Raw genomic sequence first — 56,098 nt, 5'->3', positions numbered from 1 at the left:
GTGTCGTGGTCCTGAAAGGGGCCGGTACGCTGATTGCCAGCGAGCAGGGAGAAATGGCCTTTGCTGATGTTGGCAATGCAGGTATGGCATCTGGCGGAATGGGCGATCTTCTGAGTGGCATCATCGCCTCGCTGGTGGGTCAGAAACTGACGCTGTTTGATGCAGCCTGCGCGGGCTGTGTGGCGCACGGTGCCACAGCCGATGCGGTCGCGGCGCAGCGTGGAACGCGCGGTATGCTGGCCACCGATTTACTGGATCTCCTGTGGCAGTTTGTTAATCCTGAGATGAATAAAGAAGCATGAAGACCTGTGTTATCCCTTTGCCCGATGAGGCGGCTACGCTCAGTTTGGGCGCTCAGCTGGCGCGCGCCTGTGGCAGCGCGGCAGTCATTTATCTCTATGGCGATCTGGGGGCGGGTAAAACGACCTTCAGCCGCGGCTTTTTGCAGGCGCTGGGCCATCAGGGCAACGTTAAAAGCCCAACCTATACCCTGGTTGAGCCTTACGTGCTGGCCGGCCGGACCCTTTACCATTTCGACCTCTATCGCCTCGCCGATCCGGAAGAGCTGGAGTTTATGGGGATCCGCGACTATTTCAGCGGTGAGGCGATCTGTCTGGTCGAATGGCCGCAGCAGGGCGCCGGATTTCTGCCGTCGCCTGACCTCACCTTAACGCTGCGCTACGTGGGCGAGGCGCGGGAAGCGGAGCTGACGGCGCAATCCGCGTCAGGTCAGCAGTGGGTTGAACTTTTCAGCCAGGGCAGGGAACAGGCATGATGTCACGGATGAAAATCGCGCTGGTGTCACTGCTGCTGGTCTCTGCTCCGCTGTTTGCCGCCACGCTGTCAGATATTAAAGTGGCGAACGGTGACAGCCAGGCAACCATCACCCTGAATTTTTCCGGACAGCCGGTCTATGGCTATTTCCCGCTGCACAACCCCGATCGCGTGGTGCTCGACGTCCGCCAGAGCGGTGTGGTGCAGGGGTTACCGCTGAACTTCAGCGGTGAGAACATCGTCAGGCGCATTCGCAGCAGTACCCCAAAGGACAAGCAGAGTGTGCGGCTGGTGTTTGAACTGACCCAGGCGGGGAAAACCCGGGCGGTCACCCAGCGCGACGGCAACAACTATAGCGTGATTTTCACCGTTACCGGCAAGCGGCCTGTGGTGAAGCAGAGTGAGCCTGCACCAGCGATCGCGCCAACGCCTGTGCCGGCTCAGAGTGCTGCTGCGGCTAATCCGTTCAATGCGAATCCGGTGACGGCGGTGACCAGCACGGCCAGCACCGTGCGTCCTGGCAGTCGCGTCAGCCAGAATGACACCGTGATTGTGGCCATCGATGCCGGACATGGTGGCCAGGATCCAGGCGCGATTGGCCAGCGCGGCCTGAAAGAGAAGAACGTGACGATTGCGATCGCCCGTAAATTGCGGGTGCTGCTGAACAACGATCCGATGTTTAAAGGCGTGCTGACACGCGATGGCGACTATTTTATTTCGGTCATGGGACGTTCTGATGTCGCGCGTAAAGCTAATGCCAACGTGCTGGTGTCGATCCATGCGGATGCGGCCCCAAGCCATGCAGCGACCGGCGCATCGGTCTGGGTGCTGTCAAACCGTCGCGCCAACAATGAAATGGCCAACTGGCTGGAGCAGAAAGAGAAGCAGTCTGAGCTACTGGGCGGTGCCGGTGATCTGCTGGCCAACAGTCAGGCCGATCCTTATCTCAGCCAGGCGGTACTTGATCTGCAGTTCGGTCACTCGCAGCGCGTCGGCTATGACATTGCTCAGAAAGTCCTGCAGCAGCTGCGCAGCGTCACCTCGCTGCACAAACGTCTGCCTGAGCACGCCAGCCTTGGCGTCCTGCGTTCGCCGGACATTCCCTCTTTGCTGGTGGAAACCGGCTTTATCAGTAATTCCTCGGAGGAGCGACTGCTAGGCAGTAGCGCACACCAGGATAAGATTGCGCAGTCGATCTACAAAGGTCTGCGCACTTATTTCCTGGCGCACCCGCTGCAATCCATCCCAAAGGAGGAAAACCTGCCGCTGGGCTCGTCGCCAGCGGTGAGCGTCGCCAGTAATCCGGCGACCGGGGTGACGCACTATACCGGCCCCACGCAGCGGCATACCGTTACGCGCGGGGAGACGCTCTCCGGCATTGCCGCGAAGTATGGTGTCAGCATGGCCACGCTGCGTGACATGAATACCCTGAAGCGTGATGTCGTGTGGATCGGCCAGCGGCTGAAAGTGCCAGCCAGTGCGGCCGCCAGCCGGACCACCCGCGCTGCTCCGCGCGGTATGGTTCGCCATAAGGTCGTCGTCGGCGATTCCCTGACCGGGATTGCGGCGCACTACGGCGTCAGCCCGAAAGCAATAATGCAGACCAATAACCTGAAGTCGACCAACGTCATGTTGGGGCAGAACCTGAAAATCCCTGCATCCTGATTGTGTGCCCGGCCGCTGCGCCGGGCTGTCAGCTAATAGGATATCCACTATGCCGATACAAATTTTACCGCCTCAGCTGGCAAACCAGATTGCGGCGGGTGAAGTGGTTGAACGTCCTGCCTCGGTTGTCAAAGAGCTGGTGGAGAACAGTCTGGATGCGGGTGCGACACGCATCGATATCGATATCGAGAAGGGCGGCGCTAAGCTGATCCGCATTCGCGACAACGGCTGCGGCATCGTGAAAAGCGAGCTGTCGATGGCGCTGGCCCGACACGCCACCAGTAAAATCGCCTCACTGGACGATCTGGAAGCGATTATGAGTCTGGGCTTCCGCGGTGAAGCGCTGGCCAGTATCAGTTCTGTCTCTCGTCTGACGCTCACCTCCCGCACCGCCGATCAGAGTGAAGCCTGGCAGGCTTATGCTGAAGGGCGCGATATGGCAGTGACGGTCAAACCGGCGGCGCATCCCTGTGGCACCACGCTGGAGGTACTGGATCTCTTTTACAACACGCCGGCACGCCGCAGATTCATGCGCACCGAGAAAACCGAGTTCGGGCATATCGACGAAGTGATTCGGCGTATTGCGCTGGCACGCTTTGATGTCGCCCTTTCGCTGAGTCATAACGGCAAAATGATGCGTCAGTATCGGGCTGTGAATGAGGAGAGTCAGCGTGAACGGCGGCTGGCCGCCATTTGCGGCACCACTTTTATGCAGCACGCGCTGCGCATCGACTGGCAACACGATGATCTCGCGCTGCGTGGCTGGGTGGCCGATCCCGCCGGTTCGCGTCAGGTAACGGAGCTGCAGTATTGCTATGTTAACGGCCGGATGATGCGCGATAAGCTGATTAACCATGCAATCCGCCAGGCTTTCCAGACACAGCTTCAGGATGAGCAGCAGCCCGCTTACGTGCTCTACCTGGAGATCGACCCTCATCAGGTGGATGTCAACGTCCATCCGGCCAAGCATGAAGTCCGGTTCCACCAGTCGCGTCTGGTGCATGACTTTATCTACCAGGGCGTAGTCAGCGCGCTGCAGGCGATTGCGACGCCTGCGCTACCTGCGCTGAAGGCGGAAGAAAGCACCCCGCGCTGGCAGCCGGAGAATCGTCAGGCGGCCGGAGGCAATCATTTCGCCCAGCCTGCGTCGTCGCCCGGTGAGCGTAAACCGGCGGCATCCGTCCGGGAAACGCCGCCTGCAGCGGCACCGGCCTGGCAGAATAAAGAGAACCTTTACCGGCAGCGTGAAGGCGCGGTGTACCAGCAGCTGCTGAAAACGCCCGCCGATAGCGCGCCGTCATCAAAAGCGCCTGAACCGGAACTGCGCCGGACCGAAAAGGTTTCGCCGCTGGCGGCCCATACACAGAGTTTTGGCCGGGTACTGACTGTAATGCAGAACCACTATGCACTGCTGGAACAGGATCAGATGCTTTTTCTGATGGCGCTGCCAGTGGCGGCGCGCTGGCTGAAACAGGCACAGCTTGAACCGGGCGAGGAGGGGCTGAAACCGCAGCCTCTGCTGATTCCGGTACGGCTGAAAATGGCCCGGGAGGAACGCGAAGCGGCGCGTAAAAACAGCAGTCTGCTCAACCAGATGGGGATTGAACTTCAGGCAGACGGCGACCACGTTACCCTGCGTGCGGTGCCTTTACCGTTACGAACACAAAATTTACAAATCTTGATTCCTGAGCTGTTAGGCTATCTCGCCCGGCAGCAGGAGAACTCTGCGACGCAACTGGCTCAGTGGCTGGCGCGACAGCAGGATACGGAGTCCTCCAGCTGGAATCACTCACAGGCGATTAACCTGCTGGCAGAGCTTGAACGGCTCTGTCCACAGTTACTGAAATCGCCGCCTTCAGGCTTATTACAGCCCATAGAGATTGAGAGCGCGGTGAACGCGTTGAAGCATGAGTGAACTAAACCAGGCTGGCCGGCCAAAGGCTATTTTTTTGATGGGACCCACAGCATCTGGCAAGACGGCACTCGCCATCGAGCTGCGTAAGCAGCTACCAGTGGAACTGATCAGCGTCGATTCTGCCTTAATCTATCGTCAGATGGATATTGGTACGGCAAAACCGTCGGCTGAGGAGTTAGCTGTGGCGCCCCATCGTCTGCTCGACATCCGCGATCCCGCAGAGGCCTATTCGGCCGCGGAGTTCCGGCGGGATGCGTTAGCAGAAATGGCGGAGATCGTCGCAGCAGGACGAATACCGCTGCTTGTTGGTGGAACCATGCTCTACTTCAAGGCGTTACTTGAAGGATTGTCGCCGCTGCCCCCGGCCGATCCGGAGATTCGTCAGCAGATAGAGCAAACGGCGCGTGAAAAAGGCTGGGAAGCTTTGCACCGCCAGCTGTGTGAAGTCGACCCGGTTGCCGGCAGTCGTATTCATCCGAATGATCCGCAGAGACTTTCGCGAGCACTGGAAGTTTTTTTTATTTCGGGTAAAACTTTAACGGAACTGACTAAAACATCCGGTGAAGCGTTACCCTACGACGTGCATCAGTTTGCTATCGCCCCCGCGAGCCGTGAACTGCTGCACCAGCGCATCGCGTTGCGTTTTGAGCAGATGTTGGCGTCAGGATTTGAAGCGGAGTCTCGGGCCCTGTTTGCACGAGGTGATTTGCATACGGACATGCCTTCTATCCGTTGTGTTGGTTATCGTCAGATGTGGTCTTATTTATCGGGCGAAATCGATTATGGCGAGATGGTTTATCGGGGAATTTGCGCAACCCGGCAGCTTGCTAAGCGACAGATAACATGGTTACGTGGCTGGGAAAATATTCACTGGCTTGACAGTGACGAGCCCCGGCTGGCGCGTGATACAGTGTTACAGGTTCTTAGTGCGAAGCATGGGTGATTGTGTACAATTGATGGGTTATCGTGCGCAAATTTTTACGCAGTTTTTTCAGAACCATAGGTTCTACGAGCAACATACAACAAGCATATAAGGAAAAGATAGAATGGCTAAGGGGCAATCATTACAAGACCCGTTTTTGAACGCACTGCGTCGTGAACGTGTTCCGGTTTCGATTTATCTGGTTAACGGTATTAAGCTGCAGGGTCAGATTGAGTCATTTGATCAGTTCGTCATTTTGTTGAAAAACACGGTAAGTCAGATGGTCTATAAGCACGCCATTTCTACCGTTGTTCCTTCGCGCCCGGTTTCTCACCATAGCAATAATACCGGTGGCGGCAGCAACAATTACCATCACGGTGGCAGCAACACACCTGCGCAGCCACAGCCACAACAAGACGGTGATCACGCAGAGTAACGCGTCGCCGTATAGCCAGGTGCGGAGAACAGCGGTTTTCCGTCCTGGTCTTTTATTTAGGGAGGTTATAGCTTGTTTGACCGTTATGATGCCGGCGAGCAGGCCGTACTGGTACACATCTGGTTCTCCCAGGACAAAGAAGTAGAAGATTTGCAGGAGTTTGAAACCCTGGTCTCTTCTGCTGGCGTTGAGGCGCTGCAAGTGGTCACTGGCAGTCGTAAAGCGCCACACCCCAAGTATTTTGTCGGTGAAGGAAAGGCCGTTGAAATTGCCGATGCGGTAAAAACAACTGGAGCATCGGTCGTATTATTCGATCATGCCCTTACGCCCGCTCAGGAGAGAAACCTCGAGCGTCTGTGCGAATGCCGGGTTATCGATCGCACCGGTTTGATTCTGGATATCTTTGCCCAACGCGCACGCACCCATGAAGGTAAATTGCAGGTTGAGCTGGCGCAGCTTCGCCATCTTGCCACACGTCTGGTGCGCGGCTGGACTCACCTTGAACGTCAGAAAGGCGGGATCGGCTTACGCGGTCCGGGTGAAACACAATTAGAAACCGACCGCCGTCTGTTGCGCGGTCGCATCAGTCAGATTCTGTCCCGTCTTGAGCGGGTGGAAAAACAGCGTGAGCAGGGGCGTCAGTCGCGCGCCAAAGCAGATATCCCGACCGTGTCGCTGGTGGGGTATACCAACGCCGGTAAGTCGACCCTGTTTAATGCCGTGACGTCGGCCAACGTCTTCGCCGCAGATCAGCTGTTTGCGACGCTGGATCCGACGCTGCGCCGTCTGAATGTGGCCGATGTCGGGGATGTGGTTCTGGCGGACACCGTCGGCTTTATTCGCCATCTTCCTCACGACCTGGTTGCTGCTTTTAAAGCTACGCTGCAGGAGACACGCCAGGCGACGCTCTTACTGCATGTCATTGATGGCGCTGACCTGCGCGTCACGGAGAATATCGCCGCCGTCGATACCGTTCTGGAAGAGATTGAAGCGGACGAAATTCCGACGTTACTGGTCATGAACAAAATCGATATGCTCGACGGGTTCGAACCGCGTATTGATCGTAACGAAGAGAATCTGCCTGTCCGCGTCTGGCTTTCTGCCCAGACAGGCGAAGGCATTCCGTTGCTGTGGCAGGCGCTGTCTGAGCGTCTGTCGGGTGAAATTGCCCAGCATACATTGCGTCTGCCGCCAGAAGCAGGCCGCCTTCGCAGCCGTTTCTATCAGCTGCAGGCGATTGAGAAAGAGTGGAATGAAGAAGACGGCAGGGTAGGATTACAGATACGTATGCCCATCATTGAATGGATGCGTTTATGTAAACAGGAACCGTCGCTGACCAGTTACATTATTTGATATTGCCCAAACGCATTTACCCTAAAAATGGAAGATTGTCGCATTTTCGTTGCATGACCGAATACGCAGGATTTACCCGGTTAGCTCGGATTTCAGCACGGCGGCAACGGCGTTTATCGCCGGGCTCTTACGCAGGTAAGTGACCGGCGTCAGCGAAGGCAGCCAGTACCGCTGCAATCCGAAAAATGAAGGGTAAAAACCGTAATTACAATAAATGGAGTAGAAACATGGCGTGGAATCAGCCCGGAAATAACGGACAGGACCGCGACCCGTGGGGAAGCAGCAATAATCAAGGCGGCAACTCTGGGGGGTATAAGGGAGGACGGGAATCCGGGCCTCCTGATCTGGATGATATCTTCCGTAAGCTGAGCAAGAAGCTTGGTGGACTGGGCGGTGGCAAACAGAACGACAACGGTCAGCGCAGCTCTGGCAGCGGCGGTAAAATCGTTGGCATCGTGGCGGTTGCTGCGGTAGTCATCTGGGCTGCCAGCGGTTTCTACACCATTAAAGAAGCGGAACGCGGCGTGGTGACTCGCTTTGGTAAATTCAGTCATCTGGTCGAACCGGGCCTGAACTGGAAGCCAACCTTTATCGATCAGGTGCGTGCGGTTAACGTCGAATCAGTGCGTGAACTGGCGGCCTCTGGCGTGATGCTGACCTCGGATGAGAATGTTGTACGCGTCGAAATGAACGTGCAGTACCGCGTGACCGATCCGGAACGCTATCTGTATGCGGTCACCAGCGCGGATGACAGCCTGCGTCAGGCCACGGACAGTGCGCTGCGTGGTGTGATTGGCCGTTCTACTATGGACCGCATCCTGACTGAAGGCCGTACTGTGGTGCGTAGTGATACCCAGCGTGAAATCGACGAGACAATCCGCCCTTATAACATGGGCATCGCGGTGCTGGACGTCAACTTCCAGGCTGCACGGCCGCCGGAAGAAGTGAAGTCTGCGTTTGATGACGCGATTGCCGCACGCGAAAACCGCGAGCAGTACGTTCGTGAAGCTGAAGCTTATGCGAATGAAGTGCAGCCACGGGCAAATGGTCAGGCGCAACGTATTCTGGAAGAAGCGCGTGCTTACAAAGAGCGTACCGTTCTGGAAGCGCAGGGTGAAGTGGCGCGTTTCGCCAAGATTCTGCCGGAGTATAAAGCCGCACCGGAAATCACCAAAGAGCGTCTGTATATCGAAACCATGGAACGTGTGCTGAGTCATACCCGCAAAGTTCTGGTTAACGATCGGGGTAACAACCTGATGATGCTGCCGCTGGATCAGCTGATGCGTGGCGGTCAGGCTTCATCGGGACACACGGGTCAGAAAGGTGCGAACAGTGCTTCTCTGCCTGCTATCTCCGATCGCAGCGCGAGCCGCAGTGACACGTCGTCATACAGTCCGGACAACATCATGGATCAGCGTCGGGCCAATGCTCAGCGCAGCGACAGCCAGCGCGAAGGGAGAGAGTAATCGATGCGTAAGCCAATAGTATTTTTGATCATTGTCGTGCTGGTGGCGCTCTATGCGTCGCTGTTTGTGGTACAGGAAGGACAGCGGGGCATCGTCCTGCGCTTTGGTAAAGTGCTGCGCGATGGCGAAAACAAGCCGCAGGTGTTTGCGCCGGGTCTGCACTTCAAGATCCCCTTCCTGGAAACGGTGAAAACCCTGGATGCGCGTATTCAGACTATGGACAACCAGGCCGATCGCTTCGTGACCAAAGAGAAGAAAGATCTGATCGTGGACTCCTACATCAAATGGCGTATCAGTGACTTCAGTCGCTATTACCTTGCGACGGGTGGCGGCGATGTCTCTCAGGCGGAAGTGCTGCTGAAACGTAAGTTCAGTGACCGCCTGCGTTCTGAAATGGGTCGTCTGGATGTGAAGGATATCGTCACTGATTCCCGTGGTCGTCTGACGACAGATGTTCGCGATGCGCTTAATACTGGTTCGGCGGGCAGCGATGATGAAATCGCTACGCCAGCAGCGGATGACGCGATTGCCAGCGCAGCGGCGCGTGTTGAACGTGAAACCAATAGCAATGAGCCGGCGCCGAACCCGAACAGTATGGCGGCACTGGGTATTCAGGTGGTGGATGTGCGTATCAAGCAAATCAACCTGCCGACCGAAGTTTCTGATGCCATCTTTAACCGTATGCGCGCAGAGCGTGAAGCGGTAGCGCGTAGTCAGCGTTCGCAGGGTCAGGAAGAAGCGGAGAAGCTGCGCGCCCAGGCGGATTATCAGGTGACACGTACACTGGCTGAAGCTCAGCGTGAAGCCCTGATTACCCGGGGTGATGGTGATGCAGAAACGGCCCGGCTGTTTGCGGATGCGTTCAGCAAGGATCCTGACTTCTACGCCTTTATCCGCAGCCTGCGTGCTTACGAAAACAGCTTCAGCGAAAATCAGGATGTCATGGTGTTAAGCCCGGATAGCGACTTCTTCCGATATATGAAGGCGCCCTCTAACGCGACACGTTAAGAACTGATATAACCTGTGGGCCGACAATGTTGTCGGCCTTTTTTTTGGGTATCAGAATGAAAACAAGCATCTGGATGGCACTGGCACTGGTATTAGTACTGGAAGGGTTAGGGCCTATGTTTATGCCACGCGCCTGGCGACGCTGGATCCTGACGGTTTCCCGTCTGCCTGACCGTTTGCTGCACCGCTTTGGCGGCGGACTGGTGGTCGCAGGTATGGTGATTTACTGTATGCTCAGCCTGCATGGCAATCTGTGAGTTTGCGGTTAAGACCGCCTAAATTGTGCTTTCTGCCTCTCTTTTCCCCAACATGTTGTAGTGAGCAAAACTCAGGCAAAAAAGCGCGCAATCGTATGCTAAAAGTGCTGAAAACCGCAGGATCAGATGGTAGAATCCTTTTTTAAGCAATCGGTGATTTTGAGAAATGGGTAAGAACGTCGTCGTACTGGGCACCCAATGGGGTGACGAAGGTAAAGGTAAGATTGTAGACCTTCTGACTGAGCGCGCGAATTACGTTGTGCGTTATCAAGGCGGCCACAATGCGGGCCACACGCTTGTCATCAACGGTGAAAAAACCGTCCTCCACCTGATCCCTTCTGGCATTCTGCGCGATAACGTGACCAGCATCATTGGTAACGGCGTAGTGCTTTCTCCTGAAGCCTTAATGAAAGAGATGAAAGGTCTGGAAGCACGCGGAATTCCGGTACGCGAACGTCTGCTGATTTCTGAGGCCTGTCCGCTGATTCTGCAATATCACGTTGCGATGGACATGGCGCGTGAACGTGCGCGTGGTGCAAAAGCGATTGGCACCACGGGGCGCGGCATCGGACCAGCTTATGAAGATAAGGTGGCACGCCGCGCGCTGCGCATCAGCGACCTGTTTAACAAAGAAACCTTTGCTGCCAAGCTGAAAGAAGTCGTCGATTTCTACAACTTCCAGCTGGTCGAGTACTACAAAGAGCCGGCAGTCGACTTCGACAAAGTGCTGAGCGATGTCATGGAAGTTGCAGACATTCTGACCGGTATGGTTGTTGACGTCTCAGAACTGCTGGACACCGCGCGTCAGCGTGGCGACCTGATTATGTTTGAAGGCGCGCAGGGTACACTGCTGGATATCGACCACGGCACCTATCCGTATGTGACGTCATCCAACACCACTGCAGGTGGCGTGGCAACGGGCTCGGGCATCGGTCCGCGCTATGTCGACTACGTGCTGGGGATCGTGAAAGCGTACTCCACCCGCGTGGGTGCTGGCCCGTTCCCGACTGAGCTGTTTGATGAAACCGGCGAATTCCTCTGTGCACAGGGCCATGAGTTTGGCGCGACAACGGGTCGTCGTCGTCGCACTGGCTGGCTGGATGCGGTCGCGGTTCGTCGCGCGGTGCAGATTAACTCCCTGTCAGGTTTCTGCATGACCAAGCTGGACGTGCTGGATGGCCTGAAAGAAGTGAAAATCTGTGTGGCTTACCGTATGCCTGATGGCCGTGAAGTGACCAGCACGCCGCTGGCCGCAGAGAACTGGGAAGGCATTGAGCCGATCTATGAAACCCTGCCAGGCTGGAGCGAGAAAACATTTGGCGTGAAGACGCTGGAAGGCCTGCCTCAGGCTGCGCGTGATTACATCAAGCGTGTAGAAGAGGTTACCGGCGTACCGATTGATATCATCTCAACCGGTCCCGATCGCAGTGAAACAATGATTCTGCGCGACCCGTTTGACGCGTAATCATTCAGGCCGGACACTGTCCGGCCCTTGTTTTTTCCACTCTCTGATGCCACTTAAGCTCCCTTCGCTTGTCAAATCCTGTGCTGGCTGAAAAAAACGCACGTCAAAACAGACTCTGGTTTATCATCGTAGTTAATCGAATGGCGATCCAAATTAATTCTGACATCAACCGTAAAGCGATTTGCACGATGTCGTGCCTGAAGTTTTACTGAGGTTACTGTGCAGCTCACAAGTTTTACTGATTATGGCCTGCGGGCCCTGATTTATCTGGCCTCCCTGCCCGAAGGCCAGCAGACCAATATTACGGAAGTGACGAACACGTACGGTTTGTCACGTAACCACATGGTCAAAATCATTAATCAGCTGAGCCGGGAAGGCTACGTCGCTGCGACACGCGGTAAGAACGGCGGGATTCGTCTGGGGATGTCACCCCGCGAGATTGTGATCGGCGATGTCGTACGAAAAATGGAACCACTACAATTAGTGGATTGCGCCTCCTGCGCCATTACGCCAGCCTGCCGTCTTAAGCAGGCTCTGCATGATGCAGTGCAGCGATTTTTGCAGGAGCTGGATAGCTATACGCTGGCAGATTTGGTCGAAGGGAATACACCACTCTATGAAATCATTCTGTCCCTGTCGCCAGCGGAATCAAATATTAAATGACATCGGAGGAACCGTTATGTCAAAAGATCCTTTTCAGGATAGAGAAGCTGAAAAATACGAAAATCCTATTCCAAGCCGGGAATTTATTCTGGCTCTGTTAGAGAAACGTGAAAAACCGGCCAGCCGTGAAGAGCTGGCTGAAGAGATGAATCTGCACAACGAAGAGCAACTTGAGGCGCTGCGTCGCCGCCTTCGCGCAATGGAGCGTGATGGTCAGCTGGTCTTCACCCGCCGTCAATGCTATGCGCTGCCAGAACGTCTTGACCTCCTGCGCGGTAAAGTTATCGGCCATCGTGATGGCTATGGCTTCCTGCGGGCTGAAGGTCAGAAAGATGACCTCTACCTGTCTGCTGAACAGATGAAATTCTGCATGCATGGGGATGTGATTCTGGCGCAGCCGCTGGGTGCGGACCGCAAAGGCCGTCGTGAGGCGCGCGTGGTTCGCGTGCAGGAGCCCCGCAACAATCAGATCGTTGGCCGCTACTTTACCGATGCCGGAGCGGGCTTCGTGGTACCGGACGACAGCCGCCTGAGTTTCGATATTCTCATTCCGCCGGAAGAGACGATGAACGCCCGCATGGGGTCCGTGGTAGTGGTGGAGCTGGTTCAGCGTCCTAACCGTCGCAGCAAGGCGATTGGTAAAGTGACGGAGATCCTGGGCGATGATATGGGCACCAGCCTGGCCGTGGATATGGCGCTGCGCACCCATGAAATCCCTCACACCTGGCCGCCGGAAGTGGAAGCGCAGGTCAGCCAGCTGAAAGAAGAGGTGCCGGAAGAGGCGAAAAAAGGCCGCGTCGATCTGCGCAAGCTGCCGCTGGTCACCATTGATGGTGAAGATGCACGTGATTTCGACGATGCCGTCTACTGTGAGAAGAAACGCGGTGGCGGATGGCGTCTGTGGGTCGCTATCGCCGATGTCAGCTACTACGTTCGTCCGGGCACGCCTCTGGATAACGAAGCGCACCAGCGTGGTACCTCGGTCTACTTCCCATCGCAGGTCGTACCGATGCTGCCGGAAGTGCTGTCCAACGGCTTATGTTCGCTCAATCCGCAGGTTGACCGCCTCTGTATGGTCTGCGAAATGACCATTTCCAGCAAAGGTAAACTCACCGGCTTTAAACACTACGAAGCGGTGATGAACTCCCATGCGCGTCTGACTTATAACAAAGTCTGGAACATTCTGCAGGGCGACACAGAATTACGTCAGCACTACGCGCCGCTGGTGAAAGACCTGGAAGAGCTGCATAACCTCTATCAGGTGCTGGATGCGGCGCGCGAAGAGCGCGGCGGCATTTCCTTTGAAACGGAAGAGGCGAAGTTTATCTTCAACGCCGAGCGCCGTATTGAGCGCGTCGAACGCGCGTCGCGCAATGACGCGCACAAGCTGATCGAAGAGTGCATGATCCTGGCTAACATCGCCTCGGCACGCTTTGTAGAGAAAAATCAGGAACCCGCGCTGTTCCGCGATCACGATCGCCCGACAGATGAGAGCATCAAGAGCTTCCGGACCGTGCTCAACGAGCTGGGTCTGAGCCTGCCCGGTGGCAACAAACCGCAGCCGGTCGATTATGCGGCTCTGCTGAAGCAGGTCGCTGACCGTCCTGATGCAGAAATGCTGCAAACCATGCTGCTGCGTTCTATGAAGCAGGCTGTGTACGATCCGGAAAACCGTGGCCACTTTGGTCTGGCGCTCTCGTCGTATGCCCACTTTACGTCACCGATTCGTCGTTATCCGGACCTGACGCTGCACCGCGCCATCAAATATCTGCTGGCCAAAGAGCAGGATCAGGGAAAAGGTCTGGTGCAGCGCGCGATCAAATACCTGATGCCGAAAGAGCGCAGCGTAGCCAGCGATATGACGACGGCGACCGGCGGCTATCACTACGACATGCCGCAGATGCTGCAGCTGGGTCTTCACTGCTCCCTGACTGAACGCCGTGCCGATGAAGCGACGCGCGATGTCGCGGACTGGCTCAAATGTGACTTCATGCAGGATCAGGTCGGCAACGTCTTCAACGGCGTGATCTCCAGCGTTACCGGCTTTGGTTTCTTTGTCCGCCTGAGCGATCTCTTTATTGATGGTCTGGTCCACGTCTCGACGCTCGACAACGACTACTACCGTTTTGACCCGGTAGGTCAGCGTCTGATCGGCGAATCTGGCGGTCGCACCTATCGCCTGGGGGACGCGGTTGAAGTACGGGTAGAAGCCGTTCACATGGACGAGCGTAAGATCGACTTCGCCCTGATCGCCAGCCAGCGCCAGGTGCGCGGTGAAGGCAAAACCGCGCGTGACCGCGCGAAGCGTGACGACCAGGCGCCGGCGAAGCGTCGGCGTAACGTGAGCAAAAAGTCGAATTTCGAGCCGGATGCTGCGTTCCGCGGCAACAAGGGAAAAGGCACCGCAGAGAGTGGCGGGAAAAAAAGTAAAAACGTCTCGGAAAAAACCCGTAAAATCGCCGCCGCCACAAAGGCGAAGCGTGCCAGAAAAAAGGCTGAGCCTGAGAGCTGAGTCTGATCTGATACGCGCATCCGCCTTCTCTTCCCAAAGAGAGGGCGGTTATTCATTTATTTCTAAACACTGAGCAGATCGATGAGCGAAATTATTTTTGGTATCCACGCCGTGCAGGCGCTGCTGGAACGTAACCCACAACGTTTCCAGGAAGTCTTTATCCTCAAAGGCCGCGACGACCGTCGCCTGCAACCTGTTATTGCCGCGCTGGAAGCTCAGGGGATCGTGATTCAGCTGGCGGAGCGCAAATGGCTCGACAGCCAGGTTGAAGGTGGTGTTCATCAGGGGATCATCGCCCGGGTGAAACCCGGCCGTCAGTATCAGGAAGGCGACCTGCCGGACCTGCTGCAGGGTCTGGAAAAACCCTTCCTGCTGGTACTGGATGGCGTAACGGATCCGCACAATCTGGGAGCCTGTCTGCGCAGTGCCGATGCGGCGGGCGTTCACGCGGTTATCGTACCAAAAGATCGCTCTGCGCCGCTGAATGCCACCGCTAAAAAAGTGGCCAGTGGGGCGGCCGAGAGTGTGCCATTGATCCGTGTCACTAACCTGGCCCGTACGCTGCGTCTGCTGCAGGAGTACAACATCTGGGTGGTCGGTACCGCAGGTGAAGCTGACCATACGGTCTTCCAGAGCAAAATGACCGGCCCGATGGCGCTGGTCATGGGCGCGGAAGGCGAAGGGATGCGTCGTCTGACCCGCGAACACTGTGATGAGCTGATCAGCATTCCGATGGCGGGTAGCGTCTCTTCACTGAATGTGTCAGTCGCAACCGGTGTCTGCCTGTTCGAAGCGGTGCGCCAGCGCAACGCCTGATTTTCCCTGTGATCCCCGCCACACATTCGTTTCTGTACCAGGCATAACCTTGCGTCACTCGCATACTGACTGAGTGACTTCCGTAAGGAGTGGTTATGACCTGGACAACACACACCGTTTTTAATCAGCCTCATCCTCTGAGCAACAGCAACCTCTTCCTGTCTGATACGCCGCTCGGCGAGGCGCTGTCTCGCGAAGGGGCCGGCTGGGATCGGGAATGGCTGGCGTCGGTGGGCCAGCAGCTGGGCAGCGCCGAGTCGCTGGAGCTGGGCCGGCTTGCCAATGCAGAACCCCCTGAACTGCTGCGCTACGACGCCCGGGGCGAGCGCCTGGACGAGGTCCGTTTTCATCCCGCCTGGCACTTACTGATGCAGGGCGTCTGTGCCAGCCGGCTGCATAACCTCAGCTGGCAACCGACGGTACGTGAGCAGGCGGGTGTGGCGCGCGCGGCGCGCTTTATTCTGCACGCCCAGGTAGAGGCGGGCACGCTTTGCCCCATGACGATGACGCATGCAGCGATTCCGTTGCTTCAGCGCTGGCTGCCCGCCCAGTTTGAAGACTGGATCGATCCGCTGCTCAGCGATCGTTACGACACTCATGCCCAGCCTGGCGACCAGAAACGGGGGCTGCTGATCGGGATGGGAATGACAGAAAAGCAGGGCGGCAGCGATCTGCTTATCAGTACCACCCGCGCGGAACCGCTGGACACGCGAGGCCCCGGCGAAGCTTACCGGCTGACCGGCCACAAGTGGTTCTTTTCCGTGCCGCAGAGCGATGCACATCTGGTGCTGGCTCAGACGCCTGTCGGCTTAAGCTGCTTTTTCCTGCCGCGCCTGCTGCCCGACGGGACACGTAACGCCATTCAGCTTGAACAGCTCAAAGATAAGCTGGGCAATCGCTCGAACGCCAGCGGTGAGGTGGAGTTCCGCGACGCGACCGGCTGGCTGCTGGGAGAAGAGGGCGAAGGCGTGCGGCTGATCCTGAAAATGGCCGGGATGACACGTTTCGACTGCGCGCTCGGCAGCCATGGCCAGATGCGCCGCGCCTTCTCAGTAGCGCTCTGGCATGCGCATCAGCGTCAGGTCATGGGCAAGAGTCTGCTGGCGCAGCCCCTGATGCGGCAGGTGCTGGCCCGGCAGGCGTTGCAACTGGAGGGACAAACCGCGCTGCTGATGCGGCTGGCGCGCGCCTGGTCACAACCGGCAAACGCACATGAGGCCACTTTTGCCCGGCTAATGACCCCGGCAGCGAAATATCAGATCTGCAAAGCAGGAATGCCATTTGTAGCGGAGTCGATGGAAGTGCTGGGCGGCATCGGTTACTGCGAAGCGAGTGAGCTGCCTCGTCTCTATCGTGATATGCCGGTGAACAGTATCTGGGAGGGATCGGGCAACGTCATGTGCCTGGATGTTCTGCGCGTGCTTGGCCGTCATGCCGACGTGATGACAATGCTGAACCAGGAATTTGAGACGGTGAAAGGGAGTAATCGTCACTTTGATGCCGGCTGGCGTCAGCTGCGGCTGAAACTCCGTCAGGTGCCTGAAGAGCAGGCACGCGAGGTAACCCGCGCGCTGCTGCAGCTGGCAACAGGCGCGCAGCTGCTGAAATATGCCGAACCGCCGCTGGCCGATGCCTGGTGCCAGCAGTGGCTCGATCCCCGCGGTTTACGTCCGCTGGATCCGGTCGTGATCGAGCGGCTACTGGCGCGCGCCTGCGGCCGGTGAGGCGCCATAGAGTATGGCGCTGGCGTACCATAAGCCCGGCATGACCGTTTCGCTCAGCATCACAATCTGATAGTAAGCGGCGCCAGCCTGATTCGCCTGCGCGGCAACGGCCCGCTGCGCATCATCCGGCGACCCGTGCACATTGACGGTAATGTTGCCCAGCCTCGGTAAACCGCCACTCTGCGCCCGTGATATCTCCTGCGCCTGCGACGTCGGTGCGGGCGGCGCTTTAGGTGTTGTCTCAAGCGCGGAACAGCCTGCCAGCAACAGACTTATCACCAGTAAATAAACGGAACGCATAGCAACCCCCGGTTCAGGACGAAACAGTAAGTGTATGTCATCGCCCTGAACGTCGTCAGGATTTCAGGCTGAAAACGCTGACCAGCTGCGTCAGGTGATGTCCTTTATCGCTCAGACTCTGTGCGCTGTTCTCCGCCTGAGCCACCAGTTCACTGTTCTGATGCGTGGCCTGGCTGATCTGGTTCATCGCCTGATTGACCTGACCAATGCCCGCCGCCTGCTGCTGCGCCGCCACATTGATCTCGCCCATCAGCGCCTGCACCTGCTCGATGTGCGTCACAATGTCGGTCATCGCATCGCGCGTCTGCTCAGACAGCTGATGACCTTCGGCCACGTTGCCGATGGAGGTCGCAATCAGCCCGTCAATCTCTTTGGCGGCCTGCGCAGAACGCTGCGCCAGTGCGCGCACTTCGGCGGCGACTACCGCAAAACCGCGACCCTGTTCACCAGCGCGCGCGGCTTCCACCGCGGCGTTCAGCGCCAGGATATTGGTCTGGAAGGCGATCGACTCAATGACGTGTGTAATATCCGCAATGCTCTGCGAGGAAACCTTAATGGCCGACATGGTGCTGACCGAACGAATCACCGTCTGGCTGCCATGACTGACAATCTCGCTGGCTTCGGCCACCAGTGACATCGCCTGACGCAGGCTGTCTGCAGTGTGCTCAACCGTGGCACCAAACTGCTCCATGCTGGCGGACGTCTCCTCCACGCTGCTGGCCTGACGCCCGATCTGCTCGCTGATGTTATGGCTGCTGGCCGCAATAGTGTCAGTGCCCTGGCTGATCTCCTGGGCGGCACCACGCACCTGGCTGACGATTTTCTCCAGGCCATTGCCAATGCCGTTAATGGCGATGATCAGCTGGCCCACTTCGTCACGTCGCGGGGTTTCCAGATGGACCTGCAGATTACCGGCAGCGTACTGCTCCGCCAGATGAATAACCTGCTGCAGCGGACGGGTAATCGCCCGACGGCTGTACCAGACATACCCCAGCGCAAAGATCACCACCAGCACCAGTCCGGTGATCAGGAACAGGTTCCGGCTCTGCATGATGGGGGCAAGCAGGCTGGCCTGGTTGACTTCGCCGGTGATGACCCAGTTCCAGCCCGGCAGATGCTGCCAGGCCAGGATCTTTTGCTCACCGTCGATCTCTACCTGCTGCATACCCTGCGACTGCGTCAGCAAAGGCGTTAAGATGGCGCTGTCCCACGCGGGCTGTTTTCCTTCATCTTCCTGTGCGAACAGATACTGGCCCTGCGTCTTGCCGGGCGTACCGTTGAGTACAAAGAAGCGACCGCTGTCGCTCAGTCGGCGCGCCAGGATCTTTTCACGCATCATCGCATACTGTTTATCAATGCCTACGCCAACAAACAGGATGGCGACGACGTTGCCACGCTCATCTCTGACCGGCTGATACTGTGTGATGTAGCGATGGCCAAACAGAGTAGCCAGACCCTGATAGACGTTGCCCTGATGAACGCTTTTCCATGCTGCACCGCTACGGTCGAGCTGGGTGCCAATCGCGCGGCTGCCATCCTGCTTTTTCAGCGAGGTTGAAATACGGATAAAATCATCGCCGTCGCGTACGAAAATGGTGGCGACGGCGGCGGTGCGTTCGGTGAAATCGTCGACGGCAGTCTGATCGAGGTTCAGCGTCTTTAATCCGGCGCGCAGCACCGGCGTTGAAAAGTCACCCACCTGCACTCTGGCGGTATCATCCAGGCTGAAACCCTTAGGAAGAAAACTGGTAAACAGACTGGTGTAGTGTGTCACCTCTTCGGTCAGGGTGGCATTAAACATAGAGGCCATTTCACTGATGCCCTGCACCTGATTGTGCATGTCATCGATGGCAAGATTTTCCAGCTGGCGCGAAGCATTGTGGCTTTGAGTCAGTGTCAGAACCAGCAACAGCAGCGCTACGCTCAGGGACGTCATAACTGACAGCTTAACGCCAAGACTCAGTCCGCTGAGAGAGAGACGCTTCATAAATTACCTTTGAATAAGTTAGAGGGGTACACCATCAACGGCAATGCGCAGAAAAAGTTTAGCGCGATAATAACGGCGTCTGCCGCGCAGGCGATTTCGCAAACGCCTGTGCAGCGCGTACACTTGAACTCCCTGTTTTCCCCCTTCAGGAGAGACCATGATCGAACTCACCACCGACACGCTGGCCGGTATCGACTGTCTGCACGCCACCCCCGCCGGACAACGGCATCAGCCGCTGCCCACCGTGCTGTTTTATCACGGGTTTACCTCATCTAAAGAGGTCTATGCCTACTTCGCAGTGGCCCTGGCGCAGGCCGGATTCCGGGCGGTGATGCCGGACGCCGAGCTGCACGGCGCGCGTTATTACGGTGACGCAGAGGCTCGTCTTGACCGCTTCTGGGAGATCCTGAAACAGAACATCGATGAACTGCCGCAGCTGGAAGCCGCGCTGCATGGCAGCAACCTGATTGCAGAGGGGCGTTTTGCGGTGGCGGGAGCCTCGATGGGCGGCATGACCGCGCTGGGCGCGATGGCGCGCTATCCGCAGATCCAGAGTGTCGCCTGTATGATGGGCTCAGGCTATTTTATGCAGCTCAGCCAGTCGCTGTTTCCGCCGCGGGTGGCCGACACGCCAGCGCGACAGGCACAGTTTGCCGCCCGCATGGCCCCGCTGGCGGAGTATGACCCCTGTAACCGGCTGGAAGCCCTGGCAGATCGTCCACTGCTGCTATGGCATGGTGAGGCGGATGAGGTGGTGCCCTGGGCGGAAAGCGTGCGGCTGGAGAGGGCGCTACGTGACAAGGGACTGGCGCAGCATCTGACTGTGCTCTCCGAAAAAGCGATTGGGCATAAGATCACCCCGTCGGCCCTGACGGCGCTGGTGAGCTTTTTCACCCACCATCTGTAATGCAGACGGGGGGCGCGTGGCGCTGCCGCCCGTCTGTAACGGCCTTACCAGTGGGCAGACGCTTTTTTTGCGGCGCTGGCAGGCATACCGACCGGGTTTCTTTCCGGCGTATCGAGCCGGTTAACGTAGACGTAACCCGATGCCACTTCGCTACTGTGACTTCTTATCTGCTGCGCACAGTCAGCGGGGCTGGCAAGAGCGGGTAGAGACAGGAAGAGACCCAGGAGGGTGGCGATGACGAACCTTTTCATGTCCGACTCCTCACTTCAGGGAACACACTCTGAACGCTGTCACTCAGGCACCGGCAGCGTCTCAGTAAATTTTAGCGACTGGCGACATTATCGCCAGTGCGTCCCTCTGAACCTCATCATCAGCCTTTTTGAACAACCTGCGATTAAGCTGCTGTATTCCCGCCATTAGCACAAAAAGGCACAGGTTCTGGCACGACGCCCGCGATTTGTTTAAATGTGCGCTTGAGTTCGGGCGCGGTCGCCAGTATGATTACGCGTCAATTTTTCAGCCGCATTCTCAGGCTGTGTCCCACAAGCGCTCGCGATTGCGAACTTTTGTGGGACACAGCCTATAACGTTCCTTGCTTCCATGGGCCGCGGCTGACCCCGACAGGAGGCTGAATAATCCGTAAGGAGCAATTTCGATGCGTCATTACGAAATCGTATTTATGGTTCATCCTGACCAGAGCGAACAGGTTCCTGGCATGATCGAGCGTTACACTGGTGCTATCACTGGTGCACAGGGCACGATTCACCGCCTGGAAGACTGGGGCCGTCGTCAGCTGGCTTACCCGATCAACAAACTGCACAAAGCGCATTACGTTCTGATGAACGTTGAAGCGCCGCAGGAAGTGATCGATGAGCTGGAAACAAACTTCCGCTTCAACGACGCCGTTATCCGTAGCATGGTTATGCGCGTTAAACACGCGGTAACTGAAGCATCACCGATGGTTAAAGCGAAAGATGAGCGTCGTGATCGTCGCGAAGATTTTGCTAACGAATCCGCTGATGAGTCAGATGCTGGGGATTCTGAAGAGTAATCCATCGTGACGGTCAATCGGCTTCGCCTGTCAGGCACTGTGTGCAGGACACCGGTTCGAAGAGTGAGTCCGTCAGGAATTCCGCACTGTCAGTTTGTGCTTGAGCACCGCTCAGTGCAGGAGGAGGCCGGGTTTCATCGGCAAGCCTGGTGTCGTATGCCTGTGATTATCAGTGGCAGCGTCCATCAGGTGATTACTCAACATATAACGGTCGGCACGCAACTCACACTCGACGGTTTCATTAGTTGCCATCAGGCACGAAATGGCCAGAGCAAAGTGGTGTTCCATGCCGAGCAGATTGAATTGATAGATTCTGGAGACTAGCCTAATGGCACGTTATTTCCGTCGTCGCAAGTTCTGCCGTTTCACCGCGGAAGGCGTTGTTGAGATCGATTACAAAGACATCGCAACGTTAAAAAATTACATTACCGAAAGCGGTAAAATTGTCCCGAGCCGTATCACCGGTACTCGTGCAAAATACCAGCGTCAGTTGGCTCGCTGCATCAAGCGCGCGCGTTACCTGTCTCTGCTGCCGTACACTGATCGTCATCAGTAATCGGCAACTGTCCATTAACGACTTTAAGAGGATAAGGTAATGCAAGTTATTCTGCTTGATAAAGTAGCAAACCTGGGCAGCCTGGGTGATCAGGTTAACGTTAAAGCGGGCTACGCTCGTAACTTCCTGGTACCACAGGGCAAAGCTGTTCCTGCCACCAGGAAAAACGTTGAGTATTTCGAAGCACGTCGCGCTGAACTGGAAGCCAAACTGGCTGACGTTCAGTCTGCAGCTACTGCACGCGCTGAGAAGATCAATGCACTGGGCACCGTGACCATCACGTCTAAAGCAGGCGATGAAGGTAAACTGTTCGGTTCAATCGGTACCCGCGACATCGCTGATGCAGTTACTGCAGCTGGCGTTGACGTAGCGAAGAGCGAAGTTCGTCTGCCGAACGGCGTTCTGCGTACCACCGGTGAGCATGAAGTGGACTTCCAGGTTCACAGCGATGTATTCGCTAAGCTGACCGTAAAAGTTGTTGCAGGTTAATCTGATTAACTGAGCACGACAAAAAAGACGCCGGCCCTGTGCCGGCGTTTTTGTTTTTGTCACTCTCTCTGCGACGGTTCGCCGCTTACTGCGCCCGAATGAAGCTGCCGTCTGGCTGGCGGGTAAAGAGCACCGGGCCGCTGGCGCTGTCGACCGTCAGACCCGTCACGGTGCCCTGTGCATCCTGTCGGATTTTCACCTGCTGACCACTTTTCAGTGAGCTCAGCGGCTGATCGTTACCTTCCACCCGCGCCATCGCAAACACATCATTCACCGGCAGGCTATTGTCGCGAAACAGCTGCGCCAGCGTCTGACCCGAGGCGATGGTCAGGCTGCGCCATGCCCCCTGAGAATCGGCCCTGGGTGTCTGCTGTGCGGCAGAAGAGGCGGGCTGACGACTGCCGCTATTGTTATCATAAATATCCGCCTGCATCGGCACCTTTTTTTCTGCGGAGGGCGTCGCGGGCTGTTCGACCGGATAACGCAGCGTGCTGGCGGGCCAGAGAAACGCGACCAGTATCACCAGCAGGGCCAGCACGATGCCGCGCCGGTGCGGCGCAGGCAGCGGATCCATCCAGCTGATGTGATCGGTAAAATGCCAGATACGCTGAAGCCATGCTGGCAGGCGGGACGACGCGTCTGAAGCCATTCGGGGTTCCTCCTCTCCGGCAGGCCGCTGTGGCCTGCGTGCGGCCAGCTAGGCCTGCAGCCGGGAAACGGTGTGTGTTGCACGCATCCTGCGACGACGTGGGGCAATCTGGCCCATGTTGACTCTCTTATTCGTATGCTTGAGACGGGTAAATCCCATCAATAGTTATAGTATGGGCAATACTGGCGCGAAGTGCCTGCCAGCATTCATAAAATTGACGGCTCTATTGTTTCCTTTTCATCAGTAAAAGTCATCTGCGATGCAGGGCATTTTACGCCAGCGGCCTGCGCTGCTATGCTGCCGGTTCGAATTTATCCGAGAGTGAAAGGAACGAAGATGACTACCCCTTCTTTCGACAGCGTCGAAGCACAAGCAAGTTACGGTATTGGTTTACAGGTTGGCCAGCAGTTGCTGGAATCTGGTCTGCAGGGGCTGCAGCCAGAAGCACTGCTCGCGGGCCTGCGCGACGCGCTGGAAGGGAACTCGCCGGCCGTTCCGGTTGATGTGGTTCATCGCGCACTGCGTGAAGTGCATGAACGCGCTGAAGGCGTGCGTCGTGAGCGCACCGAAGCGATGGCCGCAGAAGGCCAGGCCTTCCTGCAGGAGAATGCACAGCGTGAAGGCGTGAACAGCACCGAATCGGGCCTGCAATTCAGCGTGATCACGCAGGGCGAAGGTCCTATCCCATCACGTCAGGATCGCGTTCGCGTTCACTACACGGGCAAACTGATCGACGGCAGCGTGTTCGACAGCTCCGTTGCGCGTGGTGAACCGGCAGAATTCCCGGTAAGCGGCGTGATCCCAGGCTGGATCGAAGCCCTGACCCTGATGCCGGTTGGCTCGAAGTGGGAACTGGTGATTCCTCAGAACCTCGCCTACGGCGAGCGTGGCGCGGGTGCCTCTATCCCGCCATTCAGTACCCTGGTCTTCGAAGTCGAACTGCTGGAAATCCTGTAATCTTCAGCGCTGCAACCCGCGGGTTGCAGCGTTTCCCCTGCCTGTTACTGCTGTAAATTCACCTGCCACAACGCAAAGCCCGTCGCATCTGTGCCTTCAGGCTGCAGCGGATATTGCGCATGCTGCTGAATAAACCTGGTCGCTTTTTCACCTGGCGCCGTTTCGAACTGAATATCGAGCGGTGTGGAGGAGGTTATCGGTGCCAGCCGCCAGTTATTGTCCGCTTTTGGCTGCACTTCGCCGTGCGCTTTGGTTTCTGCGCTGATGTAGGCGGCCACCACAGCACGGTTCTCATCCGGCGAGGCAAACGCGATGTACCGATCGCCGGTGCCGGCAAACTTGCCGCCGTAGGCGCGATAGTTATTGGTCGCCACCAGGAAGGTTGCCTGCGGATCGATGGGCTTGCCCTGCCAGCTCAGCTGACGGATACGTGATGCCTCCGGGTGGATCAGCTGACACTCCGCATCGTAGCGGGCGGGCTGGGTCACATCGATCTGGTAGGTGACGCCATCGATCACATCAAAGTTATAAGTGCGGAAATCCCAGTTGATCAGTGACTGCGTTTTCGGGCTGTGTGGGTCGATCTGATTAAACTGCCCGGCGGAACACTCCAGCCACTCTTTAACCTGCGCGCCGCTGATCTTCATCACGACCAGGGTGTTCGGATAGAGATAGAGATCGGCGGCGTTACGGAAGGTCAGCGCGCCTTTCTCCACTTCGACATAGCTGGCCGGATCGTTTTTACGTCCGCCCGCTTTGAACGGCGCGGCCGCAGAGAGTACCGGCAGGCGGCCCAGATCCGGATCACCCTGAATAAAATGCTCAACGTAGGCGCGCTGGGCATTGTTAACGATCTGCACCGTAGGATCGTCCTGCACCAGCGACAGATAGCTGTACATCACGTCGGCAGAGCGACCGATAGGCTTCGCCACAAACTCCCGGGTGGCGCGGTGATCGTCAGCCAGGACTTTCACCAGCGCAGGATCTTCTGCCGCCAGTGACTTCTTCGCGGCGGTATCGTAGATGGGCCGCGCCTGAGCTTTACCGCTGCTCACCTGCCAGTGCCCACCCTCATTGCTTAACACCAGGTCAACCACGCCGAGATGGTCCCCCCACATACCCGGCATTACCGCCGGAATCCCATTCAGTGTGCCCTGTGAGATATCGGCGCCCCGGATGCCCGCAAAATCCTGGCCAGGGAAGACCGCATGCGCATGACCGAACAGGATGGCGTTGATGCCATCTACCTGGCTGAGGTAGTAAACCGAGTTCTCGGCCATAGCGTGCCAGGGCTCGCTGCTGAGACCTGAGTGGGGAATGGCGATAATCAGATCCGCGCCCTGCGCCCGCATCTCTGGCACCAGGCGGCGTGCCGTCTCCGTAATGTCATCGACCCGCACCTTACCCTGCAGATTGGCTTTATCCCATACCATAATCTGTGGTGGCACAAAGCCGATATAGCCTATCTTCAGGGTCTGCGTATTGCCGTCGCGATCGATAACCTGAGCAGACTTGATGAGGTAGGGCGTGAACAGGGGTTTACCGCTCTTCACATCAATCACGTTGGCGTTCACATAGGGAAAGCGGGCGCCCGCCAGCGCTTTTTTCAGGTAGGGCAGGCCATAATTGAATTCGTGGTTGCCGAGATTGCCGACGCTGTAGTCCAGCGTGTTGAGCGCCTTGTAGACCGGGTGGATCTCGCCCTCACGCAAGCCCTTCGCGGCCATATAGTCGCCCAGTGGGCTGCCCTGAATGATGTCGCCGTTATCGACCAGCAGGCTGTTTTTCACCTCATGGCGCGCCGCATGAATCAGTGTGGCGGTGCGCACCAGACCAAACTTCTCAGTCGGCGTGTCTTTGTAATAGTCGAAATCCATCATATTGCTGTGCAGATCGGTGGTTTCCAGTATCCGTAAATCCACCGTTGCGGCCTGTGTGGCGGCGGAAACGCTCAGGGCCAGTATCATCATTCCGGGCTTAAACATGCTTGCTCCTGCTGCAGATTAAATTAAGGCTCTCAAAATAATGTAAAAGCGTGACAGATAGTCATTTTAAATCGTGATGGATATAACGTTTTAGCCGTCCGGTCTGCGTCAGATTCTGATACAACAGTGGCACACAGGGGCAGGCATGGCGATAAGCCGGTAACTATGGTATTGATATATCTATAAATTGGTTCGCTCTGTAACCGGTTGAAAAGTGGCATCAGGCGAAACTGCTAAAATGTCATTATCTGACGCTGAGCTCTTCCTGCAGCAGATCGACATAATGAGGTGAAAAATGTTAGAGCAAATCTGCCAACTGGCACGCGAAGCAGGCGACGCGATTATGCAGGTCTATGACGGTGCCGCGCCGCTTGACGTTTCTCACAAATCGGATGATTCGCCGGTCACCGCCGCAGATATCGCCGCGCACAAGGTGATCCTGGCGGGCCTCAGGGCGCTGACGCCTGATCTCCCCGTTCTGTCAGAGGAGGATCCACCGGCCTGGGAAGTGCGGCAGCACTGGCAGCGCTACTGGCTGGTCGATCCGCTGGATGGCACTAAAGAGTTTATCAAGCGCAACGGTGAGTTTACCGTCAATATCGCGCTGATCGAGGCAGGCAAACCGGTGATGGGCGTGGTCTACGCGCCGGTGCTGGACGTGATGTACTCCGCAGCCGAAGGCAAAGCGTGGAAAGAGGAGGGCGGTCAGCGTGAGCAGATTCATGTGCGTGACGCCCGGCCGCCGCTGGTGGTGGTAAGCCGCTCTCATGGCGATGACGACGAGATGAAAGAGTATCTGAAGCAGCTTGGTGAGCATCAGACCGTCGCGACCGGCTCTTCGCTGAAATTCTGTCTGGTGGCGGAAGGAAAAGCCCAGCTCTATCCCCGCTTTGGGCCGACTAACATCTGGGATACGGGCGCAGGTCATGCGGTGGCAATGGCGGCTGGCGCGCATGTGCACGACTGGCAGGGCAGAACGCTGGACTACACGCCGCGTGAATCCTTTCTTAACCCTGGCTTTCGCGTTTCGCTGTTTTAAGCCGGCGCTGAGCCCTGAAAACCCCGGCTATGCCGGGGTTCGGCGGTTACGCCTTCAGCAGCGAGTTGACCAGCGCGATGACCCGTGTCACCTCATCCTGCGTTAGCGGACCATCCTTCACGAATCTTACCTTGCCCAGTTTATCCAGCACCACGATAGCAGAGCTGCCCGGCTGGAGATGCCAGGCACGCTGCACTTCGCCTTTGCTATCAACGATAAACTGCGACCACGGATACTGCTGCTTATTGGTTTCGATGCTGCTTCGCACGAACATGCCTGTACCCGGTATTGCATCATCGGTGTTTATAATCGTTGTGGTCTGATAACGATCGTGGGGCAGTTTCGCGGCCTTAATTGCTTCGATCAACGCTGCATTCATCTGCTTAGCGGATGAGCGACCAGCAATATGCTGAATGACGCGAACTTTTCCGCCCAGCTGCGCGCTATTCCAGTTTTTGTAGCTAAACTTCTCCTGCTGCAGGATCAGCTCACCTTTGTCGTTGACGCCTACCGCCGGGACACGCGTCTCCTCTCTCAAATTGTGTGCCATAGCGCCTGCCGGAATCAGAAACGAGAGGGCCAGCGCGGCCAGAATTGTTCGCATTGCTATTTCCTTAGGTGATCAGACCAGTCAGTCATTTTACTGCAATAGTAAGCAGGGATGATGCGCCTGTCCTGGAAAGGTGTCAGGTTTGTTATGCCCGCCACAATTCCTTAAACAATGAAGGTTTATACTGTGTTGTATGGGCCTCATAACAGAGTGTTCTGTAATGATGTGTCAATTCAGTAAAAAAATTCACTTTTCGGAACACCACTTAAACTGAGTGTTCTATAGTTATCGCGAATTCGCGCTTCATGGGCTGGCACCAAATTTGGAAACGGCGAAGCGTGCTTTAAAAATGTACAGGAGTTAGTCAGTATGAAGATCTTCCAGCGCTATAATCCGCTGCAGATAGCGAAATATGTAAAAACGCTGTTCAAAGGAAGGTTGTATATCAAGGATGTTGGCGCGTTTGAGTTTGATAAGGGCAAAGTCCTTATTCCGCGCGTCAAAGACAAACAGCATCTGAGCGTGATGTCAGAAATTAACCGCCAGGTCGTGCGTCTCAAGCTTGAGTTCAACTAAAGACAAGGGCGCCAATGGCGCCCTTGATGCTTCTGCGGTCAGCGGGTCTGTGTTGGCAGTCCGAACCAGGCCTGTTACCTTCTTCACTGATGCCCACCCTCTGAAATCAGGTCCTGACTTTTTCTACTCGTCTTCGTTTTTAGTCATGCTCAGCACCGGCGGTCGCTCATCGATGCGGGTCACCAGCAGCTGATCAATACGGTAGCTGTCGATATCCACTACCTCAAATTTGTAGCCCGCAAACTTCACAAAATCGGTGCGTTTCGGGATCTTACGCAGCATGTACATCATAAAGCCGCCGATGGTTTCGTAGTTGCCGGACTGCGGGAACTCATCGATGTCCAGCACACGCATAACGTCATCGATCGGCGTGCCGCCTTCCACCAGCCATGAGTTCTCGTCACGGGCGACGATCTGCTCTTCCATCCCCTGACCAACCAGATCGCCCATCAGCGTGGTCATCACGTCATTCAGGGTAATGATACCGACGACCAGCGCATATTCGTTCATGATCACCGCGAAATCTTCACCGGCGGTTTTAAAGCTTTCCAGCGCTTCGGAGAGGGTCAGCGTATCCGGCACGATCAGCGCGGAACGAATCTGCAGGCCGCTGTTCAGCGCCATGCTCTGATTGCCCAGTACGCGCAGCAGCAGCTCTTTCGAGTCGACGTAACCGACAATATGGTCGATGTCGCCGCTACAGACTAAAAACTTGGAGTGCGGATGCTCGGCGATTTTCGTTTTCAGGCTGGCTTCATCTTCGTGCAGATCAAACCAGACGATATTCTCACGCGAGGTCATGGAGGAGGGAACGGTACGCGACTCCAGTTCGAACACGTTTTCAATCAGCTCATGCTCCTGTTTACGCAGCACCCCGGCCAGCGCACCCGCCTCAACGACCGCGTAGATATCGTCGGAGGTGATGTCATCTTTACGCACCATCGGCAGCTTGAAGAGACGGAAGAAGACGTTAGCCAGGCCATTAAACAGCCACACCAGCGGACGCATGATCAGCAGACAGAAGCGCATCGGGTTGATGATACGCAGCGCGATGGTTTCCGGTGCCACCATGCCGACCCGTTTCGGGGTCAGGTCGGCGAACAGGATAAACATGCTGGTGACGATGGTGAAGGAGCAGATAAAGCTGAGCTGTTCGGCCAGCTCCGGTGAGACAAACTGATCAAACAGACCGCGAAAAACCGGTGAAAACGCCGCGTCACCGACGATACCGCCCAGGATGGCGACGGCGTTGAGGCCAATCTGCACCACGGTGAAGAACATGCCCGGCGTTTCCTGCATTTTCAGTACGCGCTGCGCATTGACGTTGCCTTCATCGGCCAACAGTTTCAGTTTGATCTTACGGGCAGCGGCCAGCGAGATCTCTGACAGAGAAAAAAAAGCACTGATTACGATCAGCAACAGAATGACAAGTAAGCTATCTAACATAGGAGATCCAAAGGGTTATCCACATGTCATTTTTGGCCTGGGCAGCGTGGGTAAGCGCAAACAGAGCGGGTTTATCCATGAAACAGAGCTATCCGTGCCAAAAATGTCTGCGCCATATCGACAGAGAATGAGATGTCGGGGCAGAAATGAAAACAGGCGGGATGCCTGTGGTGGCCGATTATAGCAGGAGCGCTCATCGTGCCGCCAGAGGGCAAAATCACCCAGTTACGACGCCTGAGCGGCTGGCGTGCTCCGGATTTATCTGACTGCGCCATTCCGGACCGATCATTCCCTTGCGCAGGAGTTGTATCGCCCCCGTCATTTGCCGACAATATGACGTTATTTGACTTAGATGTCAGCGTAGCGTCGCCGTTTGCCATAAAGTGCGGCTATGATGAGGGTGTTGCCGTCGCGGTAGTGCGGGCAAAGATGATTAATAAACGCCCCGTGGAAAAGGGGCCGGCATGATTAACAGGAGTACAGGTGCCACGATTTTACACTTATTGCATGGCCAGCCTGCTGCTTGCCGCGCCCGCCCTTGAGGCGGCGACCGTGCGATTGCAGGTAGAGGGCTTAACCGGGGATTTGCAAAAGAATGTCAGGGCGCGCCTGTCGACCATTGGCAGCGATGAGGTCTCAAACGATGGCCGCTTTCGTGCACGCGTCTCGGTCGCGATAAAAGAGGGGCTGCGCGCACTCGGCTATTACGAACCTACCATCGACTTTGAATCCCGTCCCGCGCCAGCGCAGGGCGGACGGCCGGTGCTGGTGGCAAAAGTGACCCCGGGTCAGCCGGTTAAAATTGGTGGCAGTACTATCGTGGTCGAAGGCGATGCGCGCAACGACGCCGATTACAAAGCCTGGGTAAAGCAGGGGCGGCCCAAAGTGGGCACCCAGCTCAATCACGGGCAATATGACAAATTCAAAAGTGGCTTCTCTAATCTCGCCCTGCGCAACGGTTACTTCGATGGCACGTTTAAAAAGAGCCAGCTTGGCGTGTCGGTCGAGCGACATGAAGCTTTCTGGGACATTGATTACGACAGCGGCGAGCGCTATCGCTTTGGCGACGTGACGTTTCAGGGCTCGCAGATCCGCGAAGCGTACCTGCAAAATCTGGTGCCCTTTAAAGAGGGGGACTACTACAGCTCCCGCGATTTAGCCGAGCTGAATCGCCGTCTCTCCGCCACCGGCTGGTTTAATTCGGTGGTGGTCGCGCCGGAATTCAGTAAGGGCCGCAAGACAAAAGTACTGCCGCTGAACGCTGTCATGTCGCCCCGCGTCGAAAACACCATTGAAACCGGCGTCGGCTACTCCACCGATGTCGGCCCCCGCCTGAAGGGAACCTGGAAGAAACCCTGGGTGAATGACCGTGGCCATAGCCTGACGGCCAGTGCCTATGTCTCTGCGCCCGAACAGCAGGTCGATTTGAGTTACAAAGTGCCGCTGCTGAAAAGTCCGCTGGAGCAGTACTACACCTTCTCCGGCGGGCTGAAGCGAACCGACCTCAACGACACCAAAGCCGATACCAGCACGCTTGCCGTGTCGCGCAACTGGGACAGCAGCAGCGGCTGGCAGAAGGCCGTCAACCTGCGCTGGAGTCTGGACCACTTTACCCAGGGCAACGTGACCAATACCACCATGCTGCTCTATCCGGGCGTCAGCGTAAACCGTACCCGTTCGCGTGGCGGCCTGATGCCGACCTGGGGTGATACGCAGCGTTATTCCGTCGATGTCTCAGACACGACCTGGGGGTCTGACGTCGACTTCCTGATCCTGCAGGCGCAGAACGTCTGGATCCGCACCCTGGGCGACAGTCATCGCTTTGTGGCCCGCGGTAATCTGGGCTGGATCGAAACCAACGATTTCGACAAAGTCCCGCCGGATCTGCGCTTCTTTGCCGGGGGAGACCGCAGTATTCGTGGCTACAAATACAAAAATATCTCCCCGCGCGACGAGGATGGCAAACTCACGGGGGCCTCAAAACTGGCTACCGGGTCGCTGGAGTATCAGTACAACGTCACTGGCAAATGGTGGGGAGCCGTGTTTGTGGACTCCGGTGAAGCGGTGAACGACATCAAACAAAGCAACGTCAAGACCGGCGCGGGCGTCGGCGTGCGCTGGTCTTCACCGGTCGGACCCATCAAATTTGATATCGCCAGGCCGATTGGCGATGACGAGGAGCATGGATTGCAATTTTACGTAGGACTGGGGCCTGAACTATGAAGCTGTGGAAAAAGGTCTTGATCGGTATTCTGATTTTTCTGGTGCTGCTGCTGGGCGGCGTGGCGTTTTTAATTGGCACCACGCCGGGGCTGCATCTGGTGCTGAAGGGCGCATCGCGCTGGGTGCCGGGCCTCTCAATCAAGCAGGTGGACGGCGGCTGGCGCAACCTGACGCTTAACGGTCTGCGTTACGAAATGCCGGGCGTCAGCGTGGATGCCGGTCAGATCCATCTGGCAGTTAATCTTAACTGCCTGCTGCACTCGTCGGTCTGCGTAAACGACATCTCCCTGCGCGACATCAGCGTAGTGGTCGACAGCAAAAAGATGACGCCTGCCGCGCCAGCGCCGGAAGAGGAGAGTGGCAATACGAACCTCAGCACGCCATACCCGATTACGCTGACTCATCTTGGCCTGCACAATATCAATGTGAAGGTTGATGACACGGCGATCTCGCTGCTCGATTTCACCACCGGCCTGCAGTGGCAGGATCGCGCGCTGACGCTGAATCCGACCCATATTCAAAGCCTGCTGATTGCGCTACCAAAGGCGGCAAAAGTCGTGAATGAAGAGGTGGTACAGCCGAAAGTGCAGCAGCCTCATCCCGCAGAGAAACCCCTGGGTGAAACGCTGCAGGCGATGTTTGCAGAGCCTCTTCTGCCCGCATTGCCTGATTTCCGTCTGCCGCTGGATATTGATGTGCAGCAGATTCTGGGTGAACAGCTGCGTATCACCGGCGACACCGATATTTCGGTCAGCCGGTTGCTGCTGAAAGCCAGAACCGCCGATCGTCAGATGCAGCTGACAACGCTGGAAGTGGACTCGAACCTGGGCAAGCTTAACGGCAGCGGACAGGCGACGCTGGCGGATAACTGGCCGGTCGATTTCGCCCTGAACGGCACGGTCAATACCGACCCGATTAAAGGCGAAAAGCTGGCGCTGAAACTGAATGGCGCGATGCGTGACGAGCTGAAGCTGGGGCTGAACCTCTCCGGTCCGGTCAGCGCGCAGCTGGATGCCACGACGCAGCTGGCGGTGGCGGGACTGCCGCTGTCATTGCAGCTGACCAGTCCGCAGCTGCGCTGGCCGTTAACCGGCCCGGTGCAGTATCAGGCGGATAAGCTGGATTATCAGTTCAAAGGCAAGGCCACCGACTATGTGATGTCACTGCAGACCGCTGTGAAGGGGGAATCGGTGCCACCGGCCAGCGTGTCGCTGACCGGTAAGGGCAATGTCGAACAGTTCAGCCTTGACCGTCTGCGCATTGCCGCGCTGCAGGGCAATATTGACCTCACCGCGCTGGTGGACTGGCGCAAAGCGATTAGCTGGCGCAGTGAACTGACGCTGGCGGGCATCAACACGGCAAAACAGTATCCCGACTGGCCTGCGCGGCTGGATGGCAGGATCACCACCCGCGGCAGTCTCTATGGTGGCAGCTGGCAGCTGAGCGTGCCGCAGCTGCAGCTCAAAGGCAATGTGAAACAGAACGCGGTAACCGCAGACGGCTCGCTGACCGGTAACAGCTACAACCAGTGGACGGTGCCGGGCATCAAACTGGCGCTGGGCCGCAACCATCTGGATGTCAAAGGGGCGCTGGGCGACAGCCTGGATCTCGACGCCAGCATCAACGCGCCGCAGCTCGACAATGCGCTGCCGGGTCTGGGCGGCGTCATTAACGGCACTCTTAAAGCGCGCGGCACCCTGAAAGCGCCACAGCTGCTGGCCGACCTCAATGGTCGCGGGCTACGCTGGCAGCAGATGCAGATTAACCGCGTCACGCTGAACGGTGACGTTCGTTCCGGCGAGCAGGTCGCGGGCAAGCTGCAACTGCGCGTCGAGCAGCTGAAGCAGGATGCGCTGAACATCAGTCTGCTGACGCTGAACGCCGACGGTAACGAAAAGCAGCATCAGCTGAAGCTCACTGTGCAGGGCAAGCCGGTTTCCGGCCAGCTGGCGCTGAACGGCAGCTTTGATCGCCAGACCGAACGCTGGAAAGGGTCGCTCAACGACACGCGCTTTGATACGCCGGTCGGAGAATGGCGTCTGACCCGCGCAATGGCAATTGACTACCTTAACAGCCGCCAGACGGCGACGATTGGCCCGCACTGCTGGCAGAACCCCAATGCGCAGCTCTGTGTACCGGAGCCGGTTGAAGCCGGGCCAGCAGGCCATGCGCATGTGGTGCTGAACCGCTTTGACCTGGCGATAGTTAAACCCTTTATGCCGGATGCCACACAGCTGAGCGGCCTGTTCAGCGGAGATGTGCGCGTGAACTGGACCGCAGACGGCGGACTACCGACCGGCACCGTGGCGCTAAAAGGCAACGGCGTGAAAGTGGTGCAGGACGTGCAGGGCAACAACCTGCCGATCGCCTTTGACACGCTCAACCTCAATGCCGCGCTGCGCAATGGACGCGCCCAGCTCGACTGGCTGCTCCGTATCGCCGGCAACGGCCAGCTCGATGGCAACGTGCAGATCACCGATCCGCAAAACCGTCGCACACTGGGGGGGAATGTCAATATTCGCAATCTCTCGCTGGCGATGCTGAATCCTGCGCTGATGCAGGGCGAAAAGATCAAGGGCAACCTGAACAGCGCCTTGCGTCTGGGCGGCAGCATTCAGCAGCCACAGGTCTTTGGCCAGCTGGGTCTGACCGGCGTGGACGTGGATGGTAACTTTATGCCGGTGGATCTGACCAATGCTAATCTGAATCTGGTCTTCAACGGCATGAGTTCGACCCTGAACGGCCTGGTGCAGACCACGCAGGGTAACATCAACCTTAGTGGTAATGCGGACTGGAGCCAGCTCGATAACTGGCGTGCGCGCATTGCGGCGCAGGGTAGCCGGGTGCGCGTCACGGTACCGCCGATGGTGCGGATGGATGTCTCACCCGATCTGGTGTTTGAAGCGACGCCAGCCGCCTTTAACCTGGATGGGCGGGTTGATATTCCGTGGGCGCGTATTACGGTGCAGGAAGTGCCGGAGAGCGCCACCGGGGTTTCGTCCGATGAGGTGATGCTGGATGAACAGCTGAAGCCAATTGCACCGAAAACCGCCTCGATCCCGATTAACAGTAATCTGGTGATCCATGTCGGCAACGATGTGCGGCTCTCGGCGTTTGGCCTGAAGGCGAAGCTGAATGGCGACCTGAAGATGGTGCAGGATAAATCCGGGCTGGGCCTGAACGGTCAGATCAACATTCCCTCCGGTCGTTTCCATGCCTATGGTCAGGATCTGATCGTACGTAAAGGTGAGCTGCAGTTTGCCGGTCCGCCGGATCAGCCTTACGTTAACCTTGAAGCGATTCGTAATCCGGATGCCACCGAAGATGGTGTGACGGCGGGTCTGCGCGTCACCGGCCTGGCGGATGAGCCGAAAGCGGAAGTCTTCTCCGATCCGGCGATGTCGCAACAGGAAGCGCTCTCTTACCTGCTGCGTGGTCAGGGATTAGGCAGCGATGGCGACAGTAACGCACTGACTTCGGCCCTTGTTGGCTTAGGGGTTGCACAAAGTGGGCAGGTTGTGGGTAAAATCGGGGAGACATTCGGTGTCAGCAATCTTGCTGTTGATACTGCGGGTGTTGGCGACAGCCAGCAGGTGCAGGTCAGCGGCTATGTGCTGCCGGGTCTGCAGGTAAAATACGGTGTTGGCATATTTGATTCACTGGCGACGTTAACCTTGCGTTACCGCCTGATGCCCAAACTCTATCTGGAAGCCGTGTCCGGTGTGGATCAGGCTCTCGATTTGCTCTATCAGTTTGAGTTTTAGCAATGCGAATAATTGTCTACGGCAGTTTACGGCGCAAACAGGGAAACAGTCACTGGATGACAAATGCGCAGTGGCTGGGTGATCACCAGATTGAAGGCTTTGAGCTTTACAATCTGGGCCATTATCCCGGCGTAATTGAGGGCAACGGAACGGTACATTGCGAAGTGTACCGCATTGATGCCTCAACCCTGGCGGAGCTGGATGCGCTCCGTACCAAAGGGGGAGAGTACAAACGCTATCTGACTCAGACGCCGTTTGGCAGTGCATGGCTTTATGTCTATCAACGCTCAGTGGCAGGACGCCATCGCATCACAAGTGGAGACTGGCTGAAGCGCGATGAGACGCCAGAGGCCTGAACAAAAACACCGTCCGGATGGACGGTGTTTTTTTACTCACAAACCGGCAGCAGAATTATTTCTTCTGAGCGCGCTCGTAAGAGGAGATGATTTCGGCTTTAGCGGCTTCTGCGTTGTCCCAGCCATCCACTTTCACCCATTTGCCTTTTTCCAGATCTTTGTAGTGCTCAAAGAAGTGGGTGATCTGAGCGCGCAGCAGTTCTGGCAGGTCGTTCACATCTTTGATGTGATCGTACTCTTTAGAAAGCTTGGTGTGCGGAACGGCAACCAGTTTGGCATCTTCGCCAGACTCGTCGGTCATTTTCAGCACGCCAACCGGACGGCAGCGGATCACTGAGCCTGGAACCAGTGGATAGGGGGTCGGAACCAGCACGTCAACCGGGTCACCATCCAGAGAAAGGGTGTTGTTGATGTAACCGTAGTTGCACGGATAGAACATCGCGGTAGACATGAAACGGTCTACAAACAGGGCGCCAGACTCTTTATCAACTTCGTATTTGATCGGATCAGCATTCGCTGGGATCTCAATGACAACGTAGATATCTTCTGGCAGGTCTTTACCTGCTGGCACCTGGTTCAAACTCATCGGGTATTCCTTCAATGGTCGTATGTTGAGTGTCGGCTATTATAGCCAACTGACTCTGAAAGTATGCCCTCTTTTTAGCGTTTCGGAATGCGCCCAAAGGCTACTTCGCGGTCACTAACAGCGAAACAATTCCTGCAGCAATCAGTGGTCCTACCGGCACGCCCCGGAAGAATGCGACGCCAATGACCGTGCCAATCAGCAGCCCGCCAATCACTGAAGGCTGTGCGCTCATAAAATTCACGCCCCGTCCACCCAGCCAGGCCACGAAAATACCCACCAGGATTGCCACAATCGACTGCCAGTTAGCAAATGACTTAATCAGCGACGAGGCGGGCAACGAACCGCTGGCCAGTGGCGCCATCACCGCCACGGTCAGGATAATAATGCCCAGAGTAATGCCCTGTTTTTCCACATAGGGAAAAAAGTGGGAAAGCGGGGTTAGTTTTATGACCAGCAGGACCAGAATAGAGATCGTGACCGCCGTGTTGTGAACGAAGTAACTCAGTACGGCAAGGCCGATAAGAATAAGGGTTGAGGCGTAAGCTGCCATGGTGTTTTCCTGAAGGTGAGAGGGCGCACTGATTCGCCAGCGTCATAGCCGCTGAGGTCAGCAATCATCCGGATTCGCGCAACTGCCTTTACTCAGGGACTGCAACATCAGCGCCTGATTGCGTACCAGACTCATTTGCTGGGCGCTCAGGGCGACGCTGCCCAGCGTGCCCTGATTTTTGAGCTGATGCCGGCTGGCCTCAAGCCAGCGATCGCGGTAGTTCAGCCATGCACGCTGTGCGCTGCGCAGCGCTGTTTTTTCGTCGCCGCTGAGACGCGCCATCAGCGCGCTGTACTGCGCATTCATCGCCTGATCCCAGGCCTGGGTCGCCGCAGCGTAGCACTGGTTCATGGCAAGGGTGGTCGAGGCCTTATCCAGGCAGCGATCAAGGGACGCCCCGGATTTCAGATCCTCTGCCATCGTTGCGGTGCTGACAAGCAGCAGCATCAGAAACAATCCTGGTTTCATCGGTTTCTCCGGATAAAAAAGGGGCGGCGATCAGCTTGCGGGATGTTGCCGGGATGATCAAGTTGTTAACACGAAATTCAACAGCGTTAAAGTTTCACTCCGTTATTGCCGATACCTCTTCCGCATTAGGGCCGCTTAAATTTTCGCCTTCTCTCACACATGGAAATCATCAGGATGAAACAGATATCACTTCGCACGGGGTTGCTGGCACTGCTGGCATTTATGACACTGCTGCTGTTGGCGGTGAGTTTTATGGGGATCGTGGCAATTAATAAAGGCAATCGCTCGCTGGATGTGATCAACCGCATTCAGGGGATTGAGCTGAACAGCCTTTATCAGAGCAATGCTGATCTGATGCGAGCCCGCGCCAACGCTGCGCTGGCGGTGCGTAAAATTGAGATTGGTATGCTGGAAGAGGGGGCAGCGGTGACAAAACTGTCGCAGGCCGATGTGGTGTCATCCCAGCAGAACCTGAAACGTTTTGTGGATGCGGGAACGGTGACGGCGCACGGAAAAATGCTGGCGGATGCGATTGCGGCCAGCTACAAAGCCTATCTCGACCAGGGCATCAGGCCAATGATGAACGCGCTGGATAAGCAGTATACCGACGAATATTATCAGCTGCTGGAAGGCAACCTGGCGACGCTGGCGGCGGGTTACAACAAAGCCGTTACCGACTTCAGCCAGTTCGCAGAGCAGGTGACGCAGGCCCAGCTGGCGCAGGCGGCCCATAACGAAACCAAAATGAAAATCCTGATCGCCGTGGCGATGATTTTAACCCTGATACTGCTGGTACTCGCCTGGCAGCTGTTGCGCCGACTGCTGCTGCTGCCGCTGAACAGCGCAATCGTTCATCTTGAGCAGATTTCGATGGGCGATCTGTCGCAGGTGCTGCCGCCTTCCAGCAACAATGAACTGGGACGGCTTAACCGTGCGCTGACCGACATGCAGGCGTCGTTGCGCACCTCGGTCAGCCAGGTCCGCGAAGCGAGTATGCAGATCGACATCGGCAGCCGTGAACTGGCTGCGGGCAACGTCAATCTGTCGCAGCGCACCGAAGAGTCCGCCGCATCGCTGGAGCAGACCGCCGCCAGCATGGAGCAGCTCACGGCGACGGTCCGGCTGAACGCCAGCAATGCCCAGCAGGCACATAAGCTGGCAAACGCTGTTTCTGACACCGCAGACCGCGGTGCTGAGGTGGTCAGCTACGTGATGGAAAAAATGCATGAGATCACCGACAGCGCCAATCGCATTGGCGATATCCTCAGCGTGATCGACGGTATCGCTTTCCAGACCAATATCCTGGCACTCAACGCCGCCGTGGAAGCGGCGCGGGCAGGTGAGCAGGGGCGCGGTTTTGCGGTGGTGGCAAATGAAGTGCGCACGCTGGCGCAGCGTAGCGCCAGCGCTGCCAAAGAGATCCGCACGCTGATCAGCGATTCACAATCGCGTGTAAAAGAGGGCAGTGAGATGGCGACGCGTGCCGGGGAAACGATGGATGAGATTTCGGGTGAGGTCATGCGCGTTACCGCATTGATGAAAGAGATCTCGATGGCCTCTGACGAGCAGAGTCGCGGCATTGAGCAGGTCAATCTGGCTGTAACACAGATGGATGCGACGGCGCAGCAGAACGCGGCGCTGGTGGAGCAGGCGACAGCGGCGACGCAGTCGCTGGAAGCGCAGTCCGATCAGCTTCAGGCTACGATGGCGCAGTTCAGACTGCAGATGGCGTAACGATCGGGGGACTCGTTCCCTCAGACAGCAAACGATGGCCTGTCTGTCTGTCGATTAAGTCATCGCCACGCCGGATCAAAAAAGCCAGAGCACGTTAATCGCGCTCTGGCTTTTTACTTTTCTGGCTTAAACCGCGACCGGCTTAGCCCTGACGGCAGTCCGGGAACTCAGCCAGGAAACGCTCAACGTCGTTGACCATCGCCTCATTACCGCAGTAGAACGGGCAGCGCTGGTGCAGCGTAACGGGGGGAATATCCAGAATACGTCGCTGACCATCGCTGGCTTTACCGCCCGCCTGTTCGGCCAGGAAGGCCATCGGGTTGCACTCATACAGCAGACGCAGCTTGCCCTGAGGATGGCTGGCGGTGCTTGGGTAGAGGTAGATGCCGCCTTTCAGCAGGTTACGATGGAAATCCGCGACCAGCGAACCAATGTAACGCGAGGTGTAAGGGCGGTGTGTCGGCAGATCCTCTTCCTGGCAGAACTTCAGATATTTCTTCACGCCCTGTGGGAAACGGATGTAGTTGCCTTCGTTGATGGAGTAAGTGTAACCGCTCTCCGGATAGGTCATACGTTCGTGGCTCAGGCAGAACACACCCAGCGACGGATCGTAGGTAAACGCATGCACGCCTGCGCCGGTGGTGTAGACCATCATGGTGGATGAGCCGTAAACCACGTAGCCTGCAGCAACCTGCTTGTTGCCTGGCTGCATGAAGTCCGCTTCAACGACCGGTGTTCCCGGTTCGCTGACGCGGTGATAGATAGAGAAAATGGTGCCGACGGAAACGTTCACATCGATGTTAGACGAACCATCCAGCGGGTCCATTAACACCACATATTTGCCGTTCTCCTCACCTTCGAAGATCACAAACTCATCTTCTTCCTCCGAAGCGATACCGGCGACGATGCCACGCGCTTTCAGGGCTGCCTTGAGTTTTTCATTGGCGAACAGATCGAGTTTCATCTGCTGTTCACCCTGAACATTTTCCACACCACTGGCACCGAGGATATCCACTAACCCGGCTTTGTTGATATCGCGGTGAATGATTTTGGCACCCAGCTTGATAGCTGAGATCAGTGCCGTCAGTTCACCTGTGGCGTGCGGAAAGTCGTGCTGCTTCTCGACGATAAATTCGCCCAACGTTTTCATAACACATTCCCTGAATCTGCGATGGAGTGGCAGCACGCGTAACAGTCTGCCAACGGATGCGTACGCAGTTTAGCCGATTGAACTTCAAAAACCATAGTCCTAATCCGTTTCTTCCGTCTGCCAGCAGGGTTACACTGTGCGCCGAACTTTTGAGTAATGGATCATGTTATGCGCATTCACATCCTCGGGATTTGTGGCACGTTTATGGGCGGTCTGGCCGTGCTGGCTCGCTCACTGGGTCATCAGGTGACCGGTTCAGACGCCAACGTTTACCCGCCAATGAGCACGTTGCTCGAACAGCAAGGTATTGAATTAACTGAAGGTTACGACGCGAGCCAGCTTGACCCTGCGCCCGACCTGGTGATTATCGGCAATGCGATGACGCGGGGTAATCCCTGTGTGGAAGCGGTACTGGAACGTAACATTCCTTATCTCTCTGGCCCGCAATGGCTGCATGATTTCGTGCTGCGCGACCGCTGGGTGCTGGCAGTGGCCGGCACCCACGGCAAAACCACGACAGCCGGCATGGCAGCGTGGATTCTGGAGGCCTGCGGCCTGGAACCCGGCTTCATTATTGGTGGTGTGCCCGGAAACTTCGATGTCTCGGCAAAATTAGGAAAAAGTCCATTCTTCGTCATTGAAGCGGATGAGTATGACTGCGCGTTTTTCGATAAGCGTTCCAAGTTTGTTCACTACGCGCCACGCACCCTGATCCTCAACAACCTTGAGTTTGATCACGCGGATATCTTTGACGATCTTCGCGCCATCCAGAAGCAGTTCCACCATCTGGTGCGGATCGTGCCGGGTCAGGGCAGGATCCTGCTGCCGGAGCACGATCCTCACCTGAAACAGGTGATGGCGATGGGCTGCTGGAGCGAGCAGGAGAACGTGGGCGACCACGGACGCTGGCAGGCGAAGAAACTGACGACCGACGCGTCACACTGGGAAGTGTGGCTCGACGGTGAAAAAGTCGGAGAGGTGAACTGGGCACTGGTGGGTGAACATAACATGCACAATGGCCTGATGGCGATTGCTGCCGCGCGTCATGTGGGGGTCAGGCCGGAAGATGCCGGACAGGCGCTGAACAGCTTTATCAATGCCCGTCGCCGGCTGGAGCTGCGTGGCGAAGTGAACAGCATCAAGGTCTATGATGATTTTGCGCATCATCCGACCGCGATTCTGGCAACGCTGGCCGCACTGCGCAGCAAGGTCGGCGGACGGGCACGTATCCTGGCCGTGCTGGAGCCGCGCTCTAACACCATGAAGATGGGCGTCAGCAAAAACGATCTGGCGCCGTCGCTGGCGCGCGCGGATGAGGTCTTTCTGTTCCAGCCACACCATATTCCGTGGCAGGTTTCCGATGTTGCCGAAGCCTGTATTCCGCCTGCCCACTGGAGTGCCGATATCGATACGCTGGTGGAGATGGTGGCAAAAGCCGCTCAGCCAGGCGACTCTATTCTGGTCATGAGCAATGGCGGCTTTGGAGGTATTCATCAGAAGCTGCTGGACAGGCTGCAGTAATACGACAGGCGCCCGCATCGGGCGCTTTTTTATGCCGTCGGTGCACAGGCGTGTCCGGCATGCACCGGTCCGGGCGCGCGTTCACCTGTCCGCCATTGCAGCCAATCCGGCATCAGGCAGGATCTCAGTTTGCTTCGGCCAGCTCGCGCAGATACTGGAAAATCTGACGGGCAGATTTTGGCGGCTTGTTGCCCGCTTTCTCTTTCTGCGCGTTACGGATCATGCTGCGTAACTGCTGACGATCGGCGTCAGGATAAAGCGCGATCACGTCGCTCATTGCCTCATCACCCTGCTCAATCAGACGATCGCGTAACATTTCCAGCTTGTGGAACAGCGCGACCTGCTGATTGTGGCGATTCTTGAGCTTGTCCAGCGCAACGCGGATAGGCTCGACATCGATACTGCGCAGCAGTTTACCGATCAGTTGCAGCTGACGGCGACGACCCTCTTTTTTGATGCGCTGTGCCAGTTCAATCTCGGTGCGCAGGCGCTCATCCAGTGGGATCTTATCCAGCGAGTTTTTCCCCAGATCGACCAGTTCGGCACCCAGGCGCTTTAACTCTTCGGCATCGCGTTTAATTTCACTCTTACTGACCCAGATAATCTCTTCATCTTCTTCTTCATTATTATCTGGCACATCGTCGAGCCACTCATCGGGCTTTCTGGTCATTTCCGGGCTCCCAAAAAAAAGAGGCTAATCCTACCAGTTTATCGGGTGACTGCGAAATTGTTCTCTGACTCTGATAGACTCAAATCATTCACACATAAGATTAGACGGCAGGTCGATGAACGTATCTACTCAGGTTGCAGAACAGCGAAAAGTACTGGAGCAGGCAATTGCGCAGGCACTTGAACTGGCTAAGGCAAGCACTGACAGCGCGGAAGTCGCGGTCAGTAAAACCACCGGCATCGGGGTCAGCACCCGCTATGGCGAAGTGGAAAACGTCGAATTCAACAGCGACGGGGCGCTGGGCATTACCGTTTATCATCAGAACCGTAAAGGCAGCGCCTCATCAACCGACCTCAGCCCGGACGCGATTAAACGTACCGTGCAGGCGGCGATTGATATCGCGCGCTACACCTCTCCCGATCCTTATGCTGGTCCGGCTGATCCCGAGCTGCTGGCCTATGACGCGCCGGATCTCGATCTTTACCATCCGTGGGAGATCGACGCCGATCGTGCTATCGAGCTGGCGGCGCAGGCCGAGGAGGCCGCGCTGCGCGCCGACAAGCGGATCACCAACACCGAAGGCGGCAGCTTCAACAGCCATGTCGGCATCAAAGTTTTTGGTAACAGTCATGGCATGCTGCAGAGCTACTGTTCCAGCCGTCACTCGCTCTCCAGCAGCGTAATTGCCGAGCAGGATGGCGACATGGAACGCGACTATGCCTACACCATTGGCCGTGCGTTCGACGATCTGAAAAGCCCGGAGTGGGTGGGCGCAGAGTGTGCACGCCGCACGCTTTCCCGTCTGGCGCCGCGCAAGCTGCCGACGATGAAGGCCCCGGTGATTTTTGCCGCTGAAGTGGCGACCGGCCTGTTTGGTCATCTGGTGGGGGCGATCAGCGGCGGCAGTGTCTACCGTAAATCGACCTTCCTGCTGGATGCCATGGGGCAGCAGATTCTGCCGGAGTGGCTGACCATCAGCGAACAGCCGCATCTGCTGAAAGGGCTGGCCTCGACGCCTTTCGACAGCGAAGGCGTGCGGACACAGTCGCGCGACATTATTAAAGCGGGTGTCCTGCAGACCTGGCTGCTGACCAGCTACTCGGCGCGCAAGCTGGGCCTGACCAGCACCGGTCACGCTGGTGGTATCCATAACTGGCGTATCGCGGGTCAGGGTCACAGCTCCGATGCGCTGCTGAAGCAGATGGGCACGGGACTGGTGGTCACCGAGCTGATGGGTCAGGGCGTCAGCGCCATTACCGGCGATTACTCTCGCGGGGCAGCCGGCTTCTGGGTGGAGAATGGCGTAATTCAGTATCCGGTCAGCGAAATCACCATTGCGGGCAATCTCAAAGAGATGTGGCGTAACATGGTGACCATCGGTGACGACATCGAAACCCGTAGCAACATTCAGTGCGGTTCCGTATTACTGCCTGAAATGAAGATAGCGGGACAATAAGATGCATTTCTGAAGCAGCCCGTTGGCTGCTTTTTTTCATCACAATAAAAAAGGAAATGATGATGCGTAAGCATGTGATTGCAATGTTGTCGGCTTCTTTGCTGTTCTCCAGCGTCAGCCTCTATGCGGCGGACCTGGAAGAGGATATGGACACGCTAAATGCAAACCTGAAAATCGTCAAAAAAACAGACAATGCTCAGGAGATGCAGCAGGCGTTAACGAAAATGCGAGCTGCCGCACAGGATGCGAAGCAGTCCACACCGGATAAGCTGGAAGGTCAGCCTGCTGACAGCGCACAGGTGAAAGCGTATCACGCCGGTCTGGACTCGCTGATAGCCCAGATCGATGTGGTTAATACGCTGGCGAAAGCGAATAACGTGGCGGGCGCAAAGCGTGAAGCTGCGAAATTTGATGACATCCGCGATACCAACCATAAGAAATTCCGTTAATCCGATCGCCGGTCAGCCCGACCGGCGTTTTTTACCATCACCTCTTCTTATCACACCACTGACGTCTGCCGACTGCGCCAGCCGGTGTCGCGCAATCAGCCGCTTCGTGACGGTGTGTTCTCACGCTCCGTGCAATCCGTAACTCATTACGCACTAACCGTGCAGGCTGCGATCTGACGCACAACCTTCATTCTGATTTCCACTTGCTGCAGGAAATGTTGCCTCTCCACAGCCGATGGGATGGAGGTTAATTTATTTTCAACGCGAATTATCCGGCTTAACAGGAGTAGTAAGGTGAGCAATGACAGCGTTCCGGTGTATGAAGCGCCACCGGAGAAAGTGCAGGAGCTGGCTGACCGCGTGATGAGGCAGATAGAGGCAATCTACCAGCAGCACGGCATTCAGCCCAATGCGGTGCAGCAGCAGATGCTGCAATCCCATGTCACCGCAATGGCATCACGCTCACTGAGCGGGGAGCCGCTGCCGGACGTGGAAGCGGAGCTGTTTGAGGATATTCCGTCGGAGACGTTAGCGCTGGCGCAGCAGGTGGTAGATCTGTTTGGCAATCTGCCTCGTGAAGAGGCGTGGCTGCTGTCAGTCCATATAGAAGTCGCGCGATCCAACAACTGAAGAGGAACAGAGCATGGTCACAGTCGTCATTGGCGATCGGTTAGGTAAAGGGCAGAAAGTGGCGGCAGGCATCGAAAAAGCCGGTGGCCGGGCCATCGTGGTGCCAGGTGTGGCGGCCGACATGAAGCTGGGTGACGTGATGAAAGCTGAAAACGCTGATTTCGGCATCTCCTTCTGCGGCAGCGGCGGTGCAGGTGCGATCACTGCGCAGAACAAGCATGGCTATAAAGCAAAACATGGCATGCGCTCGATTGATGAGGGCGTCACCGCCATCAATGAAGGCGCCACGGTGCTGGGCTTTGGTTTTATGGACAAGGAGGAATTAGGTGAGCGGCTGGTGCAGGCCTGGAACAGGAAGCACGGCAGCGGATTATGAAAGAACACTACGTGACGCAGGTGACGGTCGACGGCAAAGGCGACACCAAAGCGAAAGCCTTTGCCGATGCTCTGAGCCGTGTGCAGAACCAGGTTCTGCGCGCAACGCAAAAAATTCTGCTGCGCATCGAACCTCAGGATGTCCGGGTGCTGCGGGCGCAGGAGAATGTCAGAACCGAGAAGTTTCTCTTCTTCTTTCTGGCGCGCCAGCGCCGGCACTTCAGCGTCACGCTGGAGATCACCGTCAGCGTCACCGTTTTCGATACTGAGCAGGTGACGTTTACGACAACATCATAAGCCTGTGTGCGTCGGGCCATTCTGCCCTGCGTCTGCTGTGGCAACTCTATGGCCGGCAGGGCGAGGCGGCGGCTGATGCCGGACGGGTAAAAAAACGACAATAAGGTACAACAACATGTTTTTAATCATTTTGTTTAAGTCGTTGATCATTGGCGGGCTGGTTGGCGTCGGCGTGGGGGCAGGTGCCGCGCGCATGTTCCATGCGCCGACAACGCAGGGCATGGGGGCTTTCCGAACGCTGGGTGAGCTGAACTCGTGCGAAGGCGATCCGGCCTCCCACTTCTCCTTTGGTCTTGGCTTCTTTTTCAATGCCTGGGCATCTTCTGTGGCCGCCGGTTCCTTCACGCAGGATGTGGACCACCGCATCATCCCAAACTGGGGGGCGGCGGCGCTGATGGTAAAGAATCGCAACGTGGCGGAGACGCTGCACAACCCGAAAAAAATGGCTATCGCCTGCGGCATCATCGGCATGATCGTGGTCGCCTTCCTGAACTCGACCGCCTCCGCAGTGCCTGCTGCGCTGCAGGTCACGGCAGTCAAAGTACTGGTGCCCGCCGCGAACCTGCTGGTGAACACCGTCATGCCGGTTATCTTCTGGCTGGCTGCGATCGACGCAGGCAGAAAGTCGGGCTTCTGGGCCACCATTTTTGGCGGCCTGGCGCAGCTGATTATGGGCAACGCCGTGCCGGGCCTGGTGCTGGGCATTCTGATTGGTAAAGGCGTAGAAGAGAGCGGCTGGAACCGGGTCACCAAAGTCATGATGACGGCGATTGTGCTGCTGTTTGTGCTGAGCGGCTTCTTCCGGGGTTTCGATATGAAACTGCTGCAGTCATTCCAGCTCGGCATTCCTGGCTGGCTTGACATGATCCACAACACCGTCAGCGGTAAATAGGGGCGATGCGATGAACGAAAATAAAGGCTTCTGGTACGCCGACTGGTCTTTCCCGATCTTTGTTGGCCTGCTCTCTTCGGGTGTCTTTGCCGGAACCCACATGTATTACCTCTATGGTATCGGCGCGTTTAACGAAGTGGCGTTTGTCTCAATGCTGCGTGCAGGCATGGAAACCGGCGTCTATGGCGCGGTCGCTGCCTTTGGCGCCAGCTTCCTGTTTGCCCGCATTATCGAAGGCTCGCTGGTGGGTATTCTGGACATCGGCGGTGCGATTCAGACCGGCGTCGGACTGGGCGTTCCGGCGCTGCTGCTGGGCGCGGGTATCATCTTCCCGGTAGCGAACTTCGCCGCCTCGCTGGTGACCGGGCTGGTGATCGGCCTGGCCATTGGCTACCTGATTATTCTGGCGCGTAAATTCACCATCAATCAGAGCGACTCGACCTACGGCGCTGACGTGATGATGGGCGCAGGCAATGCCTCGGGACGCTTTCTGGGACCACTCATCATTCTCTCCGCTATGGCGGCTTCCATCCCGATTGGGCTGGGTTCGCTGCTGGGGGCGCTGCTGTTCTATCTCTGGAACAAGCCAATTACTGGCGGCGCGATACTGGGCGCAATGATCCTGGGTGCGATTTACCCGATTGCTCTCTGATCTCATCGACAGCCCGACGGTGGGCTGTCGTTAAGGAGAAACCATGTACGACCTGATTATCCGCGCCGCACGCCTCTGCGATGAGCAGGTGGTCGATATTGCGCTGCAGAATGGCCGTATCGCGGCGATAGGCCGCGTGCAGGGCAGCGCCCGCCGCGAGCGCAATCTGGCGGGCCGCGTCTATCTCAGCGCGGGCTGGATCGACTCCCACGTTCACTGCTATCCCAAATCTCCGATTTATCATGATGAGGCGGATGCGATTGGCGTGGCGCATGGCGTCACCACGGTGGTCGATGCGGGCAGCACCGGCGCAGATCATATTGATGACTTTTACCAGCTGACGCGCACGGCCACGACGCAGGTCTATGCGCTGATCAATATCGCCCGCACCGGCATCGTCACTCAGAATGAGCTGGCCGATATGACGCAGATCGATGGTGAAGCGGTGCAGCAGGCGGTGACGCGGCTGCCTGATTTTATTGTTGGCCTCAAGGCGCGTATCAGCAGCAGCGTGGTCGGTAAAAACGGCGTGCAGCCGCTGATAAAAGCGAAAGCGATCCAGCAGCAGAGCGGCGGACTGCCGCTGATGGTGCATATCGGTAACGATCCACCCGATCTCGACCAGATCGTGGATCTGCTCACCAGCGGCGACATCATCACGCACTGCTTCAATGGCAAGCCTAATCGTATCCTGACGCCGCAGGGAGAACTGAAAGTGGCGGTAAAACAGGCGATTGCGCGCGGTGTACGGCTGGATGTGGGCCACGGCAGCGCCAGTTTCAGCTTTGAGGTGGCCCGGGCAGCGATCGCGCAGGGCATTCTGCCCGACACCATCAGTTCGGATATCTACTGCCGCAATCGCCTGGCCGGGCCGGTACACAGTCTGGCGCATGTCATGTCGAAGTTTTTCAGCGTCGGCATGACGCTGCCGCAGGTGATCGACTGCGTCACGGCCAGGGCGGCCGCAGGACTTCGCCTGACGCGCAAGGGCCAGCTGAAAGTAGGTTATGACGCCGATCTGACGGTGTTTAGCGTTAAACAGGAGAGCCGGCCCTTCATCGATTCAGAGGGTGAACAGGTGGCCGGTGATAAACATCTGATCCCGCTGGCGGCCGTGGTCGCCGGAGAGTGGTTTGCGACTGAAGAAGGAGCCGCGCATGAACCCGGTTTATGAAAAGTATGGCCTGAAGCCGGTCATTAACGCCTCTGGCCGTATGACGATCCTCGGTGTTTCCACGCCGTCGAGTGAGGTGATCGACACGGTGAAATATGGCCTCGAACATTACTTCGAGATGAAAGATCTGGTGGATAAGACGGGTGCCTATATCGCCGGGCTGCTGAAGGTGGAGAACGCGCTGGTGGTTTCCTGCGCCTCGGCCGGTATCGCCCAGAGCGTGGCGGCGGTCATTGTCAAAGACAGCGACTGGCTGCTGGATAATCTGCATGCTGCGCCGCTGACCATTCCGCATCAGATTGTGGTGCCGAAAGGGCACAACGTGAACTATGGCGCGCCGGTAGGAAGTATGGTGGCGCTGGGCGGCGGAGAGCTGGTGGAGGCAGGTTACAGCAACGAATGCTCAGCCGCCCAGCTCGCCGCGGCGATCACGCCGCAGACGGCGGCCATCCTCTATGTGAAATCACATCACTGCGTGCAGAAGAGCCATCTCGATGTGGCACAGGCTGCCGCCGTGGCGCGCGAGCACGGCGTGCCATTAATTGTCGATGCCGCCGCAGAAGAGGATCTGCACTGTTACTACGCGGTAGGGGCGGATCTGGTGATCTACAGCGGCGCCAAAGCCATCGAAGGGCCGACCAGCGGACTGGTGATCGGCAGGCATCAGTATGTCGAATGGGTTAAACGCCAGACCAACGGCATTGGCCGTGCAATGAAAGTCGGCAAAGAGGGCATTCTTGGGCTGACCCAGGCCATCGAAAGCTACCTGACGCAGCCGAAGATCAGCGGCGCGCAGATGGTGGAAAAAATGACGCCCTTCATTGCGCAGCTCAACAGCCTGCACGGCGTGACGGCCCGCGTGGTGTGGGACAGCGCCGGGCGCGATATCGCCCGCACCGAGATCGCTTTCGATGAAGCCGCGATCCCGCACCGCACCGGCGATCTGGTGCAGGCACTCAAAAAGGGCGACGTGGCGATCTATTTCCGCGGCTACAAAGCCAACGAAGGCATTATCGAAGCGGACGTCCGCAGCGTCAGCGCCGATCAGCTGAATACCATCTTTACCCGCATCCAGACGCTGCTAAACGGAGAAAACAACGCATGACGCTGACCCCCCATTTTTATCAGGATCGTCTCTGCCTCAATGTGCTGGCGGGATCAAAAGAGAATGCGCGCGCCATCTGGCAGGCGGCAGAAGGGCATGTGCTGGTGGGTGTACTGTCAAAAAACTACGCCAGCAATGCGGCCGCGATCGCCGATATGCGCGAGTATGCCGCGCTGATCGACAACGCGCTCTCGATCGGGCTGGGCGCGGGCGATCCGAATCAGTCACAGATGGTGAGTGAGATCGCGGCGGAGCTGCAGCCGCAGCATGTAAACCAGGTTTTTACCGGTGTCGCCACCAGTCGCGCCCTGCTGGGGCAGTCGCAGACCGTCGTCAACGGCCTGATCTCACCCACCGGCACGCCGGGTCGGGTAAAAATTTCCACCGGACCGCGCAGCGCAAAACAGCCTGACGGGATCGTTCCCGTCGAAACCGCTATTGCGATGCTGCAGGATATGGGCGGCAGCTCGGTGAAATATTTCCCGATGGGCGGGCTGCAGGCGGTGGAGGAGTATCGCGCCGTGGCGGAAGCGTGCGCAAAACAGGATTTCTGGCTGGAGCCTACCGGCGGCATCGATCTGGCGAATTTTGGTGAGATCGTCCGTATTGCGCTGGCGTCGGGCGTCAGTAAAGTGATCCCGCATGTTTACAGTTCGATCATCGATAAAGCCAGTGGTGAGACGCGCGTGGAGGATGTGCGGCAGCTGCTGACGATCTGTAAAACGCTGCTTGCCTGAGGATCGATACGATCGGTAAGCCCCGGCGCGATCGCGCAGCATGGACGTTGCACGACGATCGCCGTAGGCTGATTCCCATTTTCTGTCTGCTAACAGGTAACGCTTGTGAGATTTCCCCATCAGCGCCTTGCGCAACTGTTCGATGCCCTGCAAAACGAAACGCTGCCTCAGGAGGAGCTGGCGCGGCGCTTTGCCGTCTCGACGCGCACCGTGCGCACCGACATGACGGCGCTGAATGCGCTGCTGGCCGAACATGGCGCGCAGTTTATCCTGAATCGCGGTGCAGGCTATCAGCTGAAAATTGAGGATGCGCAGCGCTTTCAGCATCTGCAACAGCACAGTGCATCGCCACTGCGGGTGCCCCGAACCGCACCAGATCGGGTACGCTATCTGCTGACCCGCTTTCTCACCGCGGCCTACTCACTGAAGCTGGAGGCGCTGGCAGAAGAGTGGTTTGTCAGTCGCGCCACTCTGCAGAATGATATGGCCGAGGTGCGCGAATGGCTGGGGCGCTATCACCTTACTATCGAGAGCAAGCCGCATTACGGCATGAAGCTGTTTGGCAGTGAGGTGGCAATCCGGACCTGTCTGACTGACCTGTTGTGGCAAATCGATCAGGCGCAGCCGGAGAGTCCGCTGCTGACCATCGAGGCGCTGAACAGCGGCATACTGGAGACGCTGCGTCCGCTGCTGCAGCGCTGTTTCGCCCGGCACAACATCCGGCTGAGCGATGAGGGCGAGCGCTATCTGCGGATCTACTGTGCCGTGGCGGTACGGCGCATCAGCGAAGGCTATCCGCTCAACGATCCGGGGGCGGAAGAGATTGGCGACGAGGAGCGGGAAGCCGCGCATCAGCTGATTACGCTGATGCGTCCGCTGGTCAGCAAGCCCATCTCCCCGGCTGAAGAGCACTGGCTGCGGATTAACATTGCGGCGCGGCGGATTCAGGCGGTGGCCCCCAGCGCCATTAACGCAGACGATGGCGAGGCGCTGGTGGATTATCTGCTCAGCTTTATCAACACTCACTACAACTTTAATCTGCAGCACGATCAGCAGCTGCGTGCCGATCTGCTTACCCACATCAAGACCATGATTACCCGGGTTCGCTATCAGATTCATATCCCTAACCCGCTGCTCAGTAACATCAAGCAGCACTATCCGATGGCCTATGATGTCACCCTCGCGGCGGTGACCAGCTGGGGGAAGTATACCCCTTATGTGATCAGCGAGAATGAAATAGGCTTTCTGGTACTGCATATCGGTGTCGGGCTGGAGCGCCACTATGACGTCGGTTATCAGCGTCATCCGCAGGTGCTGCTGGTGTGCGACAGCGGCAACTCGACGCTGCGGATGATTGAGGCGATGCTGCTGCGCCGCTATCCGCAGCTGCAGGTCACGGCGCGACTGTCACAGCGTGAATATGAGGCGCGCAGCCGCATTGATGAGGATTTTGTTATCTCAACCATCCGCCTCAGCGAAAAAGAGAAGCCGGTGGTGGTCATGTCGCCGTTTCCCACCGGTTTTCAGCTGGAACAGATTGGCAAACTGGTGCTGGTCGATCGAACCCGGCCCTATATGCTGGCGAAATTTTTTGATGCGCAGCATTTTCATATTATCGATCGGCCGATGACCCGTTCTGAGCTGTTCCGCCAGCTGTGCGATCAGCTGGAGGCGGAGGGATTTGTGGATGCGGCGTTCTGTCCGTCGGTAGAAGAGCGCGAAGCGATCGTCAGCACCATGCTCGGCGAAGGCATTGCGCTGCCGCACTCGCTGGGGCTGCTGGCAAAGAAAACCGTGGTCTGCACCGTGCTGGCCCCGCAGGGAATCGCCTGGGGCGACGACACCGCCTATGTGATTTTTCTGCTGGCGATCAGCAAAAGTGAGTATGAAGAGGCGATGGCGATCTACGATCTGTTTGTGACGTTTCTGCGTGAAAGGGCGATGACCCGCCTGCGGGATAGCACGGATTTCAGTAGCTTCAGGGCGGTCGCGATGGATTGTCTGAGCCGCCCCTGAGTATCAGTTTTTCTTTGCCAGCAGGCGTGGGATCTCACGCAGACACCAGGATTTCGCTTCGCCCATGCTGTCACGTCGCCACGCCATAATAATATCGACCTCGCGGGTATACTCCGGGCTGACCACCCGCAGGCGACCTTCGGCAATGTCCTGCTCCACTAGCGAATAGGGCATGGTCGCGACGCCCAGGCCCGCCAGCAGCGCGCGGCGCTTGTCGTCCATGCTGCTCACGGTCAGGCGCTGCTGCTTATCCAGCAGCTGCACGGTCAGCACCGGCCGCTCACGGGCCGTGTCTGCCACCGCAATGCCACGGTATTTGACCCGCGTCACTTCCGACTGCGGTTCAGGTTCGTTGTGAATCGGGTGATCGGCGCTGGCGACATAGACGCTCATCATGGTGTAGAGCTTGCGGGTGTTAATTTCGGTTGAAGCGCGGAAGTGCATATCTGGCGCGATTACGATGTCGGCGCGGCCCTGTTCCAGCCGCTCCCAGGCGCCTGCCAGTACTTCGGTGACCAGTGAAAACTGCGTATTGGCTTTATCTGCCAGCCGCGTGACCAGCGGAAACAGGGCCTCGACCGGCACCAGCGCTTCAGTCACGATGGTCAGATGTGTTTCCCAGCCGCGTGCCAGTGCTTCTGCATCTGTGGTGAGCTTATCGGCGGCTTCCAGCAGTACCCGGCCGCGCTCCAGCAGCATGCGTCCCACGTTCGTGAATTTGGTGCGATGACCGGAACGGTCAAACAGCACCACATCCAGCTCCTCTTCCAGCTTCTGCATGGTGTAGCTGAGGGCGGAAGGAACGCGGCCCAGTTCATCCGCGGCAGCGGCAAAACTGCCACGTCGATCAATCGCATCCATTACGCGTAAAGATTCAAGGGTTAACGCACGCTCTTTAGCCATCCCGGTTCTCTGTCAGGAAATTTGAACATGCCGGGCAGATTAACTGGCTAACAATCCGGCGTCCAGACTTTTACCATGAGGGTATAGAGTCCGCGACCGATTCTCGTCAGCGGATGCCGGAGGTAAATCATGATCACCACACGCAGTGCGTCTGCATGTGGCCAGGCCGATTTTGGCTGGCTGCAGGCCCGCTACAGTTTCTCTTTTGGCCACTACTTTGATCCGAAGCTGATGGGCTACGCGTCACTGCGCGTCCTGAACCAGGAAGTGCTGGCGCCGGGCGCCGCGTTTCAGCCGCGCTCTTATCCTCAGGTCGATGTGCTGAACATCGTGCTGCAGGGTGAAGCGGAATACCGCGACAGCGAAGGCAACACCATCAGCGTACAGGAAGGGGAGGCGCTGCTGCTCTCTGCGCAGCCGGGCGTCAGTTACACCGAAATAAACCAGAGCAAAGAGCGACCGCTGACGCGTATGCAGCTCTGGCTGGCCGCCTGCCCGGAGCGGGAAAACCCGCGCATGCAGAAAATGGCACTGGCAGAAGGGCAGCTGTCGCAGCTGATCGCCTCGCCGGATGGCGCAGACGAAAGTCTGCAGCTGCGTCAGCAGGTATGGATTTATCAGGTCGAGCTGGCACCGGGTGAGCAGCACGCGCTGCGCTTACAGGGGCCGCGTGCCTATCTGCAGTCGATTCACGGATCGCTGACCGCAATGTCCGGCACCGATCATCAGGAGACGCTGGGTTGTGGTGACGGCGCGTTCCTGCAGGAGGAGAAGCAGCTGCAGCTGACCGCCAAAACTCCGACCCGCGCGCTGGTTATCGACATTCCGGTCTGAATCGCAGGCATAAAAAAAGGCGGCCAGGGCCGCCTTTTTTGCGTTCTGCAGGTTATTTCAGCATGGTGAAGGCGGTGGTAACGTGCTTCACGCCGCTGACGCGGCTGGCGATATCGGCCGCTGCCTGTGCTTCCTGTGACGTTACCAGACCCAGCAGGAACACTTCGCCATTCTCCGTCGTCACTTTTACGTTTGACGATTTCACCTGGTCGCTGCCCAGCAGCTGCGAGCGGATTTTGGTGGTGATCCAGGTGTCGGACGAGGTGGTGCCGAGCGTCACTTTCTGCCCGATACGAATTTCGTTATACACCTCGGTTGCGCCATCCACCCCCATGGTGATCTGTTTGGCGCGATTAGCAATCTCCTGCGACGGTGCCTGACCGGTCAGCAGCACTTTGCCCTGATAAGCTGTCGCAATCACGCGGGCATCGGTTTTGATCTGCTGATCTTTGGCTAATGCGTTTGTGACGCGCAGCTCCAGCGTGCCGTCATCCACCTGCGTCCCGACGGAGCGGGGATCGGTAGCCGTTTTGGTCGCAACGGCCGCACCGCCCGCGACGACCGCGACACAGCCCTGCAGCAGCATGGCGGTTAACAGAATAGCTATAGCGTTCAATGCTTTCATTCGTGCTCCTTCGTTCATTCCTGATGGGGAAAGAGAGTGTTATCGATCAGATCGCACAGGCAGTTCACGGTGAGCATGTGCATCTCCTGAATCCGGGCACTGCGATGAGAGGGAATACGGATTTCCACATCCTGCGGGCCCAGCAGTCCGGCAAGCTCTCCGCCATCATACCCGGTAAGCGCAACGATAGTCATATCGCGTGTTACCGCGGCTTCTACCGCCTTGATAATGTCACGCGTGTTACCGCGGGTAGAGATCGCCAGCAGCACATCGCCAGCCTGTCCCAGGGCGCGTACCTGTTTGGCATACACTTCATCATGCAGACGGTCATTGCCGATCGCGGTCAGCATCACGTTATCTGCGCTCAGCGCCAGCGCGGGCAGGCTGGGGCGTTCGGTCTCAAAACGATTGATCATGCTGGCGGCAAAATGCTGGGCATTAGCCGATGAGGCCCCGTTGCCACAGCTCAGGATTTTATTGCCATTGAGTAACGACTGCACCAGCGTCATGGCCGCACGGGAGATGGCATCGGGCAATGCCTCAGCAGCAGCAATCTGGGTCTGAATACTTTCAGTAAAACACGCTTTAATTCTTTCCTGCACACGACCACCTGGTTCTAAACGTCTGCATTAAAGGCATTCGGCAGCCATTCAAGCGCCGTGCCGGTAATGGCGATGATATCGAAACGGCAATTCACTGTTTCAAAACTGCCGCCGCGTTGCGCCAGCCAGAGAGCGGCGGCGCGCAGCAGCTTTTGTTGTTTATTCCGGGTTATGCTGGCGAGTGCGCCACCATAACGCGCGTCGCGACGGTAGCGGACTTCCACAAACACCCAACAGTGCCCGTCACGCATAATCAGGTCAAGTTCACCCTGCCGAAAGTGAACGTTGCTGGCAACCCATGTCAGGCCAGCCTGTTCCAGATAGCGCCGGGCCACTTCTTCGTGCCCGGCCCCAATCTGCTGGCGGGTCAGTTGGCCGGTGCGATTTCGCCCCGGCGATACTGGTTCCATGTCAACGTCCTGTTGATCACACAATCCGTGTTGGCACTGAGCCTGCCGGTATTGCCATCCAGCGTAAAGCCCGGTGTCTGGCGCATCTGGTTGAAGTGGTTCGCCAGCGTCCAGGCATCCATTCCCATGGCATAGAGACGCACCAGCGAATAGTCATTGTTGAATGACTTCGCAGTCTGTTGCATCAGGCCAGGGTTGCTGCCGGAAAGCAGCGGGATGTCGCTGAACTGCAGGCCATCCATCTCCAGACGGAAATCAGGACCGGCACCGGCCTGTGCGCTGCGTGAGCTGGCGTAGAGCGAGATGTTGCTGCGACTGCCAGTGCGCATCGCGATCATCGGTTTAATCAGCTGCAATTCATCCTGCGTCGACACGATATAGACCGCATCAACGCTGCCACCGCTGCTGGTGCTGACCGCATCCGGCGTGCTCTGCTGCGGAGCCGGAATCG

At 57.2% G+C, this 56,098-nt stretch carries 56 protein-coding genes and 1 pseudogene (2 of these 57 running past the window's edge); 40 read left to right on the top strand and 17 right to left on the bottom strand.

Annotation, left to right across the window (positions count from 1 at the left end):
• The 15 genes and pseudogenes from nnr to ACLHDD_RS13240 all read left to right on the top strand — a co-directional run.
• Positions 1-302 (top strand): annotated as a pseudogene (nnr, locus tag ACLHDD_RS13310) (bifunctional ADP-dependent NAD(P)H-hydrate dehydratase/NAD(P)H-hydrate epimerase); it begins 1,218 nt to the left of the window's first position.
• Positions 299-775, top strand: a complete 477-nt coding sequence (gene tsaE, locus ACLHDD_RS13305; protein ID WP_427104491.1) for a tRNA (adenosine(37)-N6)-threonylcarbamoyltransferase complex ATPase subunit type 1 TsaE — start codon at positions 299-301, stop codon at positions 773-775. Before nnr ends, tsaE begins: the two are co-directional and overlap by 4 nt.
• Positions 772-2,439, top strand: a complete 1,668-nt coding sequence (amiB, locus tag ACLHDD_RS13300) for an N-acetylmuramoyl-L-alanine amidase AmiB (protein WP_427104490.1) — start codon at positions 772-774, stop codon at positions 2,437-2,439. Before tsaE ends, amiB begins: the two co-directional genes overlap by 4 nt.
• A gap of 49 nt (positions 2,440-2,488) precedes the next feature.
• The gene (gene mutL / locus ACLHDD_RS13295) at positions 2,489-4,354 is read left to right on the top strand and encodes a DNA mismatch repair endonuclease MutL (protein ID WP_427104489.1); all 1,866 of its coding nucleotides are present in this window, start codon (positions 2,489-2,491) and stop codon (positions 4,352-4,354) included.
• The gene (gene miaA, locus ACLHDD_RS13290) at positions 4,347-5,297 is read left to right on the top strand and encodes a tRNA (adenosine(37)-N6)-dimethylallyltransferase MiaA (protein WP_427104488.1); all 951 of its coding nucleotides are present in this window, start codon (positions 4,347-4,349) and stop codon (positions 5,295-5,297) included. The genes mutL and miaA overlap by 8 nt, the downstream gene beginning before the upstream one ends.
• Positions 5,298-5,400: 103 nt before the next feature.
• Positions 5,401-5,712 carry an RNA chaperone Hfq gene (gene hfq, locus ACLHDD_RS13285; protein WP_128086226.1) on the top strand — a complete coding sequence of 104 codons (312 nt, stop codon included), beginning with the start codon at positions 5,401-5,403 and terminating at the stop codon, positions 5,710-5,712.
• 72 nt (positions 5,713-5,784) lie between these two features.
• Positions 5,785-7,065, top strand: a complete 1,281-nt coding sequence (gene hflX, locus ACLHDD_RS13280) for a ribosome rescue GTPase HflX (protein WP_427104487.1) — start codon at positions 5,785-5,787, stop codon at positions 7,063-7,065.
• 227 nt (positions 7,066-7,292) lie between these two features.
• Entirely contained in the window at positions 7,293-8,531 is a 1,239-nt protein-coding gene (gene hflK, locus ACLHDD_RS13275; protein WP_427104486.1) for an FtsH protease activity modulator HflK, read from the top strand.
• Positions 8,532-8,534: 3 nt separating this feature from the next.
• The gene (gene hflC, locus ACLHDD_RS13270) at positions 8,535-9,539 is read left to right on the top strand and encodes a protease modulator HflC (RefSeq protein WP_128086223.1); all 1,005 of its coding nucleotides are present in this window, start codon (positions 8,535-8,537) and stop codon (positions 9,537-9,539) included.
• A gap of 56 nt (positions 9,540-9,595) precedes the next feature.
• Positions 9,596-9,796, top strand: coding sequence for a DUF2065 domain-containing protein (locus tag ACLHDD_RS13265; RefSeq protein ID WP_313655326.1), 201 nt, complete (start codon positions 9,596-9,598; stop codon positions 9,794-9,796).
• Positions 9,797-9,962: 166 nt separating this feature from the next.
• Positions 9,963-11,261, top strand: a complete 1,299-nt coding sequence (locus tag ACLHDD_RS13260; RefSeq protein WP_427104485.1) for an adenylosuccinate synthase — start codon at positions 9,963-9,965, stop codon at positions 11,259-11,261.
• A 219-nt stretch (positions 11,262-11,480) separates the two neighbouring features.
• Positions 11,481-11,924, top strand: a complete 444-nt coding sequence (gene nsrR, locus ACLHDD_RS13255) for a nitric oxide-sensing transcriptional repressor NsrR (RefSeq protein WP_427104484.1) — start codon at positions 11,481-11,483, stop codon at positions 11,922-11,924.
• 16 nt (positions 11,925-11,940) lie between these two features.
• The gene (rnr, locus tag ACLHDD_RS13250) at positions 11,941-14,436 is read left to right on the top strand and encodes a ribonuclease R (protein WP_427104483.1); all 2,496 of its coding nucleotides are present in this window, start codon (positions 11,941-11,943) and stop codon (positions 14,434-14,436) included.
• 81 nt (positions 14,437-14,517) lie between these two features.
• Positions 14,518-15,252, top strand: a complete 735-nt coding sequence (rlmB, locus tag ACLHDD_RS13245; RefSeq protein ID WP_427104482.1) for a 23S rRNA (guanosine(2251)-2'-O)-methyltransferase RlmB — start codon at positions 14,518-14,520, stop codon at positions 15,250-15,252.
• A gap of 95 nt (positions 15,253-15,347) precedes the next feature.
• Positions 15,348-16,976, top strand: a complete 1,629-nt coding sequence (locus tag ACLHDD_RS13240) for an isovaleryl-CoA dehydrogenase (protein ID WP_427104481.1) — start codon at positions 15,348-15,350, stop codon at positions 16,974-16,976.
• On the opposite strand, the gene bsmA is transcribed toward ACLHDD_RS13240, so the two are convergent.
• Complete coding sequence (gene bsmA / locus ACLHDD_RS13235; RefSeq protein ID WP_427104480.1) at positions 16,950-17,276, bottom strand: biofilm peroxide resistance protein BsmA; 327 nt, start codon at positions 17,274-17,276, stop codon at positions 16,950-16,952. The two genes, ACLHDD_RS13240 and bsmA, sit on opposite strands and share 27 nt — an antisense overlap.
• Positions 17,277-17,331: 55 nt before the next feature.
• Positions 17,332-19,263 carry a methyl-accepting chemotaxis protein gene (locus ACLHDD_RS13230; RefSeq protein WP_427104479.1) on the bottom strand — a complete coding sequence of 644 codons (1,932 nt, stop codon included), beginning with the start codon at positions 19,261-19,263 and terminating at the stop codon, positions 17,332-17,334.
• Between the two features lie 157 nt (positions 19,264-19,420).
• Here ACLHDD_RS13230 and yjfP point away from each other — a divergent pair, with 157 nt between their 5' ends.
• On the top strand, positions 19,421-20,170 hold the full coding sequence (yjfP, locus tag ACLHDD_RS13225) for an esterase (RefSeq protein WP_427104478.1): 750 nt from the start codon (positions 19,421-19,423) through the stop codon (positions 20,168-20,170).
• A 44-nt stretch (positions 20,171-20,214) separates the two neighbouring features.
• Here the strand turns inward: yjfP and ACLHDD_RS13220 are convergent, their stop codons facing one another.
• Entirely contained in the window at positions 20,215-20,421 is a 207-nt protein-coding gene (locus ACLHDD_RS13220) for a hypothetical protein (protein WP_427104477.1), read from the bottom strand.
• A 404-nt stretch (positions 20,422-20,825) separates the two neighbouring features.
• On the opposite strand from ACLHDD_RS13220, the gene rpsF reads away from it, so the two are divergent.
• Genes rpsF through rplI form a run of 4 tightly spaced genes read left to right on the top strand, consistent with a single transcriptional unit; the run spans position 20,826 to position 22,266 of the window.
• Positions 20,826-21,221, top strand: a complete 396-nt coding sequence (gene rpsF / locus ACLHDD_RS13215) for a 30S ribosomal protein S6 (protein WP_307569309.1) — start codon at positions 20,826-20,828, stop codon at positions 21,219-21,221.
• A gap of 6 nt (positions 21,222-21,227) precedes the next feature.
• Positions 21,228-21,545: a primosomal replication protein N gene (priB, locus tag ACLHDD_RS13210; RefSeq protein WP_427104476.1), complete on the top strand. Its 318-nt coding sequence runs from the start codon at positions 21,228-21,230 to the stop codon at positions 21,543-21,545.
• 4 nt (positions 21,546-21,549) lie between these two features.
• Complete coding sequence (gene rpsR / locus ACLHDD_RS13205; RefSeq protein ID WP_002210155.1) at positions 21,550-21,777, top strand: 30S ribosomal protein S18; 228 nt, start codon at positions 21,550-21,552, stop codon at positions 21,775-21,777.
• Between the two features lie 39 nt (positions 21,778-21,816).
• Positions 21,817-22,266 (top strand): 50S ribosomal protein L9, encoded by a 450-nt coding sequence (rplI, locus tag ACLHDD_RS13200; RefSeq protein WP_046102603.1) that lies wholly within the window; start codon positions 21,817-21,819, stop codon positions 22,264-22,266.
• 85 nt (positions 22,267-22,351) lie between these two features.
• Here the strand turns inward: rplI and ACLHDD_RS13195 are convergent, their stop codons facing one another.
• Positions 22,352-22,915: an OapA family protein gene (locus ACLHDD_RS13195; protein ID WP_427104475.1), complete on the bottom strand. Its 564-nt coding sequence runs from the start codon at positions 22,913-22,915 to the stop codon at positions 22,352-22,354.
• A 336-nt stretch (positions 22,916-23,251) separates the two neighbouring features.
• On the opposite strand from ACLHDD_RS13195, the gene fklB reads away from it, so the two are divergent.
• Positions 23,252-23,872, top strand: coding sequence for an FKBP-type peptidyl-prolyl cis-trans isomerase (fklB, locus tag ACLHDD_RS13190; protein WP_313655310.1), 621 nt, complete (start codon positions 23,252-23,254; stop codon positions 23,870-23,872).
• Positions 23,873-23,916: 44 nt separating this feature from the next.
• Here the strand turns inward: fklB and ACLHDD_RS13185 are convergent, their stop codons facing one another.
• Positions 23,917-25,857, bottom strand: coding sequence for a bifunctional 2',3'-cyclic-nucleotide 2'-phosphodiesterase/3'-nucleotidase (locus tag ACLHDD_RS13185; protein WP_427104474.1), 1,941 nt, complete (start codon positions 25,855-25,857; stop codon positions 23,917-23,919).
• Between the two features lie 295 nt (positions 25,858-26,152).
• Between ACLHDD_RS13185 and cysQ the strand changes: the two genes are divergently transcribed.
• On the top strand, positions 26,153-26,896 hold the full coding sequence (gene cysQ / locus ACLHDD_RS13180; protein ID WP_427104473.1) for a 3'(2'),5'-bisphosphate nucleotidase CysQ: 744 nt from the start codon (positions 26,153-26,155) through the stop codon (positions 26,894-26,896).
• Between the two features lie 46 nt (positions 26,897-26,942).
• Here cysQ and ACLHDD_RS13175 read toward each other — a convergent pair whose 3' ends face one another.
• Positions 26,943-27,500 (bottom strand): YtfJ family protein, encoded by a 558-nt coding sequence (locus ACLHDD_RS13175; protein WP_427104472.1) that lies wholly within the window; start codon positions 27,498-27,500, stop codon positions 26,943-26,945.
• Between the two features lie 315 nt (positions 27,501-27,815).
• Between ACLHDD_RS13175 and ACLHDD_RS13170 the strand changes: the two genes are divergently transcribed.
• A complete protein-coding gene (locus tag ACLHDD_RS13170) occupies positions 27,816-28,022 on the top strand; it encodes a DUF1107 domain-containing protein (protein ID WP_003855513.1) in 207 nt (68 codons plus the stop codon).
• A 123-nt stretch (positions 28,023-28,145) separates the two neighbouring features.
• Here ACLHDD_RS13170 and ACLHDD_RS13165 read toward each other — a convergent pair whose 3' ends face one another.
• Positions 28,146-29,468, bottom strand: coding sequence for a hemolysin family protein (locus ACLHDD_RS13165; protein WP_427104471.1), 1,323 nt, complete (start codon positions 29,466-29,468; stop codon positions 28,146-28,148).
• A 507-nt stretch (positions 29,469-29,975) separates the two neighbouring features.
• Here ACLHDD_RS13165 and tamA point away from each other — a divergent pair.
• The 3 genes from tamA to ACLHDD_RS13150 are packed head-to-tail and all read left to right on the top strand — an operon-like array spanning position 29,976 to position 35,811.
• Positions 29,976-31,691 carry an autotransporter assembly complex protein TamA gene (gene tamA, locus ACLHDD_RS13160; protein WP_427105215.1) on the top strand — a complete coding sequence of 572 codons (1,716 nt, stop codon included), beginning with the start codon at positions 29,976-29,978 and terminating at the stop codon, positions 31,689-31,691.
• Positions 31,688-35,455 (top strand): autotransporter assembly complex protein TamB, encoded by a 3,768-nt coding sequence (gene tamB / locus ACLHDD_RS13155; RefSeq protein WP_427104470.1) that lies wholly within the window; start codon positions 31,688-31,690, stop codon positions 35,453-35,455. The genes tamA and tamB overlap by 4 nt, the downstream gene beginning before the upstream one ends.
• A 2-nt stretch (positions 35,456-35,457) precedes the next feature.
• The gene (locus tag ACLHDD_RS13150; RefSeq protein ID WP_427104469.1) at positions 35,458-35,811 is read left to right on the top strand and encodes a gamma-glutamylcyclotransferase family protein; all 354 of its coding nucleotides are present in this window, start codon (positions 35,458-35,460) and stop codon (positions 35,809-35,811) included.
• A 55-nt stretch (positions 35,812-35,866) separates the two neighbouring features.
• On the opposite strand, the gene ppa is transcribed toward ACLHDD_RS13150, so the two are convergent.
• From ppa to ACLHDD_RS13135, 3 genes are all read right to left on the bottom strand, one after another.
• Positions 35,867-36,397, bottom strand: coding sequence for an inorganic diphosphatase (ppa, locus tag ACLHDD_RS13145; protein WP_111139235.1), 531 nt, complete (start codon positions 36,395-36,397; stop codon positions 35,867-35,869).
• 100 nt (positions 36,398-36,497) lie between these two features.
• Complete coding sequence (locus tag ACLHDD_RS13140) at positions 36,498-36,947, bottom strand: DUF441 domain-containing protein (protein WP_427104468.1); 450 nt, start codon at positions 36,945-36,947, stop codon at positions 36,498-36,500.
• 57 nt (positions 36,948-37,004) lie between these two features.
• Positions 37,005-37,415, bottom strand: coding sequence for a lysozyme inhibitor LprI family protein (locus ACLHDD_RS13135; RefSeq protein WP_427104467.1), 411 nt, complete (start codon positions 37,413-37,415; stop codon positions 37,005-37,007).
• Between the two features lie 174 nt (positions 37,416-37,589).
• Between ACLHDD_RS13135 and ACLHDD_RS13130 the strand changes: the two genes are divergently transcribed.
• Complete coding sequence (locus tag ACLHDD_RS13130) at positions 37,590-39,149, top strand: methyl-accepting chemotaxis protein (RefSeq protein WP_427104466.1); 1,560 nt, start codon at positions 37,590-37,592, stop codon at positions 39,147-39,149.
• A gap of 142 nt (positions 39,150-39,291) precedes the next feature.
• On the opposite strand, the gene fbp is transcribed toward ACLHDD_RS13130, so the two are convergent.
• On the bottom strand, positions 39,292-40,299 hold the full coding sequence (gene fbp / locus ACLHDD_RS13125; protein WP_427104465.1) for a class 1 fructose-bisphosphatase: 1,008 nt from the start codon (positions 40,297-40,299) through the stop codon (positions 39,292-39,294).
• A gap of 168 nt (positions 40,300-40,467) precedes the next feature.
• On the opposite strand from fbp, the gene mpl reads away from it, so the two are divergent.
• Entirely contained in the window at positions 40,468-41,820 is a 1,353-nt protein-coding gene (gene mpl / locus ACLHDD_RS13120) for a UDP-N-acetylmuramate:L-alanyl-gamma-D-glutamyl-meso-diaminopimelate ligase (protein ID WP_427104464.1), read from the top strand.
• A 124-nt stretch (positions 41,821-41,944) separates the two neighbouring features.
• Here mpl and yjgA read toward each other — a convergent pair whose 3' ends face one another.
• The gene (gene yjgA, locus ACLHDD_RS13115; RefSeq protein ID WP_427104463.1) at positions 41,945-42,490 is read right to left on the bottom strand and encodes a ribosome biogenesis factor YjgA; all 546 of its coding nucleotides are present in this window, start codon (positions 42,488-42,490) and stop codon (positions 41,945-41,947) included.
• Between the two features lie 115 nt (positions 42,491-42,605).
• On the opposite strand from yjgA, the gene pmbA reads away from it, so the two are divergent.
• The 11 genes from pmbA to ACLHDD_RS13060 all read left to right on the top strand — a co-directional run bounded on the left by pmbA (position 42,606) and on the right by ACLHDD_RS13060 (position 52,273).
• Positions 42,606-43,946, top strand: a complete 1,341-nt coding sequence (gene pmbA / locus ACLHDD_RS13110; RefSeq protein ID WP_427104462.1) for a metalloprotease PmbA — start codon at positions 42,606-42,608, stop codon at positions 43,944-43,946.
• Between the two features lie 62 nt (positions 43,947-44,008).
• Positions 44,009-44,395 (top strand): cytochrome b562, encoded by a 387-nt coding sequence (cybC, locus tag ACLHDD_RS13105; protein ID WP_427104461.1) that lies wholly within the window; start codon positions 44,009-44,011, stop codon positions 44,393-44,395.
• A 294-nt stretch (positions 44,396-44,689) separates the two neighbouring features.
• Positions 44,690-45,025 (top strand): glycine dehydrogenase, encoded by a 336-nt coding sequence (locus ACLHDD_RS13100; RefSeq protein WP_427104460.1) that lies wholly within the window; start codon positions 44,690-44,692, stop codon positions 45,023-45,025.
• A gap of 13 nt (positions 45,026-45,038) precedes the next feature.
• On the top strand, positions 45,039-45,401 hold the full coding sequence (locus ACLHDD_RS13095; RefSeq protein WP_427104459.1) for an SFCGS family glycine-rich protein: 363 nt from the start codon (positions 45,039-45,041) through the stop codon (positions 45,399-45,401).
• Positions 45,398-45,697 (top strand): DUF4312 family protein, encoded by a 300-nt coding sequence (locus ACLHDD_RS13090; RefSeq protein ID WP_427104458.1) that lies wholly within the window; start codon positions 45,398-45,400, stop codon positions 45,695-45,697. Before ACLHDD_RS13095 ends, ACLHDD_RS13090 begins: the two co-directional genes overlap by 4 nt.
• 115 nt (positions 45,698-45,812) lie before the next feature.
• The gene (locus ACLHDD_RS13085) at positions 45,813-46,589 is read left to right on the top strand and encodes a DUF4311 domain-containing protein (RefSeq protein WP_313655283.1); all 777 of its coding nucleotides are present in this window, start codon (positions 45,813-45,815) and stop codon (positions 46,587-46,589) included.
• Positions 46,590-46,599: 10 nt separating this feature from the next.
• Positions 46,600-47,241 carry a DUF4310 family protein gene (locus tag ACLHDD_RS13080; protein WP_427104457.1) on the top strand — a complete coding sequence of 214 codons (642 nt, stop codon included), beginning with the start codon at positions 46,600-46,602 and terminating at the stop codon, positions 47,239-47,241.
• A gap of 43 nt (positions 47,242-47,284) precedes the next feature.
• On the top strand, positions 47,285-48,415 hold the full coding sequence (locus ACLHDD_RS13075) for an amidohydrolase/deacetylase family metallohydrolase (RefSeq protein WP_427104456.1): 1,131 nt from the start codon (positions 47,285-47,287) through the stop codon (positions 48,413-48,415).
• A complete protein-coding gene (locus ACLHDD_RS13070; RefSeq protein WP_427104455.1) occupies positions 48,399-49,520 on the top strand; it encodes a DgaE family pyridoxal phosphate-dependent ammonia lyase in 1,122 nt (373 codons plus the stop codon). The genes ACLHDD_RS13075 and ACLHDD_RS13070 overlap by 17 nt, the downstream gene beginning before the upstream one ends.
• Positions 49,517-50,257: a 2-dehydro-3-deoxy-phosphogluconate aldolase gene (gene dagF, locus ACLHDD_RS13065; protein ID WP_427104454.1), complete on the top strand. Its 741-nt coding sequence runs from the start codon at positions 49,517-49,519 to the stop codon at positions 50,255-50,257. The genes ACLHDD_RS13070 and dagF overlap by 4 nt, the downstream gene beginning before the upstream one ends.
• Positions 50,258-50,362: 105 nt before the next feature.
• Entirely contained in the window at positions 50,363-52,273 is a 1,911-nt protein-coding gene (locus ACLHDD_RS13060) for a BglG family transcription antiterminator (protein ID WP_427104453.1), read from the top strand.
• 3 nt (positions 52,274-52,276) lie between these two features.
• On the opposite strand, the gene ACLHDD_RS13055 is transcribed toward ACLHDD_RS13060, so the two are convergent.
• Positions 52,277-53,176, bottom strand: coding sequence for a LysR family transcriptional regulator (locus tag ACLHDD_RS13055; RefSeq protein WP_111139251.1), 900 nt, complete (start codon positions 53,174-53,176; stop codon positions 52,277-52,279).
• 129 nt (positions 53,177-53,305) lie between these two features.
• On the opposite strand from ACLHDD_RS13055, the gene ACLHDD_RS13050 reads away from it, so the two are divergent.
• A complete protein-coding gene (locus ACLHDD_RS13050) occupies positions 53,306-54,010 on the top strand; it encodes a pirin family protein (protein WP_427104452.1) in 705 nt (234 codons plus the stop codon).
• A gap of 52 nt (positions 54,011-54,062) precedes the next feature.
• Here the strand turns inward: ACLHDD_RS13050 and dolP are convergent, their stop codons facing one another.
• The 4 genes in view from dolP to ACLHDD_RS13030 are tightly spaced (at most 14 nt apart) and all read right to left on the bottom strand, a layout consistent with a single transcriptional unit that may run on beyond the window.
• Positions 54,063-54,635, bottom strand: coding sequence for a division/outer membrane stress-associated lipid-binding lipoprotein (gene dolP / locus ACLHDD_RS13045; protein ID WP_427104451.1), 573 nt, complete (start codon positions 54,633-54,635; stop codon positions 54,063-54,065).
• Positions 54,636-54,649: 14 nt separating this feature from the next.
• The gene (diaA, locus tag ACLHDD_RS13040; protein ID WP_111139254.1) at positions 54,650-55,237 is read right to left on the bottom strand and encodes a DnaA initiator-associating protein DiaA; all 588 of its coding nucleotides are present in this window, start codon (positions 55,235-55,237) and stop codon (positions 54,650-54,652) included.
• A 14-nt stretch (positions 55,238-55,251) separates the two neighbouring features.
• Positions 55,252-55,647 (bottom strand): YraN family protein, encoded by a 396-nt coding sequence (locus tag ACLHDD_RS13035; protein ID WP_427104450.1) that lies wholly within the window; start codon positions 55,645-55,647, stop codon positions 55,252-55,254.
• On the bottom strand, positions 55,605-56,098 hold the final stretch of the coding sequence (locus ACLHDD_RS13030; RefSeq protein WP_427104449.1) for a penicillin-binding protein activator. Its footprint extends 1,558 nt past the window's final position; 494 of the gene's 2,052 nt are visible here — the last part of the coding sequence; its start codon lies off the right edge, out of view — the gene reads right to left on this strand; its stop codon occupies positions 55,605-55,607. The genes ACLHDD_RS13035 and ACLHDD_RS13030 overlap by 43 nt, the downstream gene beginning before the upstream one ends.

The sequence above is a fragment of the Pantoea sp. NSTU24 genome (genome assembly GCF_050157905.1).
Taxonomy (GTDB): domain Bacteria; phylum Pseudomonadota; class Gammaproteobacteria; order Enterobacterales; family Enterobacteriaceae; genus Pantoea.
Note: the sequence above shows the minus strand (reverse complement) of the source record. Positions and strands in the feature narration are given on the sequence as shown.

Bases quoted from the DNA above. Each gene is read 5' to 3' on its own strand.
- ACLHDD_RS13230 (WP_427104479.1), bottom strand. From the start codon at position 19,263: ATGAAGCGTCTCTCTCTCAGCGGACTGAGTCTTGGCGTTAAGCTGTCA.
- ACLHDD_RS13165 (WP_427104471.1), bottom strand. From the start codon at position 29,468: ATGTTAGATAGCTTACTTGTCATTCTGTTGCTGATCGTAATCAGTGCT.
- pmbA (WP_427104462.1), top strand. From the start codon at position 42,606: ATGAACGTATCTACTCAGGTTGCAGAACAGCGAAAAGTACTGGAGCAG.
- tamB (WP_427104470.1), top strand. From the start codon at position 31,688: ATGAAGCTGTGGAAAAAGGTCTTGATCGGTATTCTGATTTTTCTGGTG.
- ACLHDD_RS13090 (WP_427104458.1), top strand. From the start codon at position 45,398: ATGAAAGAACACTACGTGACGCAGGTGACGGTCGACGGCAAAGGCGAC.
- yjfP (WP_427104478.1), top strand. From the start codon at position 19,421: ATGATCGAACTCACCACCGACACGCTGGCCGGTATCGACTGTCTGCAC.
- ACLHDD_RS13130 (WP_427104466.1), top strand. From the start codon at position 37,590: ATGAAACAGATATCACTTCGCACGGGGTTGCTGGCACTGCTGGCATTT.
- ppa (WP_111139235.1), bottom strand. From the start codon at position 36,397: ATGAGTTTGAACCAGGTGCCAGCAGGTAAAGACCTGCCAGAAGATATC.
- ACLHDD_RS13140 (WP_427104468.1), bottom strand. From the start codon at position 36,947: ATGGCAGCTTACGCCTCAACCCTTATTCTTATCGGCCTTGCCGTACTG.
- ACLHDD_RS13260 (WP_427104485.1), top strand. From the start codon at position 9,963: ATGGGTAAGAACGTCGTCGTACTGGGCACCCAATGGGGTGACGAAGGT.
- fklB (WP_313655310.1), top strand. From the start codon at position 23,252: ATGACTACCCCTTCTTTCGACAGCGTCGAAGCACAAGCAAGTTACGGT.
- ACLHDD_RS13265 (WP_313655326.1), top strand. From the start codon at position 9,596: ATGAAAACAAGCATCTGGATGGCACTGGCACTGGTATTAGTACTGGAA.
- fbp (WP_427104465.1), bottom strand. From the start codon at position 40,299: ATGAAAACGTTGGGCGAATTTATCGTCGAGAAGCAGCACGACTTTCCG.
- ACLHDD_RS13135 (WP_427104467.1), bottom strand. From the start codon at position 37,415: ATGAAACCAGGATTGTTTCTGATGCTGCTGCTTGTCAGCACCGCAACG.
- yjgA (WP_427104463.1), bottom strand. From the start codon at position 42,490: ATGACCAGAAAGCCCGATGAGTGGCTCGACGATGTGCCAGATAATAAT.
- rlmB (WP_427104482.1), top strand. From the start codon at position 14,518: ATGAGCGAAATTATTTTTGGTATCCACGCCGTGCAGGCGCTGCTGGAA.
- hflC (WP_128086223.1), top strand. From the start codon at position 8,535: ATGCGTAAGCCAATAGTATTTTTGATCATTGTCGTGCTGGTGGCGCTC.
- ACLHDD_RS13175 (WP_427104472.1), bottom strand. From the start codon at position 27,500: ATGCGAACAATTCTGGCCGCGCTGGCCCTCTCGTTTCTGATTCCGGCA.
- rnr (WP_427104483.1), top strand. From the start codon at position 11,941: ATGTCAAAAGATCCTTTTCAGGATAGAGAAGCTGAAAAATACGAAAAT.
- ACLHDD_RS13150 (WP_427104469.1), top strand. From the start codon at position 35,458: ATGCGAATAATTGTCTACGGCAGTTTACGGCGCAAACAGGGAAACAGT.
- ACLHDD_RS13195 (WP_427104475.1), bottom strand. From the start codon at position 22,915: ATGGCTTCAGACGCGTCGTCCCGCCTGCCAGCATGGCTTCAGCGTATC.
- tamA (WP_427105215.1), top strand. From the start codon at position 29,976: ATGGCCAGCCTGCTGCTTGCCGCGCCCGCCCTTGAGGCGGCGACCGTG.
- ACLHDD_RS13220 (WP_427104477.1), bottom strand. From the start codon at position 20,421: ATGAAAAGGTTCGTCATCGCCACCCTCCTGGGTCTCTTCCTGTCTCTA.
- dagF (WP_427104454.1), top strand. From the start codon at position 49,517: ATGACGCTGACCCCCCATTTTTATCAGGATCGTCTCTGCCTCAATGTG.
- rpsF (WP_307569309.1), top strand. From the start codon at position 20,826: ATGCGTCATTACGAAATCGTATTTATGGTTCATCCTGACCAGAGCGAA.
- rplI (WP_046102603.1), top strand. From the start codon at position 21,817: ATGCAAGTTATTCTGCTTGATAAAGTAGCAAACCTGGGCAGCCTGGGT.
- ACLHDD_RS13075 (WP_427104456.1), top strand. From the start codon at position 47,285: ATGTACGACCTGATTATCCGCGCCGCACGCCTCTGCGATGAGCAGGTG.
- ACLHDD_RS13170 (WP_003855513.1), top strand. From the start codon at position 27,816: ATGAAGATCTTCCAGCGCTATAATCCGCTGCAGATAGCGAAATATGTA.
- mpl (WP_427104464.1), top strand. From the start codon at position 40,468: ATGCGCATTCACATCCTCGGGATTTGTGGCACGTTTATGGGCGGTCTG.
- hflK (WP_427104486.1), top strand. From the start codon at position 7,293: ATGGCGTGGAATCAGCCCGGAAATAACGGACAGGACCGCGACCCGTGG.
- ACLHDD_RS13080 (WP_427104457.1), top strand. From the start codon at position 46,600: ATGAACGAAAATAAAGGCTTCTGGTACGCCGACTGGTCTTTCCCGATC.
- ACLHDD_RS13035 (WP_427104450.1), bottom strand. From the start codon at position 55,647: ATGGAACCAGTATCGCCGGGGCGAAATCGCACCGGCCAACTGACCCGC.
- mutL (WP_427104489.1), top strand. From the start codon at position 2,489: ATGCCGATACAAATTTTACCGCCTCAGCTGGCAAACCAGATTGCGGCG.
- ACLHDD_RS13095 (WP_427104459.1), top strand. From the start codon at position 45,039: ATGGTCACAGTCGTCATTGGCGATCGGTTAGGTAAAGGGCAGAAAGTG.
- cybC (WP_427104461.1), top strand. From the start codon at position 44,009: ATGCGTAAGCATGTGATTGCAATGTTGTCGGCTTCTTTGCTGTTCTCC.
- dolP (WP_427104451.1), bottom strand. From the start codon at position 54,635: ATGAAAGCATTGAACGCTATAGCTATTCTGTTAACCGCCATGCTGCTG.
- bsmA (WP_427104480.1), bottom strand. From the start codon at position 17,276: ATGCGTTCCGTTTATTTACTGGTGATAAGTCTGTTGCTGGCAGGCTGT.
- ACLHDD_RS13185 (WP_427104474.1), bottom strand. From the start codon at position 25,857: ATGTTTAAGCCCGGAATGATGATACTGGCCCTGAGCGTTTCCGCCGCC.
- ACLHDD_RS13240 (WP_427104481.1), top strand. From the start codon at position 15,348: ATGACCTGGACAACACACACCGTTTTTAATCAGCCTCATCCTCTGAGC.
- ACLHDD_RS13085 (WP_313655283.1), top strand. From the start codon at position 45,813: ATGTTTTTAATCATTTTGTTTAAGTCGTTGATCATTGGCGGGCTGGTT.
- miaA (WP_427104488.1), top strand. From the start codon at position 4,347: ATGAGTGAACTAAACCAGGCTGGCCGGCCAAAGGCTATTTTTTTGATG.
- amiB (WP_427104490.1), top strand. From the start codon at position 772: ATGATGTCACGGATGAAAATCGCGCTGGTGTCACTGCTGCTGGTCTCT.
- ACLHDD_RS13050 (WP_427104452.1), top strand. From the start codon at position 53,306: ATGATCACCACACGCAGTGCGTCTGCATGTGGCCAGGCCGATTTTGGC.
- hfq (WP_128086226.1), top strand. From the start codon at position 5,401: ATGGCTAAGGGGCAATCATTACAAGACCCGTTTTTGAACGCACTGCGT.
- tsaE (WP_427104491.1), top strand. From the start codon at position 299: ATGAAGACCTGTGTTATCCCTTTGCCCGATGAGGCGGCTACGCTCAGT.
- cysQ (WP_427104473.1), top strand. From the start codon at position 26,153: ATGTTAGAGCAAATCTGCCAACTGGCACGCGAAGCAGGCGACGCGATT.
- ACLHDD_RS13055 (WP_111139251.1), bottom strand. From the start codon at position 53,176: ATGGCTAAAGAGCGTGCGTTAACCCTTGAATCTTTACGCGTAATGGAT.
- rpsR (WP_002210155.1), top strand. From the start codon at position 21,550: ATGGCACGTTATTTCCGTCGTCGCAAGTTCTGCCGTTTCACCGCGGAA.
- ACLHDD_RS13070 (WP_427104455.1), top strand. From the start codon at position 48,399: ATGAACCCGGTTTATGAAAAGTATGGCCTGAAGCCGGTCATTAACGCC.